Consider the following 51,666-nt stretch of genomic DNA (forward strand, 5'->3'; position numbering starts at 1 on the left):
CACCCGTTCCAGCCAGGGCGGCGGCTACGACAACGCCAACGCCCTGCGCTTCGAGGACAAGAAGGGCGAGGAGCAGTTGTGGATCCACGCCGAGAAGAACCAGGACATCGAGGTCGAGCACGACGAGACCCACTGGGTGGGCAACGACCGCAGCAAGACCATCGACCGCCATGAGACCGTCACGGTGCATGGCAACCGTACCGAGGAAGTGGACGGCAATGAGAAGATCACCATCCATAAGAACCGCACGAAAAAGGTCGACCTGAACGAGACCGACAAGATCGGCAAGAGCTGGTCGATCAACGTCGGGCGCTACAAGACGGAAACCGTCAACCTGGCCTACATGCAGAACGTCGGCTTAGCCAAGATGATGAACATCGGCACCGTCTACAGCCGCAACATCGGCCTGACGATGCACACCCTGGTTGGCGTCAGCCAGAGCACCCAGGTCGGCAGCACCTACAGCCTCGCGGTCGGCGGCGGCATCGCCAAGGGCGCGTCGAAGGCCCTGTCCGGGGGCAAGGGCGGCTCGAGTATCACCATGGATGGCGACAGCATCACCCTCAAGGTCGGCCAGTCGCGCCTGGTGATGAAGAGCGACGGCACCGTCACGGTCAACGGGCACGACCTGATCGTGAACACCACCGGCGACCAGTCGCTCAAGGCCGATGGCAACATCACCATGAAGGGAAACAAAATCCTTGAAAACTGACGGTCGACTCGAGGCTACCGGCACCCCGCGGGACGGCAGCGAACTCGACAACCTGCTGCGGCGTTCCGGTAACCCGCCACGGCCGCCCGAGCGGGCGGAGGGTATCGTCATCGGCCGGTTGCAGGACCTCGATGCCCAGGGCCGCGCACGGGTGGACATCGACGCGTTCGGCCTGCACGGGGTGGCGGCTCCGAGCCTGGCGATGCTGGGCCGCGAGCACATCGGCCAAGCCATCGCCCTCGGCTTCGAGGCGGCGGACCCGCAAAGACCGATCATCCTCGGCCTCATGCTGACCTCGCCGGTCGCCCCGGCCGAGGTGCTCGGCGACCAGGCGGAGGTCCGCCGCGAAGGCGGGCGGCTGATCATCGAAGCCGCCACCGAACTCGAGCTGCGTTGCGGCGAGGCGGTGATCCTGCTCAGCGCCGATGGCCACGTGCAACTGCGCGGGGGCTACATCACCAGCCATGCCAGCGCTTCGCAACGCATCCGCGGCGGTTCCGTGCAGATCAACTGAGGCCGGCACATGGACGTCTTCGTGGGCAGCAAGCACCTGAACGCCTCGATCACCACCTGCCTGGACGCCACCGGGCGCGAGCATCTGGTGGTGGTGGCCAAGGCCACCTGGCGCATCCCCGAGCCAGGGCAGCGCGCGCGGCCGTTGCCGCCCCAGCCGCTGAGTTTCGACGATCGCTACAAGGGCGAGCCGGGGCTGTCCGCGATGCGCTATGGCAGCGACTTCGCGCGCTTCAAACCCCGTTGCGACGTTCTGTTCGATGCCCACGCCCATGCTCCCCACGGTGAGCCGGTGCGTCAGCTGGACGTGGGGTTCCGGGTCGGCGCGCTGTCCAAGACGATCCGGGTACACGGGCCGCGTACCTGGAAAAGGGGCCCCGGCACCTGGGCCATCGACGAGGCGGCGCCGTTCCTGGAATGCCCGCTGGATTACGCCCAGGCCTTCGGCGGCGCGCGGGATTACCGCGAGGCCGATGGCGAAGCGCTGAGCGAGACTTACCTGGACAACCCCTGCGGCATCGGCTGGGCCGGCGACGCCACGCTCGGGCAAGTCGCCGATACCGCCGCGCCGCGCCTCGAGGCCTGCGAGGAGCCGATCCGGCGTCCCGACGGCGCCTACCGCCCGATGGCCCTGGGCCCGCTGGGCCGGCATTGGGCGCAGCGCGTGCGCCATGCCGGCACCTACGACGCCCACTGGCAGCGCGAGGTGTTTCCGTTTCTTCCCGAAGACTTCGACGAGCGCTTCCACCAGACGGTGCCGGAGGATCAGCAGATGGCCTACCCCCAAGGGGGCGAGGAAGTGGTCTTGCTCAACCTGCGCGCGGGGCGGCCGAGGACGGCGTTCCATTTGCCGCTGTTCCGCCCGCTGACCACCGTGCGCATCCTGCGCAAGGATTACCGGGTGATCACCCAGGAAGCGCCGGTGGATACCCTTTTCTTCGAGACCGAGCAGGATCGCTTCTCGGCCGTGTGGCGCACCAGCACGCCCATCCTGCGGCGCTTGCAGGAGTTCGACTGCGTGGCGATCGGCCCGGTCGATCCCGCCTGGTGGCAGGGAAAGGCCTTGGGCATCGAGGGCTGCGCGACCTGCGGCTCGGCCCCGGACAAGGTGGCCTGAGCATGGCGCAACCCCCGATCTTCATCACGTCCGCCGGCGTCTGTTGCGCGGTGGGCATGAGCCTGGCCGCCGCGGACTGTGCCTTGCGCGCGGGCATGGATCACTTCCAGGAAAGCGAGTTCTTCACCCACGCGGGCGACCCCGTGCGGGTGGCCCGGCTGCCCGATATCGAGCGCTGGGGCAACGAGCGCCTGGCCCACTGGGCTTCCCTGGCGCTGAGCGAATGCCTGCAGGAGGCGGCGGATCTGGAGCTCGCCCACACGCCGGTGCTCCTGCTGGCCGCCGAACGCGAGCGTCCGCACACCCATGACGATCGCTACCGGGACATCTTCGCCCGCCTGGAGCAGGCCATGGGTGTGCGTTTCGACCCGCGCTCGCGCATCGTCGCCAAGGGCCGCGCGGGGCTGGGGCCGGCGCTGCAGGCCGCGCGGGCCTGGTTGGCCGAGGGGCAGGCGCGGCACGTGCTGATCGTGGGCGTGGACAGCTACCTGGACGCGGCCACCATCAATCACTACCTGACCGCTCGGCGCCTGCTGGTGCCGGGCAACTCGGACGGTTTCATTCCCGGCGAGGCCGCCGCGGCGCTGGCGCTGTCGGCGACGCCGCTGGACGCCTGCCTGGCCGTATGCGGCGTGGGCGTCGCGGATGAGCCGGGGCGCCCCGATGGCAGCGTTCCCAGCCGCGCGCGGGGCCTGAGCCAGGCCTTGCGCCAGGCGCTGGACGAAGCCTCCGCTCCGCCGGACACCTGGACGCTGCGGTTTTCCGACCAGAATGGCGAGAGCTTTTTCGCCCGCGAGGCCAGCCATGCGTTCACCCGCGTGAGCCTGGAGGGGCTGAACGCCCTGGATGTGATCACCACCGCGGACTGCGTAGGCGAAGTGGGCGCGGCCATGGGGCCGATGATGCTGGCCTGGGCCAGCCGTTCGCTGACCGCCCCGGACGCGCCCGGGCAGCATGCCATCGCCCACCTGGCCAACGATGAAGGCACGCGCAGCGTGATCGCACTGGCCCGCCATCCCCGAGGAGAGGCTTGACCATGGAAACCCACGTTTACGCCAACGACAACGAATTCTGCTCCCGGGCCGCCGACGGCGTGTCCGCCGCGGCCTTTCCCGACCCGTGCTGGAGCCCGCCACCGCCGGGCACCGGGCCGACCCTGGTGCCCTACACCAATACCGCGTTCGCCCGGAATCTGCGCAACGGTTCCTCGACCGTGTTCGTGTGCGGTACGCCCGTCGCGCTCAAGGACGTCTCCTACCTGGCCAACAGCACCGGCAACGAGCCGGCCACCCGCCAGTTGGGCATGGGCCTGGTCAGTCACGTCATCACCGGCAAGGCTTATTTCGTGAACTGGTCGCCGGACGTGAAGGTGGAAGGCCTCAACGTCTGCCGGCATACCGATCCGATGACGCACAACCACGGGTGAGTTATGGGACGGCCTGCGAAGAGAGCCAAGACCAGCCACGATAATGGGTCGTCCAGCGCCCAGCCTTCGGCGAACGCGACGACACCCGCCGCGGCGAAGACGCCGCCCAATACCCCCACGGCCTACTACATCGATACGCCCGCCGTGAAGAAGGCCTGCCACAAGAACTTCGAGACGATCGACAAGGCCTGCAAGCAGGAATCCGACACGCCCGAGACGGGCAAGCAGCCGGCCCTGAGGAAGGTCATCAGCCCCGCGCTGATGCAGAAGATCGACAACTTCAAGCAGAAGGTGATGAGCAAGCACTCGCCGAAGGTCGACGGCGATAACGCCTGGATGATGTCGCACTGCGATGGCCTGTGGATCAAGCCCGATAACCGCTCCTTCAAGGACGAACTCAAAGAGTTCAACGACATGCTGGACTCGGTTTCCAACGATCTGGACGGCGCGATCAAGAAGACCCTCGAACCGATGGTCGAGAAGCTGAAGGAGGAGGCCAAGGATAAAGCGGTGGAGATGGCCAAGGATAAGGCCGGCAAGCTGGCGGTGAGGTCCGGGGTACGCTGGACCGCCGGCCTGGCCGGCGCGGCGGCCGGTGGCGTGGGGGCCGCGCCGACGGAGGCGATAGCCACCGTGTGGAACGCCGGCGATGCGCTCGTCTCGGGCTACGATGCCGCCAAGGCCGGCTACGGCGCCTACAAGTCGATCGACGGCGTCCAGGCCATGCTGGAGGTCTTCAACAAGGCGAAGAGCGAACTGAGCGACCTGGCCAAGACCAGCAAGACCCCGACCGAAATGATGGCGACCGGCATGGGCATTCTGTCGCGTCTCAACGAATGCACGCGGGCGCGGCGCTGTTTGCTGGTGAAGTATTCGGAAACCAGTTCCAAGGCCAGCATGGCCGGCCACGGGTGCTGCCCCGGGCAGACGGGTCACCACGTGATACCCGATGAAATGGCGAAGAACGGTTGCAGCGGTTATTCCACCAGCGGGGCGCCCACCATCTGCGTGGAGGGTGCGACTAACGGCAACGGCAGCCACAAGAAGATCCACGACACCCTGGAAGGCAAGATAGACAAGCACCGCAAGGGCGGGCTCTTCGGCCTGGGGGCGAGCGACAAGGTGGATTACGAGGACGCCAGGGACTACGGCGTCGACAGCGTCAGGGAGACCTTCCCCGAGTCCCGCTGCGATCCCGATTGCCTCAAGGCCCAGCTCGACGCGTATTACAAGAGCAAGTGTCTCAAGCCGATGCCGGCGGTGTCCGGCGCGTCCGGGGCGGAGCGCGCACCCAAAGACTCCAAGCCCGACGGCGATGTGACCATTTCGGATAGGTAGGTTCGCATGTTGATAGAACGCGAGATGTATGAAAGTTGCTTTTACGGTTTCACCCTCACCGATTGCGTCGTGCGGAACCGGAACATCCTCTATTTCGTGGCCAGTCACGAGGCCCAGGCCGCGGCGGCGGGGCCCACTCAGCAACGAACCGTCGACAAGCGGATCATCGTGTGTTTCCTCGACGAGCCCATGGAAAAGCGCTGGAGCCGCCAGAACCTGAAGGGTTATGCGCGCCTCCACGCCGGGGTTTCCCTGCAACCCCTCGAACAGTTCGTCGGCGTGGACGCCGATGGCGATGTCTACGTGGTCGGCGGGGGAGCCGCGGGCGCCGAGCAGAAGATCCCCGAGGACAAGGCGGGTCCGCTGCGCGGGGATGTGACGCGCCTGCGCCTGATCCAGGAGTCCCTGTACCTGGTCGGCGGGTTTCATTCGGTCTGCAGAAGGAGCGGCAGGAACAGCTGGGAGAACCTCTGCGCCAATCTACCGGTGCCCAAGGACAAGGAAACGTTCAAGGAGGCCATGACCTCGATGAACTTCAAGGACATCGATGGCTTCGCCGCGGACGATCTGTACGCGGTCGCCGGGCAGGGCAACCTCTGGCACTACGACGGCTCCTCCTGGCAAGCCGTGGCTTTCCCTTCGAACATGTATCTGGAATCGATCTGCTGCGCGGGGGACGGCTCCGTCTACATAGGCGCGCAATCGGGCACGGTGTTCAAGGGCCGCGACAATCGCTGGACCCTGCTGCACAAGGGCGACCTGTCGTTACCCTTCAACGACATGGTCTGGCACGCCGGCAAGGTCTGGTGCGGCAACGATTATGGGTTGTGGTGGATCGATGAGGGCAGCGTGATCAAGCCCGATCTCCCGGCCGAGATCGCGGTCTGCGCGGGGAATCTCTCGGTGGCCGATGGAATCCTGTTGATGGCTGGCACCAACGGCGCCGCGTATCACGACGGCGAGCAGTGGGTGCACATATTCGATGCGTTGCAAATGGAGGAGCAGGTCCAGGCGGCGCAGGGATGAGCGATGATGCGGCCGATTTCCGCCTCTTTTCGCCAGCCGGGCCGGTGAGGCCGGCCCCGGCTGGGCGACCCAGGCGCCGGATCGACAGACGCGGCGCCCCGTGGGGCATGGCGAAGTGGTTTCCGTCGCGCTCCGTTCGGCCGTGGGGAAGGGCAGTGAACGCTTCCGCCATGCCGGGCCATGTCTGCGCGAGCGCAACCGGCCGTCGAGCGGTGCGCGACGCTTCGGCCCGGCAATGCCGTATCCCGACGACCTTCACCTTCGCGACGGCGAGCGCGTCCTGGCCGGCGAAGCAGAACGGATGAGCCTGGGTCTTCTTGCCACCCGAAAGGGACTGCCCCGCCTCACGCCTGCGCCCGGCGGAAGCGTCCGGCGCCGAACCCTTCTGCGTCGTCGACGAGCCCGCTGTCCGGGGGATCGGCCATGGCCTTTGGCGACGGGCGCGAGGGGAGCTGGGAATAGGGTGAATAAGGTTTTCCGAGAGAAACGACAGTGATCAACGCCTTGCGTATGGATGTACAGCCGATCCTGCCCCTGTTGCGGCGGCATGTGGAGGACGCGGCGTTCTACTGGGAGCAACGGGACAGGTCGTTGCAATCGCCCCATGTCGACCTGGCCCGGTTGCAGCACTTCGACCGCCTGTTGCAGGCTCATCTGGATGGTGTGGCCGTGGCCGCGGACCAGGGCTGGGACGAAGCCTGGCGCGCCTTAGAGCGCTGGGGTGGGGCCGGGGAGGCTTTCGTCTGCGCCAGCATCGGCCTGCTGCATCCCGACGGCACGCGCTTGCAGGCGCTGTGGCCGGTGATCGAAGGCCATCCCCAGCGCCTGGCGCGCGGGCTGGTGTCGGCGCTGGCCTGGTACGCCAGCCGACCGGGCACCCTGCCCACGCCCTGGATCGAGCACTGGATGGCGCAGGACAAGGTCCCCCTGTTGAAGGCCATCGCACTGCGCGCCGCGGCCTGTTGCGGCTGGCCGCGGCAGGCGATCGCGCTGGAAGCCTGCCGTGCCGAGACCGCGGCGCTGCGCTTGGCGGGCTACCGGGCGCTGGCGCTGCCGGGTGGCTCGCCGGCGGATATCGAGGTGCTCCGCAACGGCTTGGCCGAGGCGGACCCGCGGATGCGCGGCGAGGCCGCCTGTAGCCTGTCGCTGCGGGGCCAGGAACTACACCGTGCCTTGCCGGTCCTGCTCGAAGCCGTGGGCGATGCCGTGCGCCAGCTCGGTGAAGCCCAGGGTGTCGACAAGCGTCCCCTGGAGCGCCGGGCGCGGCGCTGGCTGCTCCAAGCGGCGCTGCACCTGCCGCCGGGTCACCCCCAGGTCCCTGGCCTGGTGCAAGGGCTTCCACGGTTGCTGACGCTGGATTTCATCGCCTGGCACGGCGATTGCGCCTACGTACCGCTGCTGCTCGAGGCGATGGACGATCCGGCCATGGCGCAGGGCGCGCTCTGGGCGTTGCAGACCCTGACCGGCGTTCCCAGCGAATGGGTGGCGGGTGTGCGGACGCCGCACGAGGTGCTCTCCGGTGCCTTCGCCGGCTTGCCCTATCCCGATGTCGCCCAGGCCAGGAGCTGGTGGGCGAACAGCCAGGGCCATTTCCCGCCGGGCCAACGCCGGGTGGCGGGCCAGGCGGTGGACGGCAGCGAACCGCCGGCCGCGCCGGACTGGCGCATCCGTTGGCTGCGCGAGGGTTGCCAGCGGCAACGGCACCTGGCCGCGGCCCACTGGCGCCGGGCGCACCCGGATACCTTCATCAATCTTCGCCAACCGGCCCGCCAGCAATGGGCCGCCCTGGAGCAGTCGTTCGATGCCTGAGAACCCGACCCCGGTACCGCTGCTGGACCCCTGGGACGACGCCGAGCGCCTCGCCCGTTACCTCGCGGACCCGCAGCACAGGGTCACCATCGGCCTGGGCGCCGAATGGTGCGGCCTGTGCCAGACCTTCAAGCCGCTGTTCCAGGCGCGCGCAGCCGAGACCGGCAACCCGCGCGAGCACTGGCTATGGCTGAACCTGGAAGAGCATGCGGAGCTGCTGGGCGATTTCTTCCCGGAAACGCTTCCGCTGGTCTGGGTTTACCAGGGCGGATTGTTGCGCTACGCCCAGGTGCTGCTGACGCCCACCGAGGACAGCGCCGAGCTGGAAATCACGCTGCACAGCCTCGAGATCGCTCCGCCGGTGGATGTCGGAGCCCGCCTGAGTCGGGCCGACTGGGCCTCCTGAACCGGCGCAAGCGACCGGTTTCGCGCCCGGCGGCAGGATGTCCGCGAGTCGCCCTCCCGAGTATCCGTGCCACCGCCCTCGCGGGGACGGTGGCTTCTCCCGAAACGATCCAGCCGCTCCCGGAACTCAGCCGCTCGGGACGCGGTTCAGGGTTCACTCGGCCGCGGATTGCTGCAGGTAGTCGGTGAGGAAGTGCTCGGGATTGCCGGCCTGGGACAGCGCGTCGTCGTAGCCGAGCGGCAGTTCCTGGCTTTCCCCCGGCAGGTGCAGTTCACCGTGGTTGCCGCGCAGGATCAGCACGACGAATGGCTGGCCGTCCACGTCCGTCGAGTAGCGAACGTCTTTCGCGGTTTTCTCCACGGCCATTTTCTGGATGCGCATGTTCCAGTCGTGGTCGATGCCGCCGATCTGTACCAGCGCCTGGTTGGCCGAGCGCTCGTCGACGCGCAGCGTCCAGACCTTGAGCCCCTGCTGGCCGCTGTAGGCGATCACCTGGTTGCCGATCGGAGGACGCGGGCTTTCGGCGGCGAAGGCCGGCGCCGTCAGCAGAATACCGAGGATGAGTGCCAGCCGATTGAGTGTCTTCAACATTGTCTTGGGTTCCTGTCGGGAATGAGTCGATGCCATGGGGCGAATCGAACGCGGCCTCGCGATCCGGTGCACAGGGACTTCCGGGCGTGCCCGGTTTTCTGGCCCCTGCCGTCCGTCTGCGAACTGCGGCCCGCCAGGGTACACAAGCGTGGCGAGCGTGGCGTGCTCGACCGGAAGTCGTGTTCGCGAGGGCCGGAAACAGACTGGGCCGAAAAACGGCATTCGGCTGCGTCGGTGGAGCCCATATTCCCGGCCCCTGGCCCGTGCGGGCCTCCGACGGCGTTCGGTCCCTTCCACCGGCAAGCGGACGATCCGCGAGGTTCGCGAATCGCTCCGGTCGGCGTCGCGGCGCTCGTTCCAGGCTTCGCGCGGCGAACAAGCGCTGGGCCTTCGGCGGGCGACGCGAGCCTTCCCAGGCTTTCGACTCTCCGGTCCACCCCTGCGGGCGGTCGGTTCGCTCAGGCGTTCGTGTCCACCGCCGTCTGGCCGGCCGTGCCGCTCAACCGATCTGGCTGATGCCATAGGTCCGCACCATCTTGCCGTAGATGGCGATTTCCCGGCGCATGCGTTCGCGGATGTCTGGCGGCTCCAGGCTGACCTGGTTCAGCAGCAGGTCCTGTTGCAGGCGGGCGAATTCGGCGGTGGCCTGCATCGCGTTGATCTTCGCGCGCAGGTCCTTGGCGGTGGCATCGGGCAGGCGGGCGGGCGCGAACCAGCCGTACCAGCCGATGATGTCCATGTCGTTCACGCCTTCCTCGGCGAAGGTCGGCGTGCTCGGCCAGCCCTTGATCCGCTGGCCGCCGGTCACCGCCAGCGAGCGCAGTTGCCCGCCGCCCAGCAACGCGTTATTGCCCGCGACGGTGATGGCGGCGGCCAGGCTCTTGGTCTGCAGGTCGTGCATCAGCGGCTTGACCGCCTTGTAGGGCTGCGGTCGCAACGCGATTTCCTTGTTGCGCGCCAGGACCAGGCTCACCAGGTGGGCCTGGGAACCATGCAGCGAGAAGCCGATATCGCGGTACTCGGGGTTTTCCGCGACCCAGTCGAGGTAATGCTTGAGGGTGACCACGCTGACCGGCACCGCGGGCCCAAGGGTCAGGGAGTAGGGAAAATCCCCCAGCAGCGCCAGGGGCGTGAAGTCTTCGAGCGGATCGTAGTTGAGTGAACTGTAAACGTTGGGGTGCATCACCATGGAGCCTGACTGCACCTGGAGCAGGGTGCCGCCATCCGCCGGCGCGCCCTTGACGGTCTCCGAGGCTTCCTGGCTGTTGCGGGCCTCGTGGATTTCCAGCTGGTACTCGGTGTTGAGTTGTTTGGACAGGATCTCCAGGGCGCCGCTCGCCAGCTTGTGACCGGTCGCCCCGGCCGGCAGGCCGTAGAGCAAGCGGCCGGGCGCGGTCGGGGTTTGCGCCCGCAAGGCGCCGGGAAGCGCGGCGCCCAGGGCGAGCAGGGCGGTGTGGCATAGAAAGGATCTGCGATCGTACATAACGTGCTCCTTGCGTGTCGGTGGCGGCTTGCCCCTCGTGCGCGACATCCGTGGCGGGGGCTGGCCTTGCCGGTGGCTGCGGACGGCGCGCTCGGACGCGCGTGCCTCGCTGCGCTGGGCGTTCAGTCGATCGGTTTGAGGCCGTAGCCGTGCATCAGCTTGCCGTAGGTGGACATTTCCTGGCGCATGCGCTCCTGGATCTGCTCCGGCTCCAGCGAGACCGGGTTCAGCAACAGGCGTTTCTGCAGGTCCTTGAACTCCGCGGTGGCCTGCATGCCCTTGATCTTCTCGCGCAGGGCTTGAGCGGTAGCCGCCGGCAGGCCGGCGGGCGCGAACCAGCCATACCACCCGGCGATGTTCAGATCGGCCAGGCCCGCCTCGAGGAAGGTGGGGATATCGGGCCAGATGTCCTGCCGCTGGCTGCCGGTCACCGCGATGGGGCGAAGGCCGTTGCCACCCAGCACGGCATTGTTGCCGGCCACCATGATGCAGGCGGCCAGGGTCTGGTTGCGCATGTCCGCCACCATGGCTTTGACCGCCTTGTAGGCCTGCGGCATCAAGCCATAAGCCTTGCTATGCATCAGCACCAGGGCGGCCAGGTGGCCCTGGGAGCCATACAGGGAGTAGCCGATATCGCGGAATTCCGGGTTTTGCTCGACCCAGCCAAGGTAGCCTTCGAGGGTGGTGACGCTGGCGGGCACCGCGGGGCCGAGGGTCAGTGTGTAGACGTAGTCGCCCATCAGCGCCAGGGGCGTGAAGTCCTTGAGCGGGTCGTAGGCCAGCGAGCGGTACATGCTCGGGAACAGCACCATCGAACTCGACTGGACCTGGAGCAGGGTGGTGCCGTCGGCCGGGGCCGCCTTGACCCGCTCCGAGGCCTCCAGGGTGTTGCGATCGGCGACGATTTCCAGTCGATAGTCCATGTCGAAGCGGCTGGAGAGGATTTCCAGCGCGCCATCGGCCAGCTCGTTGCCGATGGCGCCCGCGGGAATGCCGAACACCAGGCGCCCGGTTTTCGGCTGGGCGCGCAACAGGGGCGTCAGGCTCGCGCCAAGCGCCAGGGCGCCGGTACGGTAGAGGAACGTTCTGCGATCGATCATACGATGCCCTCCTTGCAAAGGCGCTTCCGCCGTTTTCCTTGGTCAAGCCATGTGTTCGCGTCGACGACGGCTGCCGTCATTCGAGCTTGTTCAGGTCGTAGGTCTTCACCAACTGCCCGTAATGGGCGATCTCTTCGCGGGTGCGTTGGTCGATCTGTTCCGGGGTCAGCACCAGCGGCGTCAGCAACAGCTGTTTCTGCAACGTGGCGAACTGCGGGCTCGTCTGCAAGGCGGCGAGCTTCTGCCGCAGTCCTCCCGTGACCTCGGCGGGTGTCGCCGCCGGGGCGTACCAGGCGAACCAGGCGTTGATGTCCATGTCGGTGACGCCCTGTTCCAGCAGGGTGGGAATGCCCGGCCAATACGCCACGCGTTTCGCCGTGGTCACACCCAGGGAGCGCAGCTTGCCGCCGGTCCAGAGCGAGGCGTTGCCGTTGCCGGCGGCGGTGAAGCCGGCCGCCAGGGTGCCGTTCAACAGGTCGTTGATCATCATGGCCGAGCCCCTGTAGGGCTGGGCACGGACAGTCACCCCCTTGGAGCGCGCGAGGATGAGGGTGGAGAGGTGGCCCTGGGAGCCATAGATGGAAAAGCCCACGTCGCGGAAGTCGGGGTTGTCCGATAGCCACGCCAGGTACTGGGCCACCGTGGCGATGTTGGTGGGCACCAGGGCGCCGACCGTCAGCGACAGGGCGAACTCGCCCAGGGTCGCCAGGGGCGAGAAATCCTTCAGCGGGTCGTAGCCCAGCGAGTTGTAGACATTCGGCAACAGGCACATGGAGGTGGATTGCGCCTGTAGCAGCACGCTTCCGTCCGGCGGCCCGTTCTTGACCTGCTCGCTGGCCTCGCGGGTATTGCGCGCGTCGATGTTCTCCAGTCGATAGTCCATGCCCAGGCCCGCCAGTACCGGCAGGCAACCCTGGGCCAGTTGGGTGCCGGTGGCGCCGGGCGGATAGCCGAACAACAGGCGTCCCTTCTTCGGTCCCTGGTCTGCGGCGCGCGCGGAGGGCAAGCCGCTGGCGATCAGCAAGGTGCCCGCCCCCCTGAGAAAAGTTCTGCGGTCGATCATGTTCGGTCACCTGGATGGAAGTGGGCCATGATTACTCCCGCAGTTCGGCGACCAGCAATTGCCAGATGCGCGAGAGTGTTTGCACGGCCAGGCTCTGTGCGGTGGCCGAAAGCTGGATTTCGCCGCGTATCGCCTGCGGCAGGCCCTCGACGGGCTGCTCGTCGACGCTGAAGTTGACCCGGTGCTGGGCGACCACCGGCACCGATTTGCCGTCGTCGTTGGCCTGGGTGGCGATCGGCCCGCTGTAGCGCGAGGCGAGGCTGTCGGGGGTGATGAATTCGCTGGCGCTGTGTTCCACCGCGACCAGGGCCACCGGGTATTTCGGCAGGCTGGGTTCGTCGGCGAGGAACACCCCCTGGGCGCCGATCTGCAGGCGCCACAGGTCCTTTTCGCTGACGAAGCCGAAGGCGTCGCGTTGCCGGCCATGCAGCAGGCGACCCAGGGTGGTGTTGGGGCGTACCCATTGGCCGACCTGCAGGTTGACCGGCATGTCCACCAGCAAGCCGTCGTCCGGCGCCCGCCATTGCAGCATCGCCGCGCGGGCGGCGAGGCCGTCGAGATCGGCGCGGGCCTGCAAGTGCTGCTGGCGCAGCACGATGGTCTCGGCGCGGTCCTTGACGTCGCCGCCGATGCGGTCGAGCCGCTCGCGGGCGATGGTCAGGTTCAGTTGCGCGGTGGCCCGCTTGCTTTCCAGCTCGGGGGAATGGAAGCGCATCAGCAATTGGCCCTTGCGCACGAAGGTGTCGGGCTGGACGAGGATTTCCTCGATACGGGCGTTTTCCGGTGCCTGGATCGGGGTTTCGTATTGCCACCCGAGCATGGCCGGCACGCTGACGTGCCGGTCCAGCGGCAGCAGGAACAGCCCCAGCAGCACCAGCGCCGACAGCGCCAGGCCCATCCGTCGCCGGCCCCCGATGCCCTGGCGCAGCGACCACCCATGCTGGACCACGCGCAGGATGCGGCGGCCCACGTACTGCCAGAGGGCGTAGCCGAGCAGCAGCACCCCGGCGGTCTTGAACAGGGAGCGGTAGGCGAACCAGGCGATGCTGCAACTGAGGACGATCTGGTACAGCCAGACCAGGGTGCCATAGGCCAGGAAGAAGGCCGCGCGGCCCCGCGAGGCGGGTTCCGGCGGCGGCTCCACCGGGCCCAGCAGCAGGCGGCCGAGCAGCCATTGGCCGTAGGCCAGGGCGCGCGGTTGCAGGTTCTCCAGCTTCAGCGCGTCGCTGAGGAAGTAATAGCCGTCGAAGCGCGACAGCGGGTTGAGGTTGATCAGCAGGCTGGTCAGCCAACTGGTGGTGGCGATGACGAACGCCACGCTGCGTACCGTGCCTTCGGGAAACACCGCCCAGGCGAGGGTCGCCAGGCCGGCGACGAAGGTCTCGGCCATGACTCCGCCGGCGGCGATCCACATGCGCTGGCGGGCATCGTTGAGCCGGGCCACGTCGCCCAGTTCGGTGTACAGCATGGGGATGCCCATGAAGATCGAGATGCCCATGCTGCCGACCCGGCAGCCGCGGATGACCGCCATGTAGGCGTGGCCCAGCTCGTGGATCAGCTTCAGGCCGATCAGCGCGCATCCGTAGGCGAGCACCCCCTGGGCGGAAAAGAAGTCGCTGAAGGTGCCGACGAACTGGTCCCACTGGCGGCTGGTCAGGTACAGGCCCAGCAGGGTGAGGAGCGCCCAGGCCGTGACGAAGCCACGGTGTCCGATGGCGCGCATCAGCGGCAGGCAGGATTCGATCAGCCCATGGGGGTTCCACAGCGGCATGCGGAAGGCCATCAGCCGGTTGAGCCAGCCGCGCAGGCCCTGGCCGCGCAGCCGCTCGGTCTGCTCGGCCAGCCGCAGGTAGGCCTGGCGGCCGCCGGAAAGCAGCAGGTGATGATTGCCGAGGAAACGCAGCAGGCCGTCCAGCGACTCCTCGTCGAGCCGTTCCTTGCGCTCGTGCAGGGCCGCGCGCAGAGCGCCGATGCTGCCGCAGGGCCACAGCGACAGCAGCGCTACGTCGGCCTCGCCGATCAGGAAGAAGCGGTGTTGCAGCGGGTCGTACAGGCGCCAGCGGGGAATGCCCTCCAGGCTGGCGCTGGCCGGTTCCAGGCGCAGTTCCTGGCGCAGCGGCGGCAACAGGGCATCGTCGCGGAGCACGGTCAGACCCCGACGTACTGGCGCACGACGGCGATGGGCCGGCGCAGCAACTGGAAGGCCAGGGGCGCGTAGTCGCCATAGACCCGCGCGGTGCCGCGGGCGCCGATGCGCGGTGTCGAGCCGCCCTGGGGCAGGGCGATGACGGTGTAGCTGGTGACCCCGGCGGAGGTGGTGTGCGGCGTGTAGCTGACCGATTGCAGCTGCGCCTTCAGGCCGCCCAAGGGGGCGCTTTCCAGGTAGATGCTGACCGGGTTGCCCTGGGCCAGCTCGATGGCATTGCCGGTGGACAGGTCGATGCGGTAGGTCACCCGCGAAGGGTCGGCGACCTGGAGGATTTCCTCGCCCACCATCACCGAGCGGCCTTCCCAGTCGCGCCGGTCGCTGTACACCGCCAGTCCGTTGATCGGGCTGCGCACCAGGGTGCGTTGCAGGACTTCCAGGGCGTAGTCGTAGCTGACCCGGGCGAGGTCGTGCTCGGCCGCGGCGATGGCCATTTCGTGGGCCGCCTCCGGGTCCTTGAACGCGGCGGCGGAGGTGCGGCTGTCGCGCGCTTCGGCCACCGCCAACTGCTGCTGGGCGAGGACCATTTCGTTCCGTGGCTGGATATCCTCGAACTGCACCAGCGGCTGATTGGCCTGCACCGGGGTGTTGGGCGCCACCAACAGGCTCTTGATCACTCCGTTGATCGGCGCGGTGAGGATGTACGGCTGATCGGCGATGACCTCCACCGGAGCCATGATGCTCAGCCGCACCGGTATCAGGGCCGCGCCGACCAGCAGCGCCGCGGCCACGGCCAGGCTCTTCTTCGACATCGGCAGGCGTTCGTACCAGCGCCGTTGCGGGGCAAAGACGCGCCAGGCGTGGCCGTAGGTATCGCCCAGCCGCTTCAGCAAGGCCTGTTCGCGGGTGCCGAAGGGGGTGCCGCGAAGGAACAGCGCCCCGGCGCTGGCCGTTTCGGGTCCGTCCGCTAACGGCAGCCACAACGCGTGGCGCAGCGGGAAATCGTTCAGCGCGACTTGCCTCGGGTCGCTGGCGAGCGCCGGCAGTTCGGTGGACCAGGCCACGCCCAGCCTGGCCGCCCGATCCTGTTCGACGAGCCAGGCCTGCAACGCGCGCGCCAGGGGCGTATGGCGATCCGCGACCGGCAGGCCGGAGATCGCCCGGAGTTGGAACGCGCCGCCGCGCCGCGAACGGCGCCAGACCAGAGCCTGCCCATAGGGCACGATGTCCTTGACGGCGTTGACCAGGTGGAACCACAACGCCTGCTCCGACGCCTGCTGCCGGACCTCCGCCTCCAGGGCCAGCAGGCGCATCGCCGCGGCGTTCGCCTTCTCCGCCTCGCCGGTGGCGAGCGGTGGCAGTTGCACGTTGACGTTCATCGCGGCGTCAGGCCCCGCCATCGCGGAAACTGGCGCTGCCACTCATGCCGGGTATGGTGCCGCTGGCGGACTTGCCGTTGAAGCGGCCGATGATCTTCACCGTCTTGCTGACCGGATCGACCGCCGGCAGCAGCCGGTCGACCACCGCTTCGCTGGCCTGGCCGGTCTCGTCGATCTTGAAGGAGAACGGCGTGCCGGGCTTGAGCCACTGCAACCACTTGGACGGCACGATGACGTCCAGCTCCAGCTCGCCGGTGTCGACGATCCTCAACAGCGGCTGGCTGACGGATACCGACTCGTGGGGGTGCGCCATGCGCTCCATGACGCGGCCGGCGAAGGGCGCGGTCACCTTGCACTGCTTCACCTGGGCACGCAGCGCTTCGGTTTCCGCCTTGGCCTTGTTGAGCTTGGATTCGGAAATCAGCAGGTCGAACTTGCCGATGGAGTTGAAGTGTTCGAGTTCCTGGTTGGTCTCGACGGTCTTCTGCTCCACCTGCATGGACGCCTCGGCGGCGCGCAGGTCGGCCTGGGCGCGCTCGCAATCGAGGGCCACCAGCAGGTCGCCCTTCTTGAACGAGGCGCCTTCGGTCAGCGGCATCTTCAATACTTGCGCCGTCATGCCGGCCGATAGCGTGGCTTCGTGAACGGCGCGCACCACGCCGCGGGCGTTGCCCTCGGCCGAGCCGTCGCGGTCTCGCGTGCCGGGCGCGGTTTCCGTGGGCGTGGCGACGGCCGGGCCCTGGGCGTCGGCACTCGCTTCCCCGGCCGCCGCGGGAGGCAACTGCTCGATCAAGGCTTCGGTATCGTTGCGGGCCTGGGTGTCGCTTGGCGGATGCACGGCCGCATCGGCGCTGGAGGCGCCGAGGGTCTCGTCGGGCTCGGCGGAGGGGCCGCATCCCTGTAGCAAGGTACCCAGGGACAGGCTCAGACAGACCAGGCAGCGAGAGGCCAGTGACGTGTGACTCATAGGGATGCGCTCCGGTTCTCAGGCATGGGGGGGAGGCTGCTGGCGCGCTCGCTCCAGTGCTCCTGCAACTTGGCGGCGATCACGGCGATGGGCGTCTCCGGCTGGACGTCGATATCGAAGTTGTCCAGGCCCATCGAGGCGTACAGGTTGGCGTAGGCGTTCTGCACGTCGGCGTAGGCGGAGTCGTAGCGAACCTGTGCCAGGATGGAGTTCATCTCCTCGCGTACCAGGTCCTGCTGGCTCACGGTCTTGGCCTGGAAGCCGCCGCGGGACAGGTTGGCGATGCGTTCCTGGACTTCCTGGGCGTCGCGGACGATGCCCAGCTCCTGGGAGAAGCGAATGAAGCGGATGCGCGCGATATGGATTTGCGTCATCACCGCCAGGGTCAGGGCGAGCTGGCGCTGCTCGATGACCTTCTCCTCGGCTTGCAAGGCCGCCTTTTCCATGGGGTAGCGGAAGACGTTCATCAGGTTCCAGCTGATTTGGCCGCTGTAGCTCACCCACTTGTCGTTGTACAGGTAGCTGTTGGAGTCGTAGTTCACCCCCAGCACCGCCCTGAGGCTGGGCATCGAGCGGATCAGTGCGGCTTTCATCTCGTTCTGGCTGATGCGCTGGCGGTAGGCCCCCTCGCGCAGCTCGGAGCGGTAGCGCAGACCCACCATGACCATCTCGTCGGCCGAACCGGGCAGTTCCGGCACCACGTCGGTGCGGTCCGGCAGTACCAGCGAATAGTGGGCGTCGGGCTTGAGGTTGATCAGCGCCGCCAACTGATTTTTCGCCAGGGATAGCTCGCGTTCCAGCTTCTGCACGTCGCCCTGCACCTGCAACAGGTCGCGCTGGTAGGCGAGCACCACCATGGGCGGCACCAGGCGCCGGTTCTCCAGTTCCTGGGTCTGGAGCATGGCCTTCTGCGCCAGGGCTTCCAGGGCCACCAGTTCCTTGTAAGTGCGGTCCGCGCTGACCGCGCGCCAGTAGGCGGTCCGCACGTCCTCCTGGATCCGGTTGACCACCTTGCGCCGGCGTTCGGCGGCGATGAGTTTCTCGTCGGCCGCCTGCAGGCTGCGCACGTAGGAGAGGCCGAAGTCGAGCACGTCCCAACTGGCGGTCAGGTCGCCGTTGGTACTGTGCTTGTCGGTGGAGGTGGAGGGCTCCAGGGATTGGCGGCCGGACAGCAGCGACCGGCTGCTGGAACCCGATTCGTTGTTGCGGCCGTTGTAGCCGAAGGAAGCGGCGATCGTCGGCAGCATGCCGGTGCTGCTGAGCGCCAGTTGCTTCTGGCGGAAGTCCTCGTCCATCAGTTCGATCTTCTGGTCGAGGTTGTACTTGAGCGCGCGGGCCATCGCTTCGTAGAGCGAGATGGGCCCCTTGACCGGCTCCTCGGCTTCCATGGTCGCTTCGAGCCTGGCCTTTTCGTCCACGGCATGGCGGCTGGAGTCCACCGGCTGCGGGACGATGCTGCAAGCGCCCAGGCCGAGACCGCAAAGCAGGACCCAAAGGGCGGTCGGTCGCGCCGACAGGGGAAACGCGGGGGTATGAGGGTACTCTTCCATAAGTCCTTCCACGTGCAGATGACGGTCACTTCGCCGCGGCAAGCCCATCTCGCGACTCGAAAACAGCTGAAGGGATCACCGCTACGTCCTTGGCATCCCTGGTTATCACCACGCCTAGTCTTACTGTAGTGGCACATTGGAGAGTTGTCCTACTTTAGGACAATCTGTCCTTCCCTCTAGGCGTTACCGCCCTCAGCCCGCCAGCAGCCAGGCCAATCGGTCCAGTTGGGCGGCCCTCGCCTGGCTGGCCGCGAGTAGCTGTTCGTCGAGGGTCAGCGGAGCCGGCGCGAGGAACGGCGCATCGCTGCCGACCGGCGCCTCCTGCGCCAGCGAAATGTCCGCAGGCGGCAGGTCGAGCATCACCATGGGTTCGCTCAGCGAAAAGGCCGAGGGGTTGGGCACGCTCTGCTGCGGAGTCAAGGCCGCCGCGGAGTTGCCGGTACCGAAGGGGCCGGAACGCATCCGCGAGACGTCGAACGGCTGGCGGCTCGCGGCGTTCAGGTCGCCCACCGCCTGCGACATCGGTCCCTTGATGTCGTTGATCTCCACGGACGTGCCCAGGCCCTGTACGCCGTTCGCCACTTCGCGCATCGGTTGTTCGCCGATCGCGTTCGCGCCTTCCAGGCGTCTGAAGCCGTTGATCACGTCCAGCAGCACCGGCTCGTAATTGGTGCCGCGGGTGACGACGGTGGTCTGCTGGACGCTCAGGACGCGCGCTGTTCCGGTGATGGGCGTGGGCGCGACGTAGGGGTCCTCGGCGGGGTTGACGGTGATCGTCACGCTGCCGGCGACCGTTCCACCGGCGCCGTCGCTGACGCTGTAGGTCAAGGTGTCGGTGCCGTTGAAGACGGGGTTCGGTGTGTAGGTGACGCTGCCGTCGGGGTTGACCACCACCGTGCCGTTGCCCGCCGTGGCGCCGGTCACCGTCAGGTTCGGCGAGTCGACATCGGTGACGTTGGCCAGCACGTCGATGGTGGTGGAGGTGCCCTCGGTGGTGGTGGCCGTGCCCGGAGTGGCGGTGGGCGCGTCGTTCACCGGGTTGATGGTGATCGCCACGCTGGCCGTGGCGGTGCCGCCGGCGCCGTCGCTGACGGTGTAGGTCAGGGTGTCGGTGCCGTTGAAGTCGGGGTTCGGCGTGTAGGTCAGAGTGCCGTCGGGGTTGATCACCACGCTGCCGTTGCCCGCCGACGCGGCGGTGACGGTCAGCGGGTCGCCGTCCGGGTCGCTCGCCGCGGCCAGCGGGTCGAGGGTCAGCGGGGTGTCTTCGTCGGTGGTGGCGGTGCTGTCGCCGACCACCGGCGGCCGGTTGGCGGCGGTGCCGACGTTCAGGGTCAGCGTCGCCGTGGCGGTGGCGCCGTCGGCGTCGCGGACCTGGTAGACGAAGCTGTCGGTGCCGCTGAACCCGGTGCTGGGGACATAGGTGAAGCTGCCGTCGGCGTTGAGGGTCAGGGTGCCGTTGGCCGGGCCTTGCAGCGTGCTGAAGGTCAGCGCGTCGCCGTCGGGATCGGTGGCCAGCAGTTGCCCGGTGTAGGTGCCGTTCGCCGCCAGGTCGACGCTGCTGTCGCCGGTGGTGGGTGGCGGGTTGGTGACCGTCAGGGTGAAGGTCTGGGCAACCTGGTTGCTGCCGTCGCTGGCGGTGACGGTGACGCTGTAGACGCCATCGCCGACCTGGCTGGCGCTGCTGCCCAGGGTGCCGCTGATGACGCCGGTGGCCGGGTTGATGCTTAGGCCGGCGGGCAGGCCGCTGGCACCGTAGGTTAGGGCGTCGCCGTCGGGGTCGGTGAAGTTAGCGCTGACGTTCAGGCTGAAGGCGGAGCTGTCGGTGGTCGCCTGGGCGGCGATGGCGCCGCTGGTGGCCGGCGCGTCGTTGGTCGGGGTGACGACGATGCTGACCACCGCGGTGGCGATCCCGCCGTCGCTGTCCACTACCTGGTAGGTGAAGCTGTCGGTGCCGTTGTAGTCCGCCGTCGGGGTGTAGGTGAAGCTGCCGTCGGGGTTGAGCACCAGGCTGCCGTGGGCGGGCGGCTGGGCGACGCCGAAGGTGAAGGTATCGCCGTCGGGGTCGCTGGCCACCAGCACGCCGCTGTAGGGGCTGTCCTCGGCGGTATTGAACGCGCTGTTGGCGGTGCTCGGCGCGGGGTTGCTCACGTTCAGCACGAAGGTCTGCTGGACCGAGCCGCCGTTGCCGTCGCTGGCGGTCACGGTGACGCTATAGACGCCGTCGCCGTTGGGCCCCTGGGTCGAGGCGTGGCCGCCGAGGGTGCCGCTGATCAGGCCGGTGGCCGGGTCGAGGCTGAGGCCAGCGGGCAGGCCGCTGACGCTGAAGCTCAGGGCGTCGCCATCGGCATCGCTGAAATTGCCGCCGACGTTGAGGTAGAAGCTGCCACCATCGGCGGCGCCCTGGGTGGGGATGCTGCCGTTGGTGGCGGGCGCATCGTTCACCGGGGTGACCGAGAGGCTCACTACGGCGGTGGCGATGCCGCCGTCGGCGTCCGTCACCTGGTAGGTGAAGCTGTCCGGGCCGCTGTAGTCGGCGGCCGGGGTGTAGGTGAAGCTGCCGTCGGCGTTGAGCACCAGGTTGCCATGGGTCGGCTGCTGGGTGACGCTGAAGGTCAGGGCATCGCCATCGCTGTCGCTGGCGCTCAACGCGCCGCTGTACGGGGTGTCCTCGGCCGTGCTGAAGGCGCTGTTGGCGGTGGTCGGCGCCGGGTTGCTGACGTTCAGGGTGAAGAGCTGTTCGACCCGCCCGCCATTGCCGTCGTCGGCGGCGATGACCAGGGTGTAGGCGCCGCCGCCGTTGACGCCCTGGGTCGAGGCGTTGTTGGCCAGGGTGCCGCTGATCAGCCCGGTGGCCGGGTCGATGCTGAGGCCGGCGGGCAGGCCGCTGGCGCTGTAGGTCAGGGTGTCGCCATCGCTGTCGCTGAAGTTGCCGGATACGTCCAGGGCGAAAGGGCCGGCGTCGGTGGCGGACTGGGTGGCGATGGTTCCGTTGGTCACCGGCGCATGGTTGGTCCCGCCCACTTCGATGCTCACCACCGCGCTGGCGAGGCCGCCATCGGAATCGCGCACCTGGTAGCTGAAGCTGTCCGGGCCGGTATAGCCGTTGGCCGGGGTGTAGGTGAAGGTGCCGTCGGCGTTGAGCACCAGGCTGCCCTGGGCGGGCGGCTGGAGGACGCTGAAGGTCAGCGGATCGCCGTCGATGTCGGTGGCCACCAGCGCGCCGCTGAGGGGCGTGTCGGCGTCGGTGGTGACGCTGCTGTCGCGGGTGACCGGCGCCGGGTTGCTCACGCTGAGGGTGAAGCTCTGACTGGCGGTGCCGCCCTGGCCGTCGTCGGCGGTGACGAGCAGGGTGTACACGCCGCCGCCGTTGAGCCCTTGGCTGGACGCGTCGTGGGCCAGGGTGCCGCTGATCAGGCCGGTGGCCGGGTCGAGGCTGAGCCCGGCGGGCAGGCCGCTGATGCTGTAGGTCAGGGCGTCGCCGTCGGCATCGCTGAAGTTGCCGGCCACGTTGAGGCTGAAGGCCGCGCCGTCGTTGGCGCTTTGCGCGGTGATGGCGCCGTTGGCGGTGGGAGCGCTGTTGCCCGCGGTGACGGTGATGTTCACCAGGGCGGTGGCGATGCCGCCGTCGGCGTCCTGGACCTGGTAGCTGAAGCGGTCGGGCCCGCTGTAGTTCGCCGCGGGCGTGTAGGTGAAGGTGCCGTCCGGGTTGATCACCAGGCTGCCGTGGATCGGCGGTTGGACGACGCTGAAGGCCAGCGCGTCGCCATCGATGTCGCTGGCCAGCAGCGCGCCGCTGTAGGGCGCGCCTTCGGCGGTGCTGAAGGCGCTGTTGGCGGTGCTCGGCGCCGGGTTGCTGACGTTCAGGGTGAAGGTCTGCTGCGCCGAGCCGCCATTGCCGTCGCTGGCGGTGACGGTGACGCTGTAGAAGCCGCCGCCGTTGGGCCCCTGGGTCGAGGCGCTGCTGCCCAGGGTGCCGCTGATCAACCCGGTGGCCGGGTCGAGGCTCAGGCCGGCGGGCAGGCCGCTGACGCTGTAGGTCAGCACGTCGCCGTCGCTGTCGCTGAAGTTGCCGGCGACGTTGAGGCTGAAGCCGGCACCGTCGTTGGCGGTTTGCGCGGCGATGCTGCCGCTGGGGGTCGGCCCATGGTTCACCGCGGTGACATCGATGCTCACCACCGCGCTGGCGATGCCGCCATCGGCGTCGCGCACCTCGTAGGTGAAGCGGTCGGCGCCGTTGTAATTGGCGGCCGGGGTGTAGGTGAAGGTGCCGTCGGCATTGAGCGCCAGGCTGCCATGGGTCGGTGGCTGGGTGACGCTGAAGGTCAGGGCGTCGCCATCGCTGTCGCTGGCGTTCAGCGCGCCGCTGTAGGACGTGTCGCTGGCGGTGCTGAAGGCGCTGTTGGCGGTGCTGGGTGCGGGGTTGCTGACGTTCAGGGTGAAGATCTGCTCGACCCGTCCGCCGTTGCCGTCGTCGGCGGCGACGATCACTTGATAAGCGCCGCCGCCGTTGATCCCTTGGGTGGAGGCGTTGTTGGCCAGGGCGCCGCTGATCAGCCCGGTGGCCGGGTCGAGGCTCAGGCCGGCGGGCAGGCCGCTGATGCTGTAGGTGAGGGTGTCGCCATCACTGTCGCTGAAATTGCCGGCCACGTTCAGGCTGAAGGTTCCGGCATCGGTGGCCGACTGGGTACCGATCGGGCCGTTGGTCACCGGCGCATGGTTGGCGCCGCCCACTTGGATGCTCACCACCGCGGTGGCGAGGCCGCCATCGGCGTCCTGGACCTGATAGCTGAAGCTGTCCGGGCCGGTATAGCCGTTGGCCGGGGTGTAGGTGAAGGTGCCGTCGGCGTTGAGCACCAGGCTGCCCTGGGCGGGCGGCTGGGTGACGCTGAAGGTCAGCGGATCGCCATCGATGTCGTTGGCCACCAGCACGCCGTTCAGCGGCGTATTCGCGTCGGCGGTCACGCTGCTGTCGCGGGTGGTGGGCGCCGGGTTGTTCGCCGTCAGGGTGAAGCTCTGGTCGACCGACCCACCCTGGCCGTCGCTGGCGGTCACCACCACCGTATAGGTGCCCGCGCCGTTGCCGCCCTGGGTCGAGGCGTTGTTGGCCAGGGTGCCGCTGATCAGGCCGGTGGTCGGGTCGATGCTCAGTCCGGCAGGCAGGCCGCTGGCGCTGTAGGTCAGCGCGTCGCCGTCGGCGTCGGAGAAATTGCCGCTGACGTCGAGGGCGAACGCACTGCTGTCGTCGGCGCTTTGCGCGGCGATGATGCCGACCGCTAGCGGCGCGTCGTTCACCGCGGTGACGGTGATCGATACCAACGCGCTGGCGAGGCCGCCGTCGGCGTCGCGGACCTCGTAGGTGAAGCGGTCCGTGCCGCTGTACTGAGCCGCCGGCACGTAGGTGAAGGTGCCGTCGGGGTTGATCACCAGGCTGCCGTGGATGGGCGCCTGGGTGACGCTGAACGTCAGGGCGTCGCCGTCGATGTCGCTGGCCAGCAGCACGCCGCTGTAGGGCGCGCCCTCGGCGGTGCTGAAGGCGCTGTTGGCGGTGCTGGGTGGCGGGTTGCTCACGGTGAGGACGAAGGTCTGGCTGACCGTCGCGCCGTTGCCGTCGCGGGCGCTGACCACCAGGGTGTAGGCGCCGCCGCCGTTGGGGCCCTGGGTCGAGGCGTGGCCGTCCAGGGTGCCGCTGATCAGGCCGCTGGCCGGGTCGATGCTCAGGCCGGCGGGCAGGCCGCTGGCGCTGTAGCTCAGGGCGTCGCCGTCGGCGTCGCTGAAGTTGCCGGCGACGTTGAGGCTGAAGCTGGCGCCGTCGTTGGCGTTCTGCGCGGCGATGCTGCCCACGGCGGTCGGCGCGTCGTTGACCGGGACGACGGTGATGATGACTTGCGCGCTGGCGGTGAGCCCCGCGCCGTCGCTGATGGTATAGGTCAGGGTATCGGTGCCGCTGAAATTGGTGTTCGGCGTATAGGTCAGGGTGCCGTCGGCGTTGAGGGTCACCGTGCCGTTGGCGGCGTTGGCGGCGACGAGGCTCAGGCGGTCGCCGTCGACATCGGTGTCGTTGGCCAGCACGTCGATGACCACCGGGGTGTCTTCGAGGGTGGTCGCGCGATCGCCGTTGGCCACCGGCGCGTCGTTCACCGGTGCGATGGTGAAGGTCACGGTGGCGGTGGAAAGGCCGCCATCGGCGTCCCGTACCTGGTAGGTGAAGCTGTCCGCGCCGTTGTAGTTCGCCAGCGGCGTGTAGGTGAAGCTGCCGTCGGCGTTGAGTATCAGGTTGCCGTGCAGCGGCAGGCTGGTGGCGCTGAAGGTCAGGGCGTCGCCGTCTACGTCGCTGGCCAGCAACACACCGCTGAACGGGGTGTCCTCGCTCAGGGCGAAGGTGGCGTTGGCGGTGGTCGGCGGCGGATTGCTCACGTTGAGGGTGAAGCTCTGCACGCCGATTCCGCCGTTGCCGTCGCTGGCGCTGACGGTAACGGTGTAGAGACCGCCGCCATTCGGCCCCTGGGTCGAAGCGCTACTGGCCAGGGTCCCACTGATCAGCCCGGTGGCCGGGTCGATGCTCAGGCCGGCGGGCAGGCCGCTGATGCTGTAGGTCAGGGCGTCGCCGTCGGCGTCGCTGAAGGTACCGGCGACGTTGAGGCTGAAGCTGGCGCCGTCGTTGGCGTTCTGCGTGGCGATGCTGCCGACCGGCGACGGGGCGTCGTTGACGGCGGTGACGGTGATGCTGACCAGGGCGGTGGCGATCCCGCCATCGCTGTCGGTCACCCGGTAGGTGAAACTGTCCGGGCCGCTGTAGTTGGCGGCCGGGGTATAGGTGAAGCTGCCGTCGGGGTTCAGCGCCAGGTTACCGTGGGCCGGTTGTTGGGCGACGCTGAAGCTCAGGGCGTCGCCATCCGCATCGGTGGCCAGCAGCGTGCCGCTGTAGGGTGTGTCTTCGGCGGTGCTCAGGGTGCTGTCGCCGGTGCTCGGCGGCGGGTTGCTCACGGTGAGGGCGAAGGTCTGGCTGACCAGCCCGCCCTGGCCATCGTCGGCGCTGAGGGTGACGCTGTAGACGCCGTCGCCGTTGGGCCCCTGGGTGGAGGCGTTGCTGACCAGGGTGCCGCTGATCAGGCCGGTGGCCGGGTCGAGGCTGAGCCCGGCGGGCAGGCCGCTGACGCTGTAGGTCAGGACGTCGCTGTCGGCGTCGTAGAAATTCCCGGACACGTCGAGGCTGAAGGGTGCGCCGTCCGCCCCGGTCTGCGGCGCGATCACCCGGGTGGTGGGGATGTCGTTGACCGCGCTGACGCTGATGTTCACCACGGCGGTGGCGATGCCGCCATCGCTGTCTATGACCTGATAGGTAAAGCTGTCCGGCCCGTTGTAGTTGAGCGCGGGCCGGTAGAGGAAGTTGCCGTTGGCGTCCAGCATCAGGTCGCCGTGGGCCGGCCGCTGGGTGATGCTGAAGGTCAGGGCGTCGCCGTCGACGTCGGTGGCCAGCAGCACGCCGCCGTAGGGCGTGTCCTCGGCGGTGGCGAAGCTGCTGCTGGTGGTGCTCGGCGCGGGGTTGTTCACGTTGAGGGTGAAGCGCTGGTCGATCAGGCCGCCGTTACCGTCGCTGGCGGTCACGACGACGCTGTAGAGGCCGTCGCCGTTGGGCCCCTGGGTCGAGGCGTTGCTGGCCAGGGTGCCGCTGATGAGGCCGGTGGCCGGGTCGATGCTCAGCCCGGCGGGCAGGCCGCTGACGCTGTAGGTCAGGGTATCGCCGTCCACGTCGGTGAAATTGCCGGACACGTTGAGGCTGAAGGCGGTGCCGTCGGTCCCGCTCTGCGTGGCGATGCTGCCCACCGGGCTTGGCGCGTCGTTGACCGCGCTCACCGAAAGGCTCACCACCGCGTTGGCGACGCCGCCGTCGCTGTCCAGCACCTGGTAGGCGAAGCTGTCCGGCCCGTTGTAGTCCGGTGCCGGGGTGTAGGTGAAGCTGCCGTCGGGGTTCAGCGTCAGGTTGCCGTGGAGCGGCGGCGTGGTGACGCTGAAGGTCAGGGCGTCGCCGTCGATGTCGCTGGCCGCCAGGACGCCGCTGTAGGGGGTGTCCTCGGCGACGCTGAGGCTGCTGTTGGCGGTAGCGGGCGCCGGGTTGCTCACACTGAGGGTGAAACTCTGGCCGATCGAGCCGCCGTTGCCGTCGCTCACCGTCACCAGGACCGCGTAGACGCCTCCGCCGTTGGGTCCCTGGGTCGAAGCGTTGCTGGCCAGGGTGCCGCTGATCAAGCCGGTAACCGGGTCGATGCTCAGCCCGGCGGGCAGGCCGCTGGCGCTGTAGGTCAGGGTGTCGCCATCGCTATCGGAGAAATTGCCCGCCACGTTCAGGCTGAAGGCGCTGGCATCGGTGGCGGACTGCGCCCCGATCGCGGCATTGGCCACCGGCGGATGGTTCACCGCGCCGACGTTGATGCTGACCAGGGCGGTGGCGATGCCGCCGTCGCTGTCGGTCACCTGGTAGGTGAAGCTGTCCGGTCCGCTGTACAGCGCATCGGGGGTGTAGGTGAAGGAGCCGTCCTGGGCGAGCGCCAGGGTACCGTGGGCCGGCTGCTGGAGCGCGCTGAAGCTCAGCGTGTCGCCGTCGATGTCGCTGGCGATCAGGTTGCCCGACAGGGTGCTGCCCTCGGCGGTGGTGAAGGCGCTGTCGTTGGTGATGGGCGGCGGGTTGCTCACGGTCAGGGTGAAGCTCTGGCTGACCTGCTCGCCCTGTCCGTCATCGGCGGTCACCGTTACGCTGTACACCCCGTTGCCGGTGGGGCCCTGGCTGGAGGCGTCGTGGGCCAGGGTCCCGGTAATCAGGCCGGTGGTCGGGTCGATGCTCAGGCCCGCCGGCAGGCCGCTGACCGCATAGCTCAGGCCGTCGCCGTCCGGGTCGGCGAAATTCCCCGAGACGTTGAGGCTGAAGGCGGCGCTGTCGGTCCCGCTCTGCGCGGCGATGGGGCTGGTGGCGGTCGGCGCGTCGTTGACCGCGGTGACGGTGATGCTGACCGTCGCCACGGCGATACCGCCGTCGCTGTCGGTGACGCGATAGCTGAAGCTGTCCGGGCCGTTGTAGTTGGGCGCGGGGGTGTAGACGAAGCTGCCATCGGCGTTGAGCACCAGCACGCCATGGGCGGGCGCCTGGGCCGCATCGAAGGTCAGGCTGTCGCCGTCGATGTCGCTGGCGGCCAGGGTGCCGCTGTAGGGGGTGTCTTCCGCCAGGCTGATGCTGCCGCCGCTGGTGGTGGGCGCGGGGTTGTTCACGCTGAAGGCGAAGGTCTGGTCGACCTGCCCGCCGTTGCCGTCGTTGGCGGTGACGGTGACGCTGTAGACACCGCTGCCGTTGAGCCCCTGGGTCGAGGCGTCGTGGGCCAGGGTGCCGCTGATCAGGCCGGTGGCCGGGTCCAGGCTCAGGCCGGCGGGCAGGCCGCTGACGCTGTAGGTCAGGGTGTCGCCGTTGGCGTCGGTGAAATTGCCGGCCACGTTGAGGCTGAAGGCGGTGCTGTCGTTGGCCGCCTGCGGCGGGATGGCTCCCAGCGCCGTAGGCGGCGCGTTCACCGGGGTGACGTTGATGCTCACCAGGGCGCTGGCGAGACCGCCATCGGCGTCCACCAGTTGGTAGGTGAAGCTGTCCGGTCCCCGGTAATTGAGGTCCGGCGTGTAGGTGAAGGTGCCGTCGGCGTTGAGTAACAGGGTGCCGTGGGCGGGCCCCTGCAGCGGGGTGGTGTTGACGCTCAGGCTGTCCTGGTCGACGTCGCTGTCGTTGGCCCGCACGTCGCCGGTCAGGACCGAGCCCTGGGCCACCGTGAAGCTGTCCGGGTTGGCGCTGGGCGGCGGGTTGAGCACGGTCAGGGTGAAGCCGGCGCTGACCATACCGCCGCGGCCGTCGTCGGCGCTGATCACCACCGCGTAGGCACCGCTGGCCACCTGGGTGGACGCATGGCCGCCCAGGGTGCCGCTGATCACCCCGGTGGTCGGGTCGATGCTCAGGCCGGCGGGCAGGCCGCTGGCGCTGTAGGTCAAGGTGTCGCCGTCGGCATCGCTGAAGGCACCGGACACGTCCAGGGACAGGGTGTCGCCGTCCTGGGCGGTGCGGTCGGCGAGGGTGCTGGCGACCGGGTCGACGTTGGGCGCGGCGCCGATCGTCAGGGTGACGGTGGCGGTTTCCGTGGTCTGGTTGGAGTACACGGTGTAGGTGAAGCTGTCGCTGCCGGTGTAGCCGGCATCGGGGGTGTAGAAGGCGTTGCCCTGGGCATCGAGGGTGAGGGTGCCGTGGGCGGGGTTGGTGAAGCTCTGCACCACCCGGCCCGGATTCTCGAAGCTGTCGTTGGCCAGCACGTTGAAGCCCACCGCGGTATCGGTGGTGGTCGAAACGTGGTCGTCGACGATGTCGGCCACCGGGACGATCTGGATCGGCAGGATGGCGGTGACGCTGAGCGGCAGCCCCAGTTGGCCCAGCTCCAGGTTGATCGTCAGCGGGCCGTTGTAGTCGGCGCCGGGGGTATAGATCAGGCCGTTCAGCGCGAGGTTGATATCCGCCACCGTCCCGGAAATCCGCAGGGTGCTGTCGTCCACCCCGTCGCCTTCGCTGATGCTGATGCCGGCGGTCTGGGTCAGGGTGAAGCCGCCCACCGGCACGCTCAGGCGCAGGTCGACCAGTTCGCCGTCCACGTCGCCCACGCTCAACTGCTGGCCGAGGATGTTGGCGAAGATCAGCGGTGTGTCTTCGGCGAACAGCGGGATGTTCGGCAGTTGCAGGGTGGGCAGGTCCACCACTGGCAGGACGGTCACCGCGATCACGCCGGTGGCGCGGCCGCCATCGGCGTCCACAACGGTGTAGGTGAGGGTGTCCAGGCCGTTGAAGTTGGCGGTGGGCGTATAGGTGAGCGAGCCGTCCGGGTTGAGCACCACGCTGCCGTGCAGGGCGCTGGCGGCGGTGAGGGCGAAACTGTCGTTGTCCGGGTCCACCACGTTGAACTGGGTGATGGTCAGCGAGGTGTCTTCCAGCAGGGTGGCGACCGCCGGGGCGGTGACCGGCGGCGGGTTGCCGATGCTGATCAGCAGCACCGAGGACGCGCTGGCGCCGGCCAGGTCGGTCGCGGTGACGGTCACCGCGTAGCGGCCGTTGGGCACCTGCACCGAGGCGTGGCCATCGACCACGCCGCTGATCACCCCGGTCGCGGCGTCGATGCTCAGCCCGGCGGGCAGGCCGGTGGCGCTGTAGGTCAGCACGTCGAACAGGTCGCTGTCGGAGAAGGCGGTGCCCGTCGCGACCAGCACCACGCCGCCATCGACACTGGCCAGGCTGCCGAGGCTGCCGGCCACCGGCGCGCTGTTGGTGCCCACCACCACGTTGACCGTGGCCTGCTCGGTGACGCCGCCGGCGGTCACGGTGTAGGTGAAGCTGTCGATGCCCCGGTAACCCAGGGCGGGGGTGTAGGTGAGGGCGCCGCCCGGGCCGATGACCACGCTGCCGTGGGCCGCCGCGCCGACCCCGGTGATCGTGGCGTCGGGGTTGCTGAAAGTGTCGTTGGCCAGGGGGTAGAAGGTGATCGGTACCAGCGGTTGGGTCTGGACCGCGTCGGTCACCGCGTCGGCGACCGCGCCGAGGGTCAGGGCGGTGCTGGCGCTCTGGCTGAGCAGGCCGTCGCTGGCCTGCAGGCTGAGCACGGCGCTGCCGTTGTAGTCGGCCACCGGGTTGAAGGTCAGGCCGTCGAGGGCCGCGTTGATCGCGGCGGCGCTGCCGCTGAAGACCATGCTGCCGTCGGCGACGCCGTCGCCGCTGGTGAAACTGAGGCCGGCGGTCTGCGCCAGGGTCAGGGTGCCGTGGGTGACCTGCAGGGTCAGGGTCAGGGTGTCGCCGTTGGCGTCGCCGACCACCAGCGCGTTGCCCGCGGCGTTGGAGAAGATCAGCGGGGTATCCTCCACGCCGGCTTGCACGGCGGGCACCACGACGGTCGGCGCGTAGTTGGGCAGGGCGGTGGTGAGGGTGACCGTGGCGGTTTCGATGGTGCCGTTGGAGGTGACGGTGTAGGTGAAGCTGTCGCTGCCGAGGTAGCCGGGATTGGGGGTGTAGAGCGCATTGCCCTGGGCATCCAGGGTCAGGCTGCCATGGGCCGGCGCGGTGAAGGCGCTGACGTAGCGTCCGGCGTTCTCGAAGCTGTCGTTGGCCAGCACGTTGAAGCCGACCGGGGTGTCGAGGGTCAGGTTGACGGTGTCGTCGACGATGTCGGCCACCGCGGCGATCTGGATCGGCAGGGTAGCGTTGACATTGAGGATGCCGCCGACCAGTTGCCCCAGTTGCAGGGTGATGTTCAGCGGACCGTTGTAGTCGGCGCCCGGGGTGTAGATCAGGCCGTCGAGCGCCGCATTGATGTCCGCGACGCTGCCGGAGAAACGCAGGGTGCTGTCGTCGACGCCATCGCCTTCGCTGATGCTCAGGCCGGCGGTCTGGGTCAGGGTGAAGCTGCCGAGCGGGACGCTCAGGCGCAGGTCGAGCACCTCGCCGTCGACGTCGCCGACGCTCAGGCGCTGGCCGAGGATGTTGGCGAACAGCAGCGGGGTGTCCTCCGCCAGCAGCACCAGATTCGGCAGTTGCAGGATCGGCAGGTCGGGCACCGCCGCCACCACCACCGCCACGTAGCCGGTGGCCTGGCCGCCGTCGGCGTCGACCACGGTGTAGGTGATGCGGTCCAGGCCGTTGAAGTTGGCGGCGGGGACGTAGTTCAGCGAGCCGTCGGGATTGATCGTCACGCTGCCGTGCAGGGCGCTGGCGGCGGTCAGGCTGAGCGCGTCGCCATCCGGATCGAGGATGGCCAGGGTATTGGCGGTGATCAACAGCGGGGTGTCTTCCAGGGCGTTGACGCTCAGGCCCAGCAGCGGGACCGGCGGCGGGTTGCCGACCTGGATCTGCAAGGTGGTGGCGACACTGGCGCCGGCCAGGTCGGTGGCCCTGACGGTGACGGTATAGAGGCCGCCGCCCCCGGCCCCGTGGACCGAGGCGTGGGTATCCACCACGCCGGTGATCAGGCCGGTCAGCGGGTTGATGCTCAACCCGGCGGGCAGGCCGGTGGCGCTGTAGCTCAGTATGTCCAGCACGTCGGCATCGCTGAAGGCCTGGGCGGTGCCGGCGGCCACCAGGGCACCGTCGAGGGTGCTCAGGGTGCCGAGGTTACCGGAGGTGGTGGGGGCGTGGTTGCCCACGCTGACGTTCACGGCGATCTGCTCGGTGACGCCGCCGGAGGTGACGGTATAGAAGAAGCTGTCCGGCCCGTTGTAGCCCAGGGCCGGGGTGTAGGTGACCGCGCCGCCCAGGCCGAGGACGACCGTGCCGTGCGCGCCCTGGGTCACGGCGGTGATGCGCGGGAGGCCCTCGAAATTGTCGTTGGCCAGCGGGTAGAAGGTCACCGGCACCAGCGGGCCGGTCTGGATGCTGTCGGCGACGCCGTCGGCGACCGGGGTGATGGTCAGGGCGATGGCGCCGTTCTGGCTGAGCAGGCCGTCGCTGACGTTGATCGCCAGGTTGGCGCCGCCGTTGTAGTCGGCCGTGGGGTTGAAGGTCAGGCCGTCGAGGGCGGCGTTGATCGCACTGGCGCTGCCGCTGAACACCAGGCTGGAGTCTGTGGTGCCGTCGCCGGTGCTGAAGGTGAGCCCGTTGGTGCGCGACAGGGTCAGGGTGCCCTGGGTGACCTGCAGGCTGACGGTGAGGATGTCGCCGTTGGCGTCGGCCACCAGGATGGCGTTGCCCGCGGCGCTGGAGAAGACCAGCGGGGTGTCCTCGGCCGAGGTCTGGCTGGCTGGTGCGTTGAGGGTCGGAGCGACGTTGGGCTGGGCGATGTACAGGGTCACCGTGGCGGTTTCGGTGGTGCCGTTGGAGGTCACCGTATAGGTGAAGCTGTCGCTGCCGACGTATCCGGTGGTCGGGGTGTAGACGGCGTTGCCCTGGGCGTCGAGGGTCACCGAGCCATGGCTCGGGTTGGTGAAGCTGCTCACCACCCGACCGGGATTCTCGAAGTTGTCGTTGGCCAGGACGTTGAACAGCGCCGGGGTGTTCAGGGACACGCCGACCGTGTCGTTCACGATGTCGGCGACCGGCGCGATGCTGATCGGCAGGGTCGCGTTGACGGCGAGCAGCCCGCCGGTGATCTGGCTCAGGGACAGGTTGATGTCGACCGGGCCGTTGTAGTCGGCGCCGGGGGTGTAGATCAGGCTGGCCAGCGCGGCGTTGATGCTCAGCGAGCCGCCGGTGAAGACCATGACGCTGTCGTCGATGCCGTCGCCCTGGAGGAAGGTGAGGCCGGCGGTCTGGGAAATGGTCAGGCTGCCGCTCGGCACGTTCAGGCTCAGTTGCAGGGTTTCCCCGTCCACGTCGAGCACGCTGAGTTGCTGGCCCAGCAGGTTGGCGAAGATCAGCGGAGTGTCTTCGGCGAGCAGCGGAATGCTCGGCAGGTTGAGCACCGGCAGGTCCGGCACCGCCGCCAGCACCACGGCGACGTAGCCGGTGGCGGAACCGCCGTCGACGTCGGTCACGGTGTAGGTGATGGTGTCCAGGCCGAAGTAGTTGCCGGTGGGCAGGTAGCTCAGGGAGCCGTCGGGGTTGATGGTGACGGTGCCGTGCAGGGCGCTGGCGCGGGTGATGCTGAAGGCGTCGCCGTCCGGGTCGATGATCCCCAGGGCGCTGGCGCTGATGCCCAGGAGGCTGTCCTCGCTGCCGCCGACCTGCAGCCCCAGCAAGGGGATCGGCGCGGGGTTGCTCACGCGCAATTGCAGGGTGCTGGTGGCGCTGGCGCCGGCCAGGTCGGTGGCGGTCACCACCACGTTGTAGACACCGCCGTTGAGCGTGGAGGCATGGGTGTTGACCAGCCCGCTGATGATGCCGCTGGTGGCGTTGATGCTCAGCCCGGCGGGCAGGCCGCTGGCGCTGTAGGTCAGTACGTCCAGCGGATCGGCGTCGCGGAACGCCAGCGCGGCGGGCACCGCCACCAGGCCGCCGTCGACGGTGGACAGCGTGCCCAGGCTGACCGAGGTGGGCGGCGTGTCGCCGACGGTGACGTTGACCACCACCTGCTCGGTGGCGCCGCCCGAGGTCACCGTGTAGGTGAAGGTATCGCTGCCGGTGAAGCCGACGGCGGGGGTGTAGGTGATGGCGTTGTTCAGCAGCACCGCCACGCCGTGGGCGGGCGCGCTGACCGCGGTGACGCTGGCCGTGCCGGTGAACGTGTCGTTGGCCAGGGGCAGGAAGGTGACCGGGGTCAGGGGGCCGGTCTGGATGGCGTCGGGCGTGCCGTCGGTCACGGGCGTCAGGTTCAGTGCGACGCTGGCGCTCTGCACCGCGGCGATGCCGTCGCTGGCCTGGATGCTCAGGCTGGCGCCGCCGTAATAGTCGGGGACCGGGACGAAGGACATCCCGTTGAGCGCGGCATTGATCGCGGCGGCGCTGCCGCGGAACACCATCAGGCTGTTGGCCACGCCGGTGCCGGTGGTGAAGGTGAGGCCGCTGAGCTGGGCCAGGGTGAGGCTGCCGTGGGTCGATTGCAGGGTGACGGTGAGGATGTCGCCGTTGGCGTCGGCCACGCTGATCGCATTGCCGGCGCTGCTGGAAAAGATGCGCGTGACGTCTTCGGCGAAGGTCTGCGCCGCCGGCACGTTTATGGTCGGTGGGCTGTTGATGTAGGTGGTGACGGTGATGGCGGCGGTTTCGCTGACGCCGCCGGAGCTCACCGTGTAGGTGAAGGTATCGGTGCCGGCGTAGCCGGCCGCCGGGGTGTAGACGGCGTTGCCCGCGGCGTCGATGACCACCGTGCCGTGGGCCGGGGTGCCGTAGGCGGTGACCGCCCGCGCCGGGTTGGAAAAGCTGTCGTTGCTCAGCACGTTGAAGGCGACCGCGTTGTTCTGCGCGGTGCTCACGGTGTCCGCGACGATGTCGGCGACCGGCGTGAAGCTCATCGGCACGCTGGAGGTCACCGCGGCGGTCAGGCTGTCGGTCACGCTGACGCTGAGGTTCACCGTGCCGTTGAAGTCCGCCACCGGGGTGTACACCAGGCCGTTGAGCGCGGCGTTGACGGCGGCCAGGGTGCCGCGCAGGGTCATGATCGGGTCGGCGACGCCGTCGCCCTGGAGGAAGGTCAGGCCGGTCAGCGAGCCCAGGGTCAAGCTGCCGCTGGGCACCGATAGCGTCAGCTGGGTGGTGGTGTTGTCGATGTCGGCGACGGTGATCTGGGTGCCCCGCGCGCTGGAGAAGACGATGGACGCATCCTCCAGATAGTTGCCGAGGACAGGGACGTGCAGGGTCGGCGGGGCGTCGACGGTGACCGACACCGTCGCCGTGCCCAGGCTCAGCCCAAGGCTGTCGCGCATGGTGTAGGTGAAGCTGTCGGTCCCGCTGTAGTTGGCGGTCGGCGTATAGGAAATGGTGTTGTTGGCGTTCACCACCGCCGTGCCGTGGGCCGGCGCGCTGACGTTGCCGACGCTGACGGTGGTGCCGACCACGATGACGTCGTTGGCCAGCACCGCGATGACGTTGCCGGTGCTGTTGGGCAGCACGGTGACGGCGTCGTTGACCGGCACCGAGACCAGCAGTTGATGGTTCCAGTCCTCGGCATGGAAGGCGCTGGTCTCGATGTCGCCCACATGCCGTTCCAGCACCCAGTCGCCGCCCGCCCCGGTGGTGTTATCGGACGCGGCGATGTCGGCGCCGAGGGTATCGGCCAGCGCCTGCAGGGTCGCGGCGCCGTCGTCGCCGGCGCCCAGGTCGCAGCCATAGATCAGCACGTCGGCGTCGCTGTTCAGGTGCTGGCCGATCTCGCTCAATTGCTCGCTGTACTGCCCCAGGATCGACTCGGTGGTGAGCTGGACGTTGCCCAGTTGCAGGGTGGCCTCGGCGGTGTGGGTCACCAGGTGGATGGCATCGATCCCGCTGCGCCCGCGCAGGGCGTCGGCGATCTGCTGGAGCCCGTCGGCATCGCCCTCCAGGTAGACGATCTCGGCCTGGCTGGGCAGCGCCGCGACCAGCACGTCGCGGTCCGGCAGGTTGGCATCGACGAAATAGATTTCCTGGCGATCGGTCGCCGGCTCCGCCGGAGGTACCGCGGCGAGGGCGTGGTTGAGCGCCTCGTGGGCGACGGCCGCCTGGTGTTCGCTGGCCTCGGCGGCGGGCGCGGCGTTGTCCTGGTGAGTCGTGGCCTCGGCGGTGGCGACCATGGCGCCGTCGAACATCAGCCGGGTTTCCAGGGCGATCCTGATCGCCGAGCTGTGAGCGTGCCGAGATTGCATACGAGCCTCCAGTCATCCATGTCCGTCGGGCGTACCTGTGCAGCGTCAGATAGCCGAGTCCACTAAGTATTAGCTTGATATCGCGGCATACCTCCATTTTATGGCGAGCCGTCCGTCCGAACGGGCGCTGCCCCGGGAACCCTGTGCCAGGCGCTTCGCGCTGGGGCTGGGGACGCGGAAGCTGACCGTTCGACCAGGCATCGCGCGCCGATTCAGCGGCGGGCCAGGCGGTATCCCACCGACGACTCCGAATGGCCGCGGCGGACACCCAGGGCGAAGCAGGCGATGGCCAGCAGCTGAACGATCCCTGCGCCGCGCTTTTCGCCATGTTCTTCGGTGGATCGCCGCGCGTGCCCGTCCGACGGGGGACGCGGGCCATTCCCGGGTCCGGTTTCCACTCGGTCGGCCCGTGGGCACGAATGGCCACTTGCAACTAGATTCGTAGCGTGGCCCCGTCGGTTCCCCGCTCGGAACCCTGGCTCCCGCGTCGAACAGGAAGGCGAAATGGCGAATGCAACCCTCGTGGACGAAAGTGGTTTCCGTAGAATCCTGGCCCGCAATATCCGCCTTCCCCTGGGCGTGGGCCTCGCCGGGGCGGCGCTGTTCGTCGTCCTGATCTTCTACCTGCTGTACGTGCTCAGTTGGGTCGAGCACACCGATATCGTGATCGGCAGCACCAACGACGCGTACCGCTCCACCATCGACCAGGAAACCGGGTTTCGCGGCTACCTGCTCAGTGGCGATCCGCAGTTTCTGCAACCCTACGAACAGGCGCGGCCGCGGCTCAGAGCCGACATGGAGAGCCTGCGCGAACTGGTCAGCGACAACCCGCCCCAGGTCAGCCGCGCGCGGCGCATCGAAGCGCTGCAGGCCGAGTGGAACCAGTACGCCAGCGAGATGATCGAGCGCCGGCGCAATGGCGAGGACGTGGTCGACAAGGTCCGCGACGGCCGCGGCAAGCAATTGATCGACGGCATCCGCCAGGAATTCGGCGATTTCGTCGCCTTGGAACAGCGCCTGCGTCACGAGCGCAACGAACGGGCCACCGACACGGCGATCCTGACCATCGTCTGCTACGTGCTGTTCAGCCTGGCGTTCAGCGGCATCCTGGTGTTCTTCGGCCGTCGCGACCTGCTGACGCTGTCCAGCCGCTACGGCGACTCCTTGCAGAAGCAACTGGCCTACACCGAGCATTTGCAGCAACAGGCCTGGCTGCGCGAAGGCCAGAGCCTGCTGGCCGAACGCATCCTCGGCCAACAGGCGCTGCCGCAGATCGGCAAGCAACTGCTGGAATTCCTCGGCGGTTACCTGGACGTGGCGGTGGCGGCGCTGTACGTGCGCGAGGACGGCGGCGACCTGCTGCGGGTGGCCACCTACGGGTTCTCCCAGGCGCACCCGCACAGCCGCGAGCGTCTCAGCGCCAGCGAAGGCCTGCTCGGGCAGGCCGCCCTCGGACGACGCCTGGTGATCTTCGAGGGCCTGCCGCCGGACTACCTAAAGGTCAGTTCCAGCCTGGGCGAGGGCTTTCCCCTGAGCGTGCTGGCGGCGCCCACCGAGAGCGAGGGGCAGGTCAACGGCGTGCTCGAACTGGGCTTCCTGCGCGCGCTGTCGCCGCGGGACAAAGCCTTCGTCGAGTCCATCACCGGCAACCTCGGCGTCTCCATCGAGGCCTCGCGCTACCGCCAGCGCCTGCAGGAAGTCCTGGCCGAGACCCAGCAACTCAATGAAGAACTGCAAGTCCAGCAGGAAGAGTTGCGCGCCGCCAACGAGGAGCTGGAAGACCAGTCCCAGGTGGTCCTGCAATCCCAGGCGGACCTGGAAGTGCAGCAGACCGAGCTGGAGCAGACCAACCTGCGCCTGAACGAGCAGACGCTGCGCCTGGTGGAGCAGCGCGACGCCCTCGACCAGCAGAACCGCGCGCTCAACCAGGCCCGCGCCCAACTGGAGGAGCGGGCCGAGGAGCTGCAACGGGCCAGCCGCTACAAGTCCGAGTTCCTCGCCAACATGTCCCACGAGTTGCGCACGCCGCTCAACAGCGCGCTGATCCTCGCCAAGGTGCTGACGGAAAACCGCAAGGGCAATCTCGACAGCGAACAGATTCGCTACGCGCAGATGATCTACGACTCGGGCAACGACCTGTTGCGGCTGATCAGCGACATCCTCGACATCTCCAAGGTCGAGGCCGGGCGGCTCGACGTGCATCCGGAGCCGACCGATATCCAGCAACTGATGGGCGATCTGGACAGCGCCTTTCGCGAGCAGGCAGAAGACAAGGGCCTGACCTTCAGCCTGGGCGTCCAGCCGGGGACGCCGGCGTCCATCCATACCGATCAGCACCGGGCCGAGCAGGTCCTGCGCAACCTGCTGTCGAACGCGCTCAAGTTCACCGAGCGGGGCGTTATCGACGTGCAGGCCTGCCCCGCCTCGGGCGGCGTGCGCTTCGAGGTGCGCGACACCGGCATCGGGATCAGCGCCGAGCAGCAGAAATTCATCTTCGACGCGTTCCGCCAGGCCGACGGCAGCAACAACCGACGCTTCGGCGGTACCGGCCTGGGGCTGTCCATTTCCCGCAACCTGGCGCAGTTGCTCGGCGGCCATATCGAGGTGTCCAGCGAGCTGGGCCAGGGCAGTTGCTTCAGCTTCTGGCTGCCGGAGCGCATCGAGGGGGCGGACCCGGAAGCTTCTCCGGCGCCCACGCCCACCCAGACCCTGCCGCAGCGACTGCCCGAGCCGCCCGCGGCGCCTTCGCCTGCGCCTGCGTCGCGCGCCGCATCGGCGATTCCGGACGACCGCGCCCAGGCCACGCCCGGAAGCCGTTCGATCCTGGTGATCGAGGACGATCCGCAACTGGCGCAGATCCTCTACGAGCTGGCCCACGAGCTCGAATACCGCTGCCTGATCGCCCAGACCGCCAGCGAGGGCAGCACCCTCGCCGAGGAGCAGACCCCCGACGCGATCCTGCTGGACATCCACCTGCCGGACGACTCCGGCCTGGCCCTGCTGCAACGCCTCAAGGAAACCCCCACCACCCGGCACATCCCGGTCCACGTGATCTCCGCCCTGGACTACAGCGAGCCGGCGCTGCACCTGGGCGCCATCGGCTACGCGCAGAAGCCGGCCACCCGCGACGAGCTCAAGGATGTGTTTTCCAAGCTGGAGGCCAAGCTGACGCAGAAGGTCAAGCACGTGCTGCTGGTGGAGGACAACGCCCAGCAGCGCGAGAGCATCAGCCTGCTGATCGGCGACGAGGACATCCGCATCACCGCCGTGGAACGGGGCGAGCAGGCCCTGGAGCTGCTGCGCAGCGAACAGTTCGATTGCATGATCATCGACCTCAACCTGCCGGACATGCAGGGCAACGAGCTGTTCGAGCGCATGACCCGCGACGAGAACTACTCGTTTCCGCCGGTGATCGTCTACACCGGCCGCGACCTCACCCGGCGCGACGAAGAGGAACTGCTGAAGTATTCCCGCTCGATCATCATCAAGGGCGCGCGCTCGCCGGAGCGCCTGCTGGACGAAGTCACCCTGTTCCTGCACAAGGTGGAGTCGGAGATGTCCAGCGATCGCCAGCGCATGCTGCGGCTGGCGCGCAGCCAGGACAAGACCCTCGAACAGGGCTGCGTGCTGGTGGTGGACGACGACGTGCGCAACATCTACGCCCTGAGCGGCGCCCTGGATCTCAAGGGTCTGAAGGTGGAGACCGCGCGCAATGGCCAGGAGGCGATCGACAAGCTGAACGAGGCCGAGCGCATCGATCTGGTGCTGATGGACATCATGATGCCGGTGATGGACGGCTACGAGGCGATGCGGCGGATACGCCAGAACCCGCGCTGGAAGGAGCTGCCGATCATCGCCGTCACCGCCAAGGCGATGAAGGACGACCAGGAGCTTTGCATGCAGGCCGGCGCCAACGATTACCTCGCCAAGCCCATCGACATCGAACGGCTGTGCTCGCTGATCCGCGTCTGGCTGCCGAAACGGCGGCGCTTCTGAGGCCGGACGCGGGAGAAGGGTCTTTCGCCGCCCGGTCGCCCACGGCGCCGATCCCGCCAGGATGGGCGTCGCGTGAGTCGACAGGCGCCGGGTAAGCAGGGTTCACTGTGCAGCGGTTCGCTTGCGAAATGGAGGAGGGTGGCGATGGGCAGCGACATTCGGTTGGCACGGCGGTCCGACGCGGCGGCGGTGAGCGGGGTGATTCTCGCGGCGCTTCGGGAGAGCAATGCCCGGGATTACTCCGCCGAGGTCATCGCCCGGGTCGAGACGAGCTTCGGCCCGGCGGCGGTGGAACGGCTGATCGAGCAGCGGCAGGTCTACGTGGCCCTGCTGGAGGGGCGGATTCTCGGCACCGCCAGCCTGGACGGAGCCGTGGTGCGCTCGGTGTTCGTCGCGCCCGAGGCGCAGGGCCGCGGCATCGGCCGGGCGTTGATGGCCGAAGTCGAACGGGCGGCGCGGGCGGCCGGGGTGCGTAGCCTGGCGGTGCCGGCGTCGATTACCGCGGAGTCTTTCTACGCCGGGCTGGGCTTCGAAACCGTGGAGACCCGTTACCACGGGGAGGAGCGCACCCTGGTGATGCGCCGCGACCTGGCGCCCCTGTAGCCGCTCCGGGCGCTGCCACGACGGTCCCTCCGCCTGGACGGAACCAGGCCACGCTCTGTTGAACCTTCGGGTGAGGCGCTTGCAGAGGGCGTGCCCCACATCCGGCGGCGAAGGCTGCCGATCCTCGGCGAGCGCGGGCGCCTTTCCTGCAAGAGCCTGATCCGCTGGCGGTCGGCCAGTCCAGGGCGTGCCCGCGCTGCGGATTTACGGTCGCGCCGGCCGTTGCCCCGGCTGCGGCCGGTTTCGCTCCGAGGGGCGCGTCCTCGAACGAGTCCCGGCGCGGCTAGAGAGGGCACCTCCAGGCGCAACGCCGGGTCGGATATCGGGTGGCCATTCAACAGGAGTGCCGAGCATGGGTGTCGCCGCCCCGGAAGACCCGCCGATTTACCTCGGGTGCGCGGGCTGGAGCCTGCCGCGCGAGCAGTGGCCGGCATTCGCCGCCGAGGGCACGCACCTGCAGCGCTATGCCTCGCGGCTGAATGCCGTGGAGCTGAACAGCTCCTTCTATCGTCCCCACCGGCCCGCCACCTACGCCAAATGGGCGGAAAGCGTGCCGCCCGGCTTTCGCTTCTCGGTGAAAGTCCCGAAGTGGATCACCCATGAAAACCGGTTGCGCGACTGCGAGGCCGCGCTGGACGAATTCCTCGGCCAGTGCAGCCAACTGGGCGACCGGCTCGGCTGCCTGCTGATCCAACTGCCGCCCTCGCTGGCCTACGAGGCGGCGACGGCGGAGACCTTTCTCGCCGCGTTGCGCGAGCGCTATGAAGGCCTGGCGGTCATCGAGCCGCGGCATGCCAGCTGGCGCGAGGCCGACGAACTGCTGCGGCGCACGCGCATCGGCTGGGTGGCGGCCGATCCCGCGCCCATCGGTGGCTATGACGCGCCCCTCGGCTGGCGCGGCCTGGCCTACTACCGGCTGCATGGCTCGCCGCGGATTTACTATTCGGTCTACGACCGCCCCTGGCTGGAGCGCCTGGCGGCGCGCATCGCGGCCGACCGCGCGTGCGCCCGGCCGGTCTGGTGCATCTTCGACAACACCGCCGGCGGCGCGGCCGTGCCCAATGCCCTGGAGTTACGGGCGCTGCTCGGCGAAGGATGAGCCCCCGGACGTCACAGCCCGAGCAGGTAGAGGCAGATCGACAGGGTCACCAGCGAGCCCAGGGTCGAGACCAGGATCACCCGCGACACCACTGCCGCTTCGCGCTGGTAGAACTCGGCGAGCATGTAGGGGCCGGTGCCGGTGGGCAGCGCGCTGAGCAACAGCGCGGAATTGGCCCACAGCGGCGGCAGGTGCAGCAACGGGAAGGCGATGACCCAGGTGATCGCTGGCTGGCCGATCAGCTTGATCAGCACGATGGGCGTGGCGCCGCGGCTGGAGCCTTGCTGTTCCTGGGCGAGGAACAGCCCGAGCGACACCAGCGCACAGGGTGTGGTGGCGTTGCCGAGCAGGTTGAGCAACTGGTGTACCGGGCCGGGCAGGGGCTGCCCGCCCAGGGCCCAGCAGGCGCCGAGGATCGGCGAGACGATCAGCGGGTTCTTCGCCAGCGCCTTGAACACCTTGAGCAGGGCGTGGTGCAGGCTCTTTTCGGTTTGCAGGCCGATCTCGATGCACACCACCGCCAGGGTGAAGAGCACGCACACCACCAGGATCGAGGCGATCAGCGCCGGTTCCAGGCCTTCCGGGCCGAACACCAGGGTGCACAGCGGAATGCCGATGAACCCGGTATTGGCGTAGGAGGCGCTGAGGCTGTCGATGCTCGCGTCCACCAGCCGCGGATGGCCGTCGGCCTGGCGGCGCAGGCGGTAGGCGAGGGTCAGCAGGTACACCGCCAGGCAGCCGCCGCTGAAGGCCAGCAGGAACCCGGGTTGCCAGATCTGCGCCCAGGTGGAGCCCGCGGTCACCTGGAACAACAGCGAGGGCAACCCCAGCCAGACCACGAATTTGTTGATTTCCGCGGCGGCCGTGGAGCCGAGGCGGCCGGTCCGCCGGCACAGGTAGCCGACCAGGATCAGGGCGAAGATTGGCAGTACGACGTTGGTGACGGAATACATGGACGCGGCACCCGGGAGAAGAGGCGGGCAGCATAAAAGTTGGCGACCGATACGGTCCAATGCTATCAAGTGGCGAGATCGATACGGTTCGCGCATAAATGATAGATTTCCGCCAACTCCGCTATTTCGTCGCCCTGGCCGAGCAGCTGCACTTCGGCCGCGCCGCCAGGCGCCTGAACCTCACCCAGCCGCCCCTGAGCCGGCAGATCGCCGCCCTGGAGGCCGAGCTGGGTACGCCGCTGCTGATCCGCAACTCGCGCAACGTGACCCTGACCCCGGCGGGGCAGAGGTTCCATCGCCATGCCCGGCAGTTATTGGGCGACCTGGACGCCGCGGTGCGCGATACCCGCTCGGTGGCCCTGGGCGAGCACGGGCGGCTGGCCCTGGGCTTCACCATGCTGGCCGCCTGGAACGTCCTGCCGCCGCTGCTCAAGCACTACACCGCGGCGCATCCGCGGGTCGAACTGGCCCTGGAAGAGGTGCTGCCGCGGGATCTTCTCCAGGCGCTGTTGGACGGGCGCGTGGACGTCGGCCTGTCCTTCGCCGGCCCCCTTCCCGAAGCGCTGCGCTACCAGCCGCTGTACCGCGAGGCACTGTGCGTGGCGCTGCCCAGGGAGCATCCGTTGAGCGCCTGCGAGCCGGTCGCCGTCGGCGACCTGCGCCAGGAAGCGTTCATCGCCTTCCCCCAAGCCACCGCGCCGAGCCTCTACCGGGCCCTGATGGCCTGCTGTCGCGACAACGGCTTCGAACCGCGGATCGCCCTGGAAACCCACATGCAGCAGACCATCGTCAACCTGGTGGCCGAGGGCCTGGGCGTCGCCCTGGTGCCTGACTCCATGCGTAAGCTGCAACTGCCGGGCGTGGTCTTCCGCGCCCTCGACGCCTCGCCCCTGGTCGAGCAGGGCATGCTCTGGCATGCCGGCAACGACAACCCCTGCCTGCCGGACCTGCTGGCCTGTGCCCGGGCGCGGCCGGGCGAGTGATTCGCCCGGCGATCCAGGGTTGGCCTGGCCGGCACGCCTCCAGGCGGACCCGGCGAGCGGGGCGCGGGCTTTAGCGTTCCTCGCCGCGTGCGGCGCCCCAAGGCCGGTCCCTTGGGGCGGAGCAGCGCGTCCCGCGGGTAGGGCGCCCGCGCCGTTTCCCTCGGCCCTGCCGCCAATCCATACGTTTTCTTTACGCGTCCGCCGCCAACCCCACTCGAATCTTTACGCCCGCCCTGTCGAGAATTCTCCAGCGGTACCTGCCGCCTAAAGGAGCATTCACATGAGCATTCTCGACGGGCTGTCCCTGGGCTTGGCCCTGGGTCTTTTCATTTACCTGCTGGCCGCGCTGCTGCGCGCCGGGCGCGGCTAGGAGAGGCCCATGCAGTTCCACGATTACGGGCTGATCCTGGCTTTCCTGGTTCTCGTCCTGGCCCCCGCGCCCTTCCTCGGGCGCTACTTCTTCAAGGCCCTGGAGGGGCAGCGAACCCTGCTGAGTCCGCTCCTGCGGCCGCTGGAGACCCTTTGCTACCGGATGTCCGGGGTCGACCCCGACGCGCAGCAGGATTGGAAGACCTACCTGCTCGCCCTGCTGGCCTTCACCCTGGTCAGCCTGCTGGCGCTGTTCATCCTCCTCATGGGCCAGGGCTGGCTGCCGTTGAACCCGCAGCATCTGCCCGGGATGGAATGGACGCTGGCGTTCAACACCACCGTGAGCTTCGTTACCAACACCAACTGGCAGGCCTACAGCGGCGAGGCGTCGCTCAGCTATTTCAGCCAGATGCTCGGGCTGACCGTGCAGAACTTCGTCAGCCCCGCGGTGGGGACTGCCGTGCTGGTGGCGTTCTGCCGGGGCATCGGTCGGCGCTCGACCCGCGAGCTGGGCAACTTCTGGGTCGACCTGACCCGCGCGACCCTCTATGTGCTGCTGCCGCTGTGCCTGCCGCTGGCGCTGTTCCTGGTCTGGCAGGGCGTGCCGCAGACCTTTCTCGACTACGCCCACGCGCTGACCCTGCAGGGCGGCCAGCAGAATATCCCGCTCGGGCCGGCGGCCAGCCAGATCGCCATCAAGCAGCTCGGCACCAACGGCGGCGGCTTCTTCGGCGCCAACTCGACGCACCCCTTCGAGAACCCGACGGCCTGGAGCAACCTGCTGATGACCGCGGCGCTGATCCAGATCCCGGCGGCGCTGGTGTTCACCTTCGGCCATTACGTCAAGGACTTGCGCCAAGGGCGGGCGATCCTCGCCAGCATGCTGGTCCTTTTCGCGCTCGGCACCGCCGGCACCCTCTACGCCGAGTTGCAACCCAACCCGGCGCTGGCCAGGCTACCGGTCGAGCAGCGCGGTTCGCTGGAGGGCAAGGAAGTGCGCTTCGGCAGCGTCGCCTCGGCGCTCTACGCGTCCACCACCACCGCCGCCTCCAACGGCTCGGTGAACGCCATGCACGACAGCCTCAGCCCGCTCGGCGGCATGCTGCCGCTGTTCAACATGATGCTCGGCGAAGTGATCTTCGGCGGGGTCGGCGCGGGCCTCTACGGCATGCTGCTGTTCGTGCTGATCGCGGTGTTCCTCGCCGGGCTGATGATCGGGCGTACCCCGGAGTACCTCGGCAAGAAACTCGAGGCCCGCGAAGTGCGCCTGCTGGTGGCGACCCTGCTGGTGATGCCGATCGGCGTGCTGGTGCTCACGGCCTTGTCCACCAGCCTCGCCGGGCCGGCCGCCTCGGTGAGCAATCCCGGCGCCCACGGTTTCAGCCAGGCGCTGTACGCCTACACCTCGGGCACCGCCAACAACGGCTCGGCGTTCGCCGGTTTTTCCGCCAACACCGCCTACCACAACCTGATGATCGGCCTGGCCATGCTGATCGGCCGCTTCGGCTACATCCTGCCGATCCTGGCCATCGCCGGCAGCCTGGCGGCGAAGAACCGCGCGCCCCTGGGTGCCAACAGCTTCCCGACCCAGGGTCCGCTGTTCGTCGTGTTGCTGACCCTGACCATCCTGCTGATCGGCGGTTTGACCTTCCTGCCGGCCCTGGCCCTCGGCCCCATCGCCGAGCACCTCGGTCAATTGGCCTCCTGAGGAATCCCCATGAATCCGTCCACTCCGGCGCTGCCCCGCAGCGCCCCGCAACAGGCTCCCACCACCTTTTCCGCGCTGTGGCGGCCGGCGTTGCGCCAGGCCTTCGTCAAGCTCGACCCACGCGGCCTGCTGCGCTCGCCGGTGATGTTCGTGGTCGAGGCCACCGCGGCGCTCACCACGCTGCTCTGCTGGCTGCCCGACCCGGCGGTCTCCCGCGGCCTGGCGTTGCAGATCGCCCTCTGGCTGTGGTTCACCGTGCTGTTCGCCAACTTCGCCGAAGCCCTCGCCGAAGGCCGTGGCAAGGCCCGCGCCGACAGCCTCAAGGCCGGCAGCCAGGGCCTCACCGCGCGGCGGCGCAATGCCGCCGGGGCGTTCGAGACGGTGGCGGCGAGCGACCTGCGCCAGGGCGATCAGGTCCTGGTGCAGGCTGGCGAGCTGATCCCCGGCGACGGCGAGGTGATCGAGGGCATCGCCGCGGTCGACGAGGCGGCCATCACCGGCGAATCGGCGCCGGTGATCCGCGAGTCCGGTGGCGACCGTTCGGCGGTCACCGGCAACACCCGGGTGGTGTCCGACCGCCTGCTGGTGCGGATCACCGCCAACCCCGGCGAATCCACCCTGGATCGGATGATCGCCCTGGTGGAAGGCGCCAAGCGCCAGAAGACCCCCAACGAGGTGGCCCTGGACATCCTGCTGATCGGCCTGACGCTGATCTTCCTGCTGGTGGTGGTCAGCCTGCAGCCGTTCGCCCGATTCGCCGGCGGCGACCTGCCGCTGGTGTACCTGGCGGCGCTGCTGGTGACGCTGATCCCCACCACCATCGGCGGGCTGCTCTCGGCCATCGGCATCGCTGGCATGGACCGCCTGGTGCGGCTCAACGTGATCGCCAAGTCCGGGCGCGCGGTGGAGGCCGCCGGCGACGTGCACGTGCTGCTGCTGGACAAGACCGGCACCATCACCTTCGGCAACCGCCGCTGCACGGCCATGGCCAAGGCGCCCGGGGTCACCACCCAGGTCCTCGCCGAGGCCGCGTTGCTGGCATCCCTGGCCGACGACACCGCCGAAGGCAAGTCCATCGTCGAGTACCTGCGCGGCCTGGCGCCGGCGCAAACGCCGACCCCCGGCACCCTCGACCCCATCGCCTTCAGCGCCGAGACCCGGCTGTCCGGCGCCGATTGCGAGGGTCACGCCTATCGCAAGGGCGCGGTGGACGCGGTGCTCGGCTACCTGGGCCTGGCGCGCGCCGACCTGCCGGCGTCCCTGGCGCGGGAAATCGAGAAGATCGCCCAGAGCGGCGGCACACCGCTGCTGGTGGCCGGCGACGGCCGGCTGCTCGGCGCGATCCATCTCAAGGACGTGGTCAAGCCGGGCATCCGCGAGCGCTTCGCCGAGTTGCGCCAGATGGGCATCCGCACGGTGATGGTGACCGGCGACAACCCGCTGACCGCCGCGGCGATCGCCGCCGAGGCCGGGGTCGACGACCTGATCGCCGAGGCCACGCCGGAAAAGAAACTGCAGCGCATCCGCAGCGAGCAGGCCGAAGGCAAGATGGTCGCGATGTGCGGCGACGGCGCCAACGATGCGCCGGCGCTGGCCCAGGCCGACGTGGGCCTGGCGATGAACGACGGCACCCAGGCGGCGCGGGAGGCGGCCAACCTGGTGGACCTGGATTCCGACCCGACCAAGCTGCTCGACGTGGTGCGGGTCGGCAAGGAGCTGCTGGTCACCCGTGGCGCGCTCACCACCTTTTCGGTGGCCAACGACGTGGCCAAGTACTTCGCCATCCTCCCGGCGCTGTTCGCCGGGATCTACCCGCAGCTCGGCGCGCTGGACCTGATGCGCCTGCACAGCCCGCAGAGCGCGATCCTCTCGGCCATCGTCTTCAACGCCCTGATCATCGTCGTGCTGATTCCCCTGGCGTTGCGCGGCGTGCGGGTGCGAGCGCTGGACGCGGCGAGCCTGCTGCGGCGCAACCTGCTGCTCTATGGCCTGGGCGGGATCCTCGCGCCCTTCGTCGGGATCAAGTCGATCGATCTGCTGCTCAGCGGCCTCGGCCTGGTGTGACCCCCTGGCCCTTCCCCGTAGGGAAGGGCTCTATTTCCTGGAGAACAGCCTCATGTTCGAACATTTTCGCCCGGCATTCTGCCTGCTGGCGCTGCTCGGCCTGATCACCGGCGTCGCCTATCCCCTGAGCGTCACCGCCATCGCCCAACTGGCGTTTCCCGAGCAGGCCAACGGCAGTCTGGTGCGCGACGCCAGCGGCCGCGTGCGTGGCAGCCTGCTGCTGGCGCAACCCTTCGAGGGCGCGGAGTGGTTCCAGCCGCGGCCATCCGCCACCGGGTTCGTGACCCTGGGCAGCGGCGCGAGCAACCTGGCGCCGAGCAACCCGGCGCTGGCCCAGCGGATCGCCACCGACGCCCAGCGCCTCGGCGGTACCCGGGCGGCGCCGGTGCCGCTGGAGTTGCTGACCACCTCCGGCAGCGGCCTCGACCCGCACCTGTCGCCCGCGGCGGCGCGCTACCAGGTGCCGCGCATCGCCGCCGCCCGTGGCCTGCCGCCGGCGAGCCTGGAACGACTGATCGAGCGCACCCTGGAGCGGCCGCTGGTGGGTCCCGAAGTGGTCAACGTGCTGGCCCTGAACCGGGCCCTGGCCGACAATCGCCTTTCCGCCCGTCCCGAGTGAAGACCATGAGCGATGCCGTTCGCGCCGATGCCCTGCTGGCCGACCTGCCCAAGAGCGGGCGCGGCCGCCTGAAGGTATTCCTCGGCGCGGCGCCCGGCGTCGGCAAGACCTTCGCCATGTTGCAGGCGGCCCAGGCGCAGAAGCGCCTGGGGGTGGATCTGCGGGTGGGCGTGGTGGAGACCCACGGCCGGGTGGAAACCGGCGAGATGTTGCCCGGCCTGGCCCAGCAAGGGTTGCGGCGGGTGGAGTACCGCGGGGTGACGCTGAACGAGATGGACCTCGACGCCATCCTCGCCCAGCCGCCGCGCCTGGTGCTGGTGGACGAACTGGCCCACAGCAATGCGCCCGGCAGCCGCCACGCCAAGCGCTGGCAGGATGTGCAGGAGCTGCTCGACGCCGGCATCGACATCTACACCACGGTGAACGTGCAGCACCTGGAGAGCCTCAACGACCAGGTGCGCGACATCACCGGCGTGCAGGTGCGCGAGACGGTGCCGGACTGGGTGTTGCAGGAGGCCGACGAAATCCTCCTCATCGACCTGCCGCCGCGGGAGCTGCTGGAGCGCCTGCGCGACGGCAAGGTCTACGTGCCGGAGCAGGCGCGCGCCGCCATCGACGCGTTCTTCAGCCAGACCAACCTCACCGCCCTGCGCGAACTGGCGATGCAGACCGCCGCCGCGCGGGTCGACGCCGATCTCAACCGGCGGTACCGCCAGCAGGGCCAGCAGCCACCGACGGTGCGCGGGCGCCTGCTGGTCGGCATCGACGGCGACCGCCAGGCCGAGCGGCTGGTGCGCCATGCCTGCCGCGTCGCCGAACGCCGCCACCTGCCCTGGTCGGTGGTGCACGTGGACACCGGCGGCGAGCGTGACGAGCGCTACCTCACCGATCTGCAGGCGGCCCAGCAGTTGGCCGAGCGGCTCGGCGGCGAGGTGATCGGCCTGCGCGCCGGCGAGGTGGCGCGCACCCTGGTGGAACATGCCCGCGAGCGCCGCGCCAGCCTGATCCTGGTCGGCCGCAGCCGCCCACGGCTGCGCCGACGCTGGGGAGGGCGAGGGGTCCCCGAGCGGTTGTTGGCGCTCGGCCAGGGGCTGGAAATCAGCGTGCTGGACAGCGAGGCGGAGGCGCCGCCGGCGGTGCGCGGCAGCCGCGCGCCGCTGATCTGGCGCGACTACCTGCTGGCGTTGCTGGCCGCGCTGGCGGCGACCGCCGTCGCCCTGGGGCTGGCACGCATCCTCGAATTGCCGAACATCTCGCTGATCTTCCTCGCCGCGGTGCTGCTGGTGGCGGTGCGCAGCAGCCTGGGGCCGTCCCTGGTCTGCGCCGGGCTGGCGTTCCTGGCCTACGACTTTCTGTTCATCGCGCCGACCTGGTCGTTCAGCATCCACCGCCACCAGGACCTGTTGACCCTGTCGTTTTTCCTGCTCATGGCGGTGCTCACCGGCAACCTCGCCAGCCGCCAGCGCCGCCAGTTGGAGGCGTTGCGGCAGACCCAGGCGGAGACCACCGCCCTGCTGGAACTGTCGCGTCGGCTGACCGCGGCCACCGATCGGCAGGCGGTGCTGTCGGCGGCGTTGCAGCAGTTCGGCGCCTGGGACGACCTGGAGATCGCCCTGCGCAGCCGCGCCCCCGATGGCGCCTGGACCCTGGAGGCCGGCGCCGAGCGGCCGCTCTCGGAGCAGGAGCGTGCGGCGGCGGACTGGTCCTGGCAGCACGATCAACCGGCCGGGTTGGGCACAGACACCCTGCCCACCGGCGGTTGGTGGTGGTGGCCGCTGTCCGGCGAGGGCGGGCCGCTGGCCTTGCTCGGCATCCGCCCGCGCAGCGGACGCCCGCTGGAAGCACAGCGGCGGCGCACCCTCGCGTCCCTGGCGCAACCCCTGGCCCAGGCGCTGCAACGCGCGCAACTGGCGGACGAGCTGGAGGCCGCGCGGCTGCACGGACAGACCGAGGAATTGCGCAGCGCGCTGCTGGCTTCGGTGTCCCACGACCTGCGCACGCCGCTGACCGCCATGCGCGGCGCCATCGACAGCCTGCTGGCCCTGGGCGAGGCGATCCCCCTGAGCGATCGCCGCGAGCTGCTGGAGGGCACCCGCGACGAGGCGGAGCGCCTGGACCGCTATATCCAGAACCTGCTGGACATGACCCGCCTCGGCCATGGCGCCCTCAAGCTGTCCCGTGACTGGGTGGCGCCGGCGGATATCCTCGCCAGCGCGGTGCAGCGCTTGCGACCGGTGCTGGCGCCGCTGCGGGTCGAGTTGCGGGTGGCGGACGCCCTGCCGCTGCTCTACGTGCACGGCGCCCTGATCGAGCAGGCGTTGGTCAACGTGCTGGAGAACGCGGCGCGCTTCTCGCCGGCGGCCGGGCGCCTGCGGGTCGCGGTGGAGAGCGACGAGCGCGAGCTGCGCTTCGCCGTCGCCGACCAGGGCCCGGGCATTCCCGAGCACGAGCGCGAGAAGATTTTCGATATGTTCTATACCGCCGCCCGCGGCGATCGCGGTGGGCAGGGCACCGGTCTGGGCCTGGCGATCTGCCAGGGCATGCTCGGCGCCCACGGCGGCCGGGTCACGGTGGGCGAGGGCCTCGACGGGCGTGGCGCCGCCCTGACCCTGCATCTGCCGCTGCATCCGCAGCCCACGGACGAGGAATGAAGAGACTGCGATGAGCAACGGCCAACCGACCATCCTGGTCATCGACGATGAAATGCAGATCCGCAAGTTCCTGCGGATCAGCCTGAAGGTGCAGGGCTACACGATATGCGAGGCCGCCACCGGCCGTGAAGGCTTGGCCCAGGCCGCGTTGTGCCGGCCCGATCTGGTGGTGCTGGACCTCGGCCTGCCGGACCTGGACGGCCAGCAGGTCCTGCGTGAGCTGCGCGAGTGGTCGCCGGTGCCGGTGCTGGTGCTGTCGGTGCGCGCCAGCGAGGGCGAGAAGGTGCTGTCCCTGGATGGCGGCGCCAACGACTACGTCACCAAGCCCTTCGGTATCCAGGAGTTCCTCGCCCGGGTGCGGGTGCTGCTGCGCCCGTCCGGTCAGGCCGAGCCGCGCGAGGCGGCGGTGGTCAGCGGCCCGCTGCGGGTGGACTTCGCCCAGCGCCGGGTGACCCTGGCCGGGGTCGAGGTGGCGCTGACCCGCAAGGAGTACGCCTTGCTGGCGATCCTCGCGCGCCAGCTCGGCCGGGTGGTGACCCAGCACTTCCTGCTCAAGGAAATCTGGGGGCCGAGCCACCTGGAGGACACCCACTACCTGCGGGTGGTGATCGGCCACCTGCGGCAGAAACTCGACGACGACCCCGCCGATCCGCGCCTGATCAAGACCGAACCGGGGGTCGGCTACCGCCTGTTGCAGCTCTGAACCCGGGCGTTCGCTGGCGACCGC

General features: G+C 68.8%; 28 protein-coding genes and 1 pseudogene. 19 read left to right on the top strand and 10 right to left on the bottom strand.

From position 1 onward, the window contains the following. From OGL92_RS19125 to OGL92_RS19165, 9 genes and pseudogenes are all read left to right on the top strand, one after another. A pseudogene (locus OGL92_RS19125) lies at positions 1 to 712 on the top strand (type VI secretion system tip protein VgrG); the annotation flags it as partial. Continuing rightward, positions 702 to 1,226 carry a DUF6484 domain-containing protein gene (locus OGL92_RS19130; protein ID WP_263146690.1) on the top strand — a complete coding sequence of 175 codons (525 nt, stop codon included), beginning with the start codon at positions 702 to 704 and terminating at the stop codon, positions 1,224 to 1,226. The pseudogene OGL92_RS19125 and the gene OGL92_RS19130, both read left to right, overlap by 11 nt. 9 nt (positions 1,227 to 1,235) lie before the next feature. Then, a complete protein-coding gene (locus OGL92_RS19135; protein ID WP_263146692.1) occupies positions 1,236 to 2,342 on the top strand; it encodes a DUF2169 domain-containing protein in 1,107 nt (368 codons plus the stop codon). A gap of 2 nt (positions 2,343 to 2,344) precedes the next feature. Continuing rightward, complete coding sequence (locus tag OGL92_RS19140; RefSeq protein ID WP_263146693.1) at positions 2,345 to 3,376, top strand: hypothetical protein; 1,032 nt, start codon at positions 2,345 to 2,347, stop codon at positions 3,374 to 3,376. A 2-nt stretch (positions 3,377 to 3,378) separates the two neighbouring features. Beyond that, the gene (locus OGL92_RS19145; protein ID WP_263146695.1) at positions 3,379 to 3,768 is read left to right on the top strand and encodes a DUF4150 domain-containing protein; all 390 of its coding nucleotides are present in this window, start codon (positions 3,379 to 3,381) and stop codon (positions 3,766 to 3,768) included. 3 nt (positions 3,769 to 3,771) lie between these two features. Continuing rightward, entirely contained in the window at positions 3,772 to 5,106 is a 1,335-nt protein-coding gene (locus tag OGL92_RS19150; protein ID WP_263146698.1) for an HNH/endonuclease VII fold toxin-2 domain-containing protein, read from the top strand. A gap of 6 nt (positions 5,107 to 5,112) precedes the next feature. Further along, a complete protein-coding gene (locus OGL92_RS19155; protein WP_263146701.1) occupies positions 5,113 to 6,132 on the top strand; it encodes a hypothetical protein in 1,020 nt (339 codons plus the stop codon). Positions 6,133 to 6,624: 492 nt separating this feature from the next. Next, positions 6,625 to 7,941, top strand: coding sequence for a hypothetical protein (locus OGL92_RS19160; RefSeq protein WP_263146703.1), 1,317 nt, complete (start codon positions 6,625 to 6,627; stop codon positions 7,939 to 7,941). Then, the gene (locus tag OGL92_RS19165) at positions 7,934 to 8,347 is read left to right on the top strand and encodes a thioredoxin family protein (protein WP_263146706.1); all 414 of its coding nucleotides are present in this window, start codon (positions 7,934 to 7,936) and stop codon (positions 8,345 to 8,347) included. Before OGL92_RS19160 ends, OGL92_RS19165 begins: the two co-directional genes overlap by 8 nt. Positions 8,348 to 8,500: 153 nt before the next feature. Here the strand turns inward: OGL92_RS19165 and OGL92_RS19170 are convergent, their stop codons facing one another. The 9 genes from OGL92_RS19170 to OGL92_RS19210 all read right to left on the bottom strand — a co-directional run bounded on the left by OGL92_RS19170 (position 8,501) and on the right by OGL92_RS19210 (position 35,894). Beyond that, complete coding sequence (locus OGL92_RS19170) at positions 8,501 to 8,938, bottom strand: hypothetical protein (RefSeq protein ID WP_263146708.1); 438 nt, start codon at positions 8,936 to 8,938, stop codon at positions 8,501 to 8,503. A gap of 499 nt (positions 8,939 to 9,437) precedes the next feature. Beyond that, positions 9,438 to 10,421, bottom strand: coding sequence for a tripartite tricarboxylate transporter substrate-binding protein (locus OGL92_RS19175; protein WP_263146711.1), 984 nt, complete (start codon positions 10,419 to 10,421; stop codon positions 9,438 to 9,440). Positions 10,422 to 10,543: 122 nt separating this feature from the next. Further along, the gene (locus OGL92_RS19180; protein ID WP_263146714.1) at positions 10,544 to 11,521 is read right to left on the bottom strand and encodes a tripartite tricarboxylate transporter substrate-binding protein; all 978 of its coding nucleotides are present in this window, start codon (positions 11,519 to 11,521) and stop codon (positions 10,544 to 10,546) included. Positions 11,522 to 11,597: 76 nt separating this feature from the next. Beyond that, on the bottom strand, positions 11,598 to 12,584 hold the full coding sequence (locus tag OGL92_RS19185) for a tripartite tricarboxylate transporter substrate-binding protein (RefSeq protein ID WP_263146717.1): 987 nt from the start codon (positions 12,582 to 12,584) through the stop codon (positions 11,598 to 11,600). Positions 12,585 to 12,615: 31 nt separating this feature from the next. Further along, on the bottom strand, positions 12,616 to 14,730 hold the full coding sequence (locus tag OGL92_RS19190) for a hypothetical protein (protein WP_263146720.1): 2,115 nt from the start codon (positions 14,728 to 14,730) through the stop codon (positions 12,616 to 12,618). Positions 14,731 to 14,732: 2 nt separating this feature from the next. Continuing rightward, positions 14,733 to 16,109 carry an HlyD family efflux transporter periplasmic adaptor subunit gene (locus OGL92_RS19195; protein ID WP_263146721.1) on the bottom strand — a complete coding sequence of 459 codons (1,377 nt, stop codon included), beginning with the start codon at positions 16,107 to 16,109 and terminating at the stop codon, positions 14,733 to 14,735. 7 nt (positions 16,110 to 16,116) lie between these two features. Beyond that, a complete protein-coding gene (locus tag OGL92_RS19200) occupies positions 16,117 to 17,076 on the bottom strand; it encodes an efflux RND transporter periplasmic adaptor subunit (protein WP_263146724.1) in 960 nt (319 codons plus the stop codon). Next, complete coding sequence (locus OGL92_RS19205) at positions 17,073 to 18,626, bottom strand: TolC family protein (RefSeq protein WP_263146727.1); 1,554 nt, start codon at positions 18,624 to 18,626, stop codon at positions 17,073 to 17,075. The genes OGL92_RS19200 and OGL92_RS19205 overlap by 4 nt, the downstream gene beginning before the upstream one ends. 192 nt (positions 18,627 to 18,818) lie before the next feature. Then, positions 18,819 to 35,894 (bottom strand): Ig-like domain-containing protein, encoded by a 17,076-nt coding sequence (locus tag OGL92_RS19210; RefSeq protein WP_263146729.1) that lies wholly within the window; start codon positions 35,892 to 35,894, stop codon positions 18,819 to 18,821. A 504-nt stretch (positions 35,895 to 36,398) separates the two neighbouring features. Here OGL92_RS19210 and OGL92_RS19215 point away from each other — a divergent pair. From OGL92_RS19215 to OGL92_RS19225, 3 genes are all read left to right on the top strand, one after another. Next, on the top strand, positions 36,399 to 39,890 hold the full coding sequence (locus tag OGL92_RS19215; RefSeq protein WP_263146733.1) for a response regulator: 3,492 nt from the start codon (positions 36,399 to 36,401) through the stop codon (positions 39,888 to 39,890). Between the two features lie 144 nt (positions 39,891 to 40,034). Next, positions 40,035 to 40,493: a GNAT family N-acetyltransferase gene (locus OGL92_RS19220; protein WP_263146737.1), complete on the top strand. Its 459-nt coding sequence runs from the start codon at positions 40,035 to 40,037 to the stop codon at positions 40,491 to 40,493. A 352-nt stretch (positions 40,494 to 40,845) separates the two neighbouring features. After that, positions 40,846 to 41,592, top strand: a complete 747-nt coding sequence (locus OGL92_RS19225; protein ID WP_263146739.1) for a DUF72 domain-containing protein — start codon at positions 40,846 to 40,848, stop codon at positions 41,590 to 41,592. Between the two features lie 11 nt (positions 41,593 to 41,603). Here the strand turns inward: OGL92_RS19225 and OGL92_RS19230 are convergent, their stop codons facing one another. Next, positions 41,604 to 42,545 (bottom strand): AEC family transporter, encoded by a 942-nt coding sequence (locus tag OGL92_RS19230; RefSeq protein WP_263146740.1) that lies wholly within the window; start codon positions 42,543 to 42,545, stop codon positions 41,604 to 41,606. A 98-nt stretch (positions 42,546 to 42,643) separates the two neighbouring features. Here OGL92_RS19230 and OGL92_RS19235 point away from each other — a divergent pair, with 98 nt between their 5' ends. The 7 genes from OGL92_RS19235 (at position 42,644) to OGL92_RS19265 (ending at position 51,642) form a co-directional block, all read left to right on the top strand. Then, positions 42,644 to 43,528 (top strand): LysR substrate-binding domain-containing protein, encoded by an 885-nt coding sequence (locus OGL92_RS19235; protein WP_263146743.1) that lies wholly within the window; start codon positions 42,644 to 42,646, stop codon positions 43,526 to 43,528. 280 nt (positions 43,529 to 43,808) lie between these two features. After that, positions 43,809 to 43,898 (top strand): potassium-transporting ATPase subunit F, encoded by a 90-nt coding sequence (locus OGL92_RS19240; protein ID WP_263146745.1) that lies wholly within the window; start codon positions 43,809 to 43,811, stop codon positions 43,896 to 43,898. Positions 43,899 to 43,907: 9 nt separating this feature from the next. Next, on the top strand, positions 43,908 to 45,605 hold the full coding sequence (gene kdpA, locus OGL92_RS19245) for a potassium-transporting ATPase subunit KdpA (RefSeq protein WP_263146747.1): 1,698 nt from the start codon (positions 43,908 to 43,910) through the stop codon (positions 45,603 to 45,605). Positions 45,606 to 45,614: 9 nt separating this feature from the next. Further along, positions 45,615 to 47,669, top strand: coding sequence for a potassium-transporting ATPase subunit KdpB (kdpB, locus tag OGL92_RS19250; RefSeq protein WP_263146749.1), 2,055 nt, complete (start codon positions 45,615 to 45,617; stop codon positions 47,667 to 47,669). A 52-nt stretch (positions 47,670 to 47,721) separates the two neighbouring features. Further along, positions 47,722 to 48,288 (top strand): potassium-transporting ATPase subunit KdpC, encoded by a 567-nt coding sequence (gene kdpC / locus OGL92_RS19255; protein WP_263146750.1) that lies wholly within the window; start codon positions 47,722 to 47,724, stop codon positions 48,286 to 48,288. Positions 48,289 to 48,293: 5 nt separating this feature from the next. Then, positions 48,294 to 50,939, top strand: coding sequence for a sensor histidine kinase KdpD (locus OGL92_RS19260; protein WP_263146752.1), 2,646 nt, complete (start codon positions 48,294 to 48,296; stop codon positions 50,937 to 50,939). 10 nt (positions 50,940 to 50,949) lie between these two features. Further along, positions 50,950 to 51,642 carry a response regulator gene (locus OGL92_RS19265; RefSeq protein ID WP_263146754.1) on the top strand — a complete coding sequence of 231 codons (693 nt, stop codon included), beginning with the start codon at positions 50,950 to 50,952 and terminating at the stop codon, positions 51,640 to 51,642. Positions 51,643 to 51,666: the final 24 nt, after the last annotated feature.

It is taken from the genome of Pseudomonas sp. RIT-PI-AD (assembly GCF_025642785.1).
GTDB lineage: Bacteria > Pseudomonadota > Gammaproteobacteria > Pseudomonadales > Pseudomonadaceae > Pseudomonas_T.

Excerpts from the sequence above, each read along its gene's own strand:
- OGL92_RS19140 (WP_263146693.1), top strand. The coding sequence starts at position 2,345 with ATGGCGCAACCCCCGATCTTCATCACGTCCGCCGGCGTCTGTTGCGCG.
- OGL92_RS19230 (WP_263146740.1), bottom strand. The coding sequence starts at position 42,545 with ATGTATTCCGTCACCAACGTCGTACTGCCAATCTTCGCCCTGATCCTG.
- OGL92_RS19150 (WP_263146698.1), top strand. The coding sequence starts at position 3,772 with ATGGGACGGCCTGCGAAGAGAGCCAAGACCAGCCACGATAATGGGTCG.
- OGL92_RS19145 (WP_263146695.1), top strand. The coding sequence starts at position 3,379 with ATGGAAACCCACGTTTACGCCAACGACAACGAATTCTGCTCCCGGGCC.
- kdpC (WP_263146750.1), top strand. The coding sequence starts at position 47,722 with ATGTTCGAACATTTTCGCCCGGCATTCTGCCTGCTGGCGCTGCTCGGC.
- OGL92_RS19200 (WP_263146724.1), bottom strand. The coding sequence starts at position 17,076 with ATGAGTCACACGTCACTGGCCTCTCGCTGCCTGGTCTGTCTGAGCCTG.
- OGL92_RS19225 (WP_263146739.1), top strand. The coding sequence starts at position 40,846 with ATGGGTGTCGCCGCCCCGGAAGACCCGCCGATTTACCTCGGGTGCGCG.
- OGL92_RS19180 (WP_263146714.1), bottom strand. The coding sequence starts at position 11,521 with ATGATCGATCGCAGAACGTTCCTCTACCGTACCGGCGCCCTGGCGCTT.
- OGL92_RS19205 (WP_263146727.1), bottom strand. The coding sequence starts at position 18,626 with ATGGAAGAGTACCCTCATACCCCCGCGTTTCCCCTGTCGGCGCGACCG.
- OGL92_RS19220 (WP_263146737.1), top strand. The coding sequence starts at position 40,035 with ATGGGCAGCGACATTCGGTTGGCACGGCGGTCCGACGCGGCGGCGGTG.
- OGL92_RS19260 (WP_263146752.1), top strand. The coding sequence starts at position 48,294 with ATGAGCGATGCCGTTCGCGCCGATGCCCTGCTGGCCGACCTGCCCAAG.
- OGL92_RS19155 (WP_263146701.1), top strand. The coding sequence starts at position 5,113 with ATGTTGATAGAACGCGAGATGTATGAAAGTTGCTTTTACGGTTTCACC.
- OGL92_RS19215 (WP_263146733.1), top strand. The coding sequence starts at position 36,399 with ATGGCGAATGCAACCCTCGTGGACGAAAGTGGTTTCCGTAGAATCCTG.
- kdpB (WP_263146749.1), top strand. The coding sequence starts at position 45,615 with ATGAATCCGTCCACTCCGGCGCTGCCCCGCAGCGCCCCGCAACAGGCT.
- OGL92_RS19170 (WP_263146708.1), bottom strand. The coding sequence starts at position 8,938 with ATGTTGAAGACACTCAATCGGCTGGCACTCATCCTCGGTATTCTGCTG.
- OGL92_RS19240 (WP_263146745.1), top strand. The coding sequence starts at position 43,809 with ATGAGCATTCTCGACGGGCTGTCCCTGGGCTTGGCCCTGGGTCTTTTC.
- OGL92_RS19195 (WP_263146721.1), bottom strand. The coding sequence starts at position 16,109 with ATGAACGTCAACGTGCAACTGCCACCGCTCGCCACCGGCGAGGCGGAG.
- OGL92_RS19175 (WP_263146711.1), bottom strand. The coding sequence starts at position 10,421 with ATGTACGATCGCAGATCCTTTCTATGCCACACCGCCCTGCTCGCCCTG.
- OGL92_RS19265 (WP_263146754.1), top strand. The coding sequence starts at position 50,950 with ATGAGCAACGGCCAACCGACCATCCTGGTCATCGACGATGAAATGCAG.
- OGL92_RS19185 (WP_263146717.1), bottom strand. The coding sequence starts at position 12,584 with ATGATCGACCGCAGAACTTTTCTCAGGGGGGCGGGCACCTTGCTGATC.
- OGL92_RS19235 (WP_263146743.1), top strand. The coding sequence starts at position 42,644 with ATGATAGATTTCCGCCAACTCCGCTATTTCGTCGCCCTGGCCGAGCAG.
- OGL92_RS19165 (WP_263146706.1), top strand. The coding sequence starts at position 7,934 with ATGCCTGAGAACCCGACCCCGGTACCGCTGCTGGACCCCTGGGACGAC.
- OGL92_RS19135 (WP_263146692.1), top strand. The coding sequence starts at position 1,236 with ATGGACGTCTTCGTGGGCAGCAAGCACCTGAACGCCTCGATCACCACC.
- OGL92_RS19210 (WP_263146729.1), bottom strand. The coding sequence starts at position 35,894 with ATGCAATCTCGGCACGCTCACAGCTCGGCGATCAGGATCGCCCTGGAA.
- kdpA (WP_263146747.1), top strand. The coding sequence starts at position 43,908 with ATGCAGTTCCACGATTACGGGCTGATCCTGGCTTTCCTGGTTCTCGTC.